The following is a 56,283-nucleotide window of genomic DNA, read 5'->3' on the forward strand; positions in this document are numbered from 1 at the left end:
TCCTTCTTCCTCTTCTTCCCCGACCACGTCCTCGTCCGCCCACGCGGCGCAGGTGCGTGTGTTGACCGAGCTCGACCATGTGCGTCTCGGCAAGTGGCTGCAGGCCCCATCCGCGGCGGCCGACGCCCTGCAGGATGTACTCGACAGCGCCGAGCTGGTGCCCTCTGCGCAGGTGGCGCCGGACGTGGTGACGATGCGCTCACGCCTGCGTGTGGCCGAGTCCGGGGTGAGCGACGCGCGCGAGATCGCGCTGGTCTATCCCGACGAGGCCGATGCGGGCCAGGGCCGCATCTCCGTGCTGTCGCCGGTGGGCACTGCCCTGCTGGGCCTGCGTGCGGGTCAGCAGGCGCGCTGGTGCGCTCCGGACGGCCGTGCCGCCGTGCTGCAGGTGGAGGCCATCACCTTCCAGCCCGAGGCCAGCGGAGAGTTGCTGCGTTGACCCGGCCGGCGCCTGCTTAAGAACCTTCTAAGCGCCCATTCCTAGGATGAACCCATCGCCCCACCACCTCTGCGGTGCGGGGCGATAGGAAGCGGAAGTGGCCGGTCATCGTGGCCGGCCGCGACCCCATGTTCTTGCCTCAGGAGTGTCATCATGAAAGTTCTCGCAGCCCTCTCCGTCCTGACCCTGTCGACCCTGGCCGCGTCGGCCGCGATGGCGCAGACGCCGCCGCCTGCCCCGGCTGCTCCCGCTCCGGTGCAGGCCACGGCCACCGCCAAGCCCATCGTCAAGATGCGCTGCTCCGACTACGTGGCGCTCGACGAGACCGTGAAGCCCAAGTTCATCTACTACGTCGTGGGCCATGGCACGCACGGCAAGAAGGAGGCCGTCTTCGACGAAGTCGCCGTCGAGAGGATCAAGCCCCAACTCGACGAGTACTGCAAGATCAACCTCAGCAAGTCGGCCTACAAGCAGGTGATGGCCAGCAGCATGGCCTCCGACCCCGTGCATGGGGCCGGGATGCACAAGGCCAAGTAGGCCGCCTTACTTCTGCCGCGCCGCGATGGCCTTCTCTGCCTTGTCCACCAGGCCGGCGCCGATGGTGCCCTTCCACTTGGCATAGACCGGACGCGTGGCCTTGACGAAGGCCTCGCGCTCGGCCGGCGTGAGCTGGGTCACCGTCACGCCCATGCCGGCGATCTCCTTGAGCAGCGGCTTGTCGGCCTCGGTCAGGCCCTTGCGGGCCAGGGCGATCTCCTGCTTGCCGGCATCGATGGCGGCCTGGCGCACGATGGCCTGGTCGGCCGGCGTCCAGCTGGCCCAGATCTCCTTGTTGACCACGAAGATCAGCGGATCGGCCACGTAGCCCCAGGTGGTCACGTACTTCTGGCCCACCGTGTGCATCTTCAGCACCGTGAAGAGGAACAGCGGGTTCTCCTGCCCGTCCACCGCGCCGCTCGCCAGCGCCGGTTGCGCATCGGCCCAGCTCATCTGCGTCGGGTTGGCGCCCAGCGCACTGAAGGTGTCGGAATAGATGGGCGAGCCCACCACGCGCAGCTTCATGCCCTTCAAGTCCTCGGGCGTCCTGATCGGGCGCTTGGAGTTGGTCACCTCGCGGAAGCCGTTCTCGCCCCAGGCCAGCGGCACCACGCCGGCCTTGTCCAGGCGGGTGAAGATGTCCTTGCCCACCTCGCCCTGCGTGAGCGCGTCAATGGCGGCGTAGTCGGGCATCAGGAAGGGCATCGAGAAGAGGTTGAGCTCCTTCACCTGCGGCGACCAGTTGATGGTCGAGCCCACGGCCATGTCGATCACGCCCTGGCGCAGCGCGCTGAACTCGCGCGTCTGGTCGCCCTGGATCAGCGACACGCCGGGATAGAGCTTGATGTTGATGCGGCCCTGCGTGCGCTCCTTGACCATGTCGGCCCACAGCTTGCCGGCCATGCCCCAGGGCGTGGGCGGGCCCAGCACCAGCGACATCTTGTATTCGGCCTTGTAGGCCGCCTGCGCGGCGGCGCCGGTCGAGAAGGTGGCCAGGGCCACGGCGGCGGCGGCCAGGCCGATGAGGCTGCGGCGGAAGGTGGATGGGGTCATGCTTCGTCTCCTTGGGTTGTCTTGTCGGGGCGGGGTCTCGGGCGATCAGGCGCTCAGTAGCCCAGGTAGCGGGGCAGCCACAGCGCCAGCTGAGGCCAGATGATCACGGCCACCATCACCAGGAACATGGCGAACAGCATCCAGCCCACCCAGCGCACGGTGGACTCCATGCGCACGCCGGCGATGCGGCAGGACACCATCAGGTTCACGGCCAGCGGCGGCGTGAACTGGCCCAGCGCCACCTTGAGTGTGAGCAGCACGCCGAACCAAACCGGGTCCCAGTTGTAGTGCTGCACGATGGGCCACAAGAGCGGCACGAAGATCAGGAAGATCGACACGCCGTCCAGGAACATGCCCACCGTGATCAGCATCAGGATGACCAGCGACAGCACGCCGTATTCGCCCAGGCCCGAATTGACGATGGCCTTGGCTACCGGGTCGATCACGCCCAGCGTGGAGAGCGAATAGGCAAAGATGCCCGCCAGCGACACCACGATCAGGATCACCGCCGACAGCTCGCCCGATTCGCGCAGGATGGGGAACAGGTCGCGGACCTTGATGGTGCGGTGGATCGCCATGCCCACGAAGAGACCGTAGAACACCGCCACCACCGCCGCCTCGGTGGGCGTGAACCAGCCGGCCCGCATGCCGCCCAGGATGAGCACCGGCGCCGCCAGGCCCCACACCGCCTCGCGCAGGCTCTGCCAGAAGGGCGGACGGGGCAGCGTGGCCTCCAGCGCGCCCATCTTGTGACTGCGGGCCATCCACACGGCGGGGATGATCAGCGCCAGCCCGGCCAGGATGCCCGGCACCATGCCGGCCGCGAACAGCGCCGGCACCGAGGCGCCCGGCACCAGCACCGAATACACGATGAAGGCCACCGAGGGCGGGATCAGGATGTCGGTGGCGGCCGCGGCGCCCACCACGCTGGCCGAGTAGGCCGCCGGGTAGCCGGCGCGCGACATGGCCGCGATCATCACCGCGCCCACGGCCGCGGCATTGGCCGGGCCCGAGCCCGAGATGCCGCCCAGGAACATGGCCACCACGATGGCCACCAGCGGCAGCATGCCAGGCCCGCGGCCCACGATGGCGATGGCGAAGTTCACCAGCCGCAGCGCCACGCCCGAGCGGTCGAAGATGGAGCCCACCAGCACGAACATCGGGATGGCCAGCAGCGGGTACTTGCCCAGGCCCGCATAGAAGTTCTGCGGCACGGCCAGCAGGCCGAACCACTGCGCATCGGCATTGGCCAGCGCGATGCAGGCCGCGCCGGCCAGGCCCAGCGCCGCGCCGATCGGAACGCCGATCAGCATCATGGCCACGAAGCCGACGAAGAGCAGGGTGGCGATCATGCGTCGCTCCCTTCGCCGCCATCGGCGAGGCGCCGGCCGCGGCGGGTGAACAGGCCCACGGCACGCAGGCCGATGCCGGTGCACACGATGGGCAGCCAGATCGAGTACCACCACTGCGGCACGCCGATGCCGGGCGAGGTCTCCTCGAAACGCCAGTCGTCCCACACGATGCGCACCGAAAGTGCCGCGATCAGGAAGAACAGCAGCGCCACCATGGCCGCGCCGAACTGCGCGAGACGTCGGCGGCGATTCATGGAGCCCGCTTCGCTGAAGTACTCGATGCGGATGTGCCGGTCGCGCGCCACGGCGGCGCAGCCGCCCACCATGGCCAGCAGGATCATCAGGAAGACCGAGAACTCCTCCGTCCAGGCGAAGGAGGAATCGGTGAAGTAGCGCACCAGCACATTGGCGAAGGTGATGCAGGCCAGCAGCGCCATGATGATGACGGTGGCCCAGTCCTCGATGGCCAGCGTCACCTTGACGGGCTCGTCGGCGGCGGCGATGTCGGGGGGGAGGGGGCTGGCGGCGTCCAGCTGGGCGCCGGGCTCGGGGGCGGAGGACATGGCAGGCGGGGGCGCTCGGGCCTTGCGCGAGCCGCACCGGGAGAGAGAAAACGAGGTCGGATCGTAGGGGTCGACGCCCCTGGGGCCCATGGGGGCTTTCCATGAAGATCACGGGCGACACGCACATTGGCGACAGTCGGGCCATGCCCCGCATCGCCCTCATCTCGGACACCCACAACCTGCTGCGCCCCGAAGCGCTCGAATGGCTGCATGGCAGCGACGCCATCGTGCATGCCGGCGACATCTGCGGCGCCGACGTGCTGCAGACGCTGGACGCCATCGCACCCACCCTGGCCGTGCGCGGCAACAACGACATCGGCCCCTGGGCCGAGGCCCTGCCCACGCGGCTGGACTGCGAACTGCACGGCATGCGGCTGTGCGTGGTGCACGACATCGCCGACCTGGTGGCCGAGCCGCCGGCCCTCGGTGTGCAGGTGGTGATCACGGGCCATTCGCACAAGCCGCATGTGGAGATGCGTGGCTCCGTGCTCTACGTGAACCCGGGCAGCGCCGGGCCGCGGCGCTTCAAGCTGCCGGTGTCGGCGGCCGAGCTTCAGGTGCGCGAGGGGCGGGTGCAGGCACGCATCAAGATGCTGCTGGAGGTGTGACGCCTTCGATGCCCGCCTGCGCCAGCATGGCATGCAGCAGCACGTCGCAGCCGGCCGCCAGGTGCTCGGGGCGCGCGTCCTCGATCTCGTTGTGGGAGATGCCGTCCTTGCAGGGCACGAAGATCATCGCGGCCGGCGCCACCCGCGCGACGTAGACCGCGTCGTGCCCGGCGCCGCTCACGATGTCCTGGTGCGGCAGGCCGGCGCGCTCGGCGCCCTCGCGCACGGCAGCGACCAGCGTGGGCGTGAACTGCACGGGCGGAAAGTACACCGTCTGCTCCACCGACACGCTCACGCGCCCCTCGGTCTGCAGCGCGGCGCAGGCTGCGCGCAGGCGCGCGTCCATGCGGGCGAGGCCCTCGTCGTCGCCATGGCGCAGGTCCACCGTGAAGGTGACGCGGCCCGGGATGACGTTGCGCGAGTTGGGATGCACCTGCACATAGCCCACGGTGCCGCGGCCGTGCGGCTGCTCGTCCATGGCGATGGCGACCACCGCCTGCATCAGGCCGGTGGCGGCCTGCAGCGCGTCGCGGCGCAGGCGCATGGGCGTGGGACCGGCATGGGCCTCCTGGCCGGTCACGACCACGTCGTACCAGCGCTGGCCGAGCGCGCCGGTGACCACGCCCAGCGGCAGGTCCGCATCTTCGAGCACCGGGCCCTGCTCGATGTGGGCCTCGAAGTAGGCACCGAAGCGCGGCGCGCCGGCACTCACGGCCGCGGGCTCGCTGCCGGCAAAGCCGGTGGCGGCCAGCGCATCGGCCACCGAGATGCCGTCGCGGTCCCGCGCGGCCAGCGCATGGTCCAGCGTGAAGGCATCGGCATACACGCCCGAGCCCATCATCACGGGCACGAAGCGCGAGCCCTCCTCGTTGGTCCACACGCAGACCTCCAGCGGCGCGACGGTGCGGATACCCGCATCCTGGAGCGTGCGCAGCACCTCCAGGCCCGCCAGCACGCCGAAGTTGCCGTCGAACTTGCCGCCGGTGGGCTGGGTGTCGATGTGGCTGCCAGTAGCGACGGCGGGGCGCGTGGGGTCGCTGCCTTCGCGGCGCACGAAGAGGTTGCCGATGGCATCGACGCGCACGCTGCAGCCCAGCTCCTGCGCCCAGCGCAGGAAGAGCTGGCGGCCCTGGCGGTCTAGGTCGGTCAGGGCCAGGCGGCAGACGCCGCCCTTGTCGGTGGCGCCGATGCGCGCCAGCGTCATCAGCGATTGCCAGAGGCGTTCGCCGTCGATGGCGAGCGAGCGGGTGGGGACAGCGGTGGTCATGGTCATGAAGGGTGCAGGTTCAGTGGGCCACCAGCCGTTCGGCCAACGCAATCAGGCTGCGGTCGCTGCCGGCGGGGCCCAACAGCGACAGGCCCAGCGGTGCATCGTCGCGGCGCGCGAACGGCAGCGACAGCTGCGGAAAGCCCGCGAGCCCTGCCAGACACAGCAGGCGGATGGACCGGTTGCGGTAGTCCTCCAGGGCCGAGTCCGGGTCGCTGCGCAGCGGCGCGATGTCGGGCATGGTGGGCATCACCAGCACGCCGTCCTGGCCCAGCAGCGCGGCCAGGTGAGCGCGGAAGCGCGTACGGAAGGCCTGCGCCTCGACCACCTGCGCATCGCTCACGCCGCGCGAGAAGGCGAAGCGCTCCTTCACGCCGGGGCCTAGCGGCGGCGCGAATCGCTCGATCAGCGGCCCGTCGGTCATCCAGGCCTCGCGGCCCTGGATGTGGCGGAAGTGCCAGTACAGCGCGTCGAAGCTCTCCAGCGCCGCTTCGATGGGCATTGCGGTGCCGAAGGCGGCCTCCACCTGCGCCAGCGCGGGCTGCAGGGCGTCGGCGGCGTCGGGCGTGGCGAGCGCCCACAGGTCGGTGGGCCGCAGCAGGCGGGCCGCCGCGGGCAGCGGCGCCGGGTCGGCATCGAGCAGCACGTCGGCCACGCGGGCGAAGGTGCCGATGTCGCGGGCGAACCAGCCGCAGGTGTCCAGGCTCGGGGCGAGGTCCAGCGCGCCTTCCAGGCTCACGCGGCCGTGGGTGGGGCGCAGGCCATACAGCCCGCAGTGGTTGGCCGGCGCGCGCACCGAGCCGCCGGTGTCGGTGCCCAGCGCGAAGTCGCACAGGCGGTTCGACACGGCCGATGCTGAACCGGAGGACGAACCGCCGCTGATGCGTCCCGGCACCGCGCCGTTGACCGGCGCGCCGAAGTGGGCGTTGTCGCCGTTCATCGAGAAGGCGAGTTCGTCGGTCACCGTCTTGCCGGCGAACACGGCGCCGGCGTCGAGCAGTTTCTGCACCGTGGGCGCGGTGCGGGTCTTGATTCCCGACATGGCCAGCACGATGGGGCTGCCGCCGCCGGTGGGATAGCCCGCGACGTCGAACAGGTCCTTCACGCCGAAGGTCAGCCCCGAAAGCGGCCCGGTGGCCGCATGCGCCACCGGCGTGTCGGGATAGGGGACGAAGGCGTGGGCGGGGTCGTGCAGGGGCATGGGTCTTGAGCGTGGTCAGGCGAGGGCGGGCGCCAGGCCGGCCGTCTCGTCGGTGCGGTTGCAACGGGCGCGGTGGCCCGGGTCGAACTGCACGACGCGCGGCTGGCCTTCCAGGCAGGCCTCGGTGGCCAGCGTGCAGCGGGGGGCGAAGGCGCAGCCCGGCGGCAGCGCGGCCAGGTCCGGCGGCGCGCCGGCGATGGTGCCCAGCGGCGTGCCGCGGTCCATGGCGCCATGGGCGCGGCTGCGCAGCAGGGCGATGGTGTAGGGGTGTCGCGGACGGTGGATCAGCTCGCGCGCCGAGCCTTCCTCCACGATGCGGCCGGCATACATGACGGCGATGCGGTCGGCCACCTCCACCGCGGCGCCGATGTCGTGCGTGACGAAGATCGTTGCCAGCCCCAGGTCGCGCTGCAGCTCGCGCAGCAGCAGCAGGATCTGGATCTGCACCGTGGCGTCGAGTGCGGTGGTGGGCTCGTCGGCCAGCAGCAGTTGCGGGTTGCAGGCCAGGGCCAGCGCGATCATGGCGCGCTGGCGCATGCCGCCGGACATCTCGTGCGGATAGGCCGCCAGCCGGCGTTCGGGGCTGGGAATGCGCACGCGCTCAAACAGGGCCAGGGCCCGCGCATGGGCGGCGGCCTTGTCCAGGCCCTCGTGCCGGCGCAGCGACTCGACGATCTGCGCGCCGACGGGGTAGACCGGGTCCAGCGCCAGCAGCGGCTCCTGGAAGATCATCGACGCCACCTTGCCGCGGTAGGCCGACAGCTCCCGGCCGGACATCGCCAGCACGTCGCGGCCCGCCACCTGAACCTGCCCGCCGATGCGGGTGCGCCGCGCGGGATGCAGGCGCAGCAGGGTGCGCAGCGTCACGCTCTTGCCCGAGCCCGATTCGCCGATCAGCGCCACCACCTCGCCGCGGCGCACCTCCAGGCTCACGCCGCTGACGGCCTGCACGGGCTTGCGGCCGCCGGTGAAGGTGACGGTCAGGTCGTGCACGCGCACGAGCGGGTCGTGGGGGGCCTGCATGTCGGTCATCGTGTTCATGGCAGTCGAGGGCGTCATGCAGCCAGGGCCGGCGCCAGGGGATGGCCGCTGCCGGCCTCGTGCACCAGGCAGCGGGCCACGCGAAGCGGTGCGACCGGCAGCAGCACCGGTGCACGCTCGCTGCACACCGGCGCGGCATGGTCGCAGCGCGGATGGAAGCGGCAGCCCGAAGGCGGATCGATGGGATTGGGCGGGTCGCCGGCCAGCGGCGCCTCTTCGGTGCGGCGGTCCGGGTCCATGGAGGGCATGGAGGACAGCAGCGCCTGCGTGTAGGGGTGTGCCGGCTCGTCGTAGAGCGCATCGGCCGGGCCGACCTCCGCCACCTGGCCCAGGTACATCACCATCACGCGGTCGCTCATGTAGCGCACCACATGCAGGTCGTGGCTGATGAAGACGTAGGTCAGGCCGAACTCGGCCTTGAGTTGCTGCAGCAGGTTGATGACCTGCGCCTCCACCGACTTGTCGAGCGCCGAGACGGCCTCGTCCAGGATCACCAGCCGCGGCTGCAACGCCAGCGCGCGGGCGATGTTGACCCGCTGGCGCTGGCCGCCCGACAGCTCGTGCGGCCAGCGCTCTGCAAAGCGCGAGGGCTCCAGCCCCACGCGGGCCAGCAGGTCGCGGGCGCGTTCCACCGCCTCGCGCCGGCGCACGCCGTGCACCTGCGGGCCGAAGGCGATCGAGTCCTCGATGGTCAACCGCGGGTTGAGCGAGGCATAGCTGTCCTGGAACACCATCTGCACCTGGCGCCGGAAGTCATTGAGCGGCAGGTCGCGCGAGCCGACCACGCGGCCGTCGAACACCACCTCGCCGGCTGTCGGCGCGATCAGATGCATCAGCAGCCGGGCCGTGGTGCTCTTGCCGCAGCCGGACTCGCCCACTACGCCCAGCGTCTCGCCCTTGAGGACCTCGAAGTCCACGCCGTCCACCGCGCGCACCACGCCACCGGCGCGGCCCAGCAGGTCCTTCTTGAGCGGGAAGTGCTTCTGCAGCCCGCGGATGGTGAGCAGCGGCTGCGCCGGGCCGCCCACGTCGTCGTCGTGCATCGTCATGCCTTGTTGTCCATGGCGGAGCGCAAGCCGTCCGAGAGCAGGTTGAAGGCGATGGAGGTGATGAAGATCATCACGCCCGGCAAGGCCGCCACCAGCGGCTGCGTATAGATGGCGGTGCGCAGCGTGTTGAGCATCAGGCCCCATTCGGGCTCCGGCGGCTTCACGCCCAGGCCGAGGAAGGAGAGGCCCGAGGCCAGGATCATCGACACCGCCACCAGGCTGGTCGCGTACACGAAGATGGGCCCGAGCACATTGCCCAGCACATGCACCCGCACGATGGTGAAGCCGCTGGCGCCCGAGGCGCGCGCCGCCTCCACGTAGTCGCGCCCGCGCACCTGCGTGGTCACGGCCTCGGCCACGCGCGCGATCTGCGGGATGAACACGATGGTCAGCGAGATCAGCGAATTGGTGATGCCCGCGCCCAGCGTGCCCGACAGCGCGATGGCCAGCAGCACCGAGGGGAAGGCATAGAACACGTCGATGGTGCGCATGATGGCCGTGTTGACCAGCCCACCCGCATAGCCGGCCAGGATGCCGATGCCCGAGCCGACCACGAAGGCGCACAGCACCGGCGCGATGCCCATGAAGAGCGACAGCCGCGCGCCCACGATCAGGCGCGACAGCAGGTCGCGGCCCAGCTCGTCGCTGCCCAGCGGCAGACCGGGCGTGCCTACCGGCTTGAGGCGCTTGAACATGGAGGACTGGTACGGATCGGCCGGTGCGATCCAGGGGCCGAGGATGGCCATCAGCACCAGCAGCAGCACCACGAGGGCGGCGGCCATGGCGACCGGGTCGTGCACGAAGCGCGCACCCACCGAGGCCCAGTAGCCGCGCGTGCGCTGCGCCGGCAGCGGCTGAACATCGGCGGGAGAGGAAAGAACGGCGGACATCGGTTCAGCTCCGGGCGATGCGCGGGTCGAGCAGCGTCTGCAGCACGTCGACCGCCAGGTTGAGCAGCACGAAGAACAGCGCCAGCACCAGGATCGTGCCCTGCAGCAGCGGCAGGTCGCGCTGGAAGATGGCGGTGTTGAGCAGGAAGCCCGTGCCGGGCCAGGAGAACACGGTCTCGATCAGGATCGAGCCGCCCAGCAGGTAGCCCAGTTGCAGGCCCATCACCGCCAGCGCCGTGGGCGCCGCGTTCTTGACCACGTGGCGGAACACGCCGAACTGCGTCAGTCCCTTGGCCTTGAGGCCGACGATGAATTCCTGCGCCAGCAACTCGGCCACCAGCGCCCGCACCGTGCGCGCGATGATGCCCATGGGGATGACCGACATGGTCAGCGCCGGCAGCAGCATGAACTGCACATGGGCCCAGTCCCAGGCCCAGTCGCCGGAGCCGCCGGGCCCGGCGCCGGTGGCGGGCAGCCACATCAGCTGCGACGAGAACACGATCACCATCACCATGCCCAGCCAGTAATGCGGCGTGCTCACGCCCAGCACCGACAGCAGCGAGGCCAGGCGGTCGATGACGGAGTTGCGGGAGTAGCCCGCCACGAAGCCGAACAGCGAACCGAGCAGGAAGCCGATGGCCGTGGCCAGCACTGCCAGCCGCAGCGTGTTGACCACGGCGCGCATCACTTCGCCCGCCACCGGCCGGCTGGTGGCGATGGACAGGCCCAGGTCGCCATGCAGCGCCCGCCAGACCCAGCGCACGAACTGCTCCGGCAGCGGCCGGTCGAAGCCATAGACCGAGCGCAGCTGGGCCTGCAGCTCGGCCGAGGCATCGGCCGGCAGCACCGACACCAGCGGATCGCCCGGCGCGATGTGCACCAGGGCAAAGCACACCAGCGTCACGCCCAGCATGATGGGCACGGTGTAGAGGATGCGTCGGAGCAGGTAGGCGAGCATGGCGGGTCGTTCAGGCCGTCTCGGTGAAGCGGCGGCGGGCCGTCACTGCATCTTCATCGTGGCGATGTCGATGAACCAGCTCTTGGGCTGAATGACGTTCTGCACCTTGGGCGAAATGGCACGCGGGCCCACGTCGTGCGCGACGAAGAGGAAGGGCGCTTCGTCCACCACGCGGGCATGCAGCTCGGCCAGGGCGGCGTCGCGCGACTTGTCGTCGAAGCTGGTGCGGGCCTTCTCGACCAGGGCGTCGGTCTTGGGGTCGCTGTAGTAGCCCCAGTTCTGCGCCACCGGCGGCTGGGCCTTGGTGCTGACGAAGCGCACCATGGCGAAGAAGGGGTCCATGGTGGCTGCGCTCACGTTGGTGGCATGGGCACCGTGCGCGCCCGGGTCCTTGGCGCCCAGGCGCCAGCCGGAGAACAGGGTGTTCCACTCCACCACGTCGAAGTCCACGTCGAACCAGCAGTCCTTCAGGCTCTGCTGGATGAACTCGTTCATGGGCAGCGGCTGCATCTGGCCGGAGCCCGAGGCCGAGGTCTGCACCTTCACCTTGGCCGGCTTGGCGGCCGAGTAGCCGGCCTGCTGCATCAGCTTCTGGCCGGCGGCCACGTCGTACTTGATCTGGAAGGTGGGGTGGCCGCGCCACGGGTCGCCCGGCTCGGCGATGCCGGTGGCCTCGACCATCATGCCGCCCAGCAGCTCCTTGAGGGCCGCGCGGTTGAGGCACAGGTTGGCGGCCTGGCGCACCTTGAGGTCCTTGAAGGGCGAGTCGGGCAGCAACGAGAACTGCCATGGCCACAGGTGCGGCTGCAGGTTGGAATAGACCTTGAAGCCGCGCTGCTTGATGGTGGCCAGCGCATCGGGCGCGGGCGCCTCGATCCAGTCCACCTGGCCCGACAGCAGGGCGGCGGTGCGCGAGTTGGCCTCGGGCAGCGGTAGCAGCACGACGCGGTCGATCTGCGGGCGGCGGGCGGCGTCCCAGTACTCGGGGTTCTTCACCATCTCCAGACGCTCGCGCGGCACGAACTTGGAAGCCTTGAAGGGGCCGGTGCCGGACGGATCGGCAGCGAACGCGGTCCAGGCCTGCTTGGCGCGCTCGGCCTTGTCGGTCACGCTGGCCGGCACGGCGTCGAGCTTCTTCTGCCAGTGGGCCGGCGAGGCCATGAACAGGTTGGTGAGGTTGATCGGCAGGAAGGAATCGGGCTCGCTGGTGGTCAGCTCCACCGTCAGGTCGTCCACCTTGCGGGCGGTGCGCAGCGTGGGCATGCGCGAGGCGGTGACGCCGATCTGGGCGGGGTCGTACTGCGGCGCGGCCTTGTCGAGCACCTTGCCCACGTTCCAGACGACGGCGTCGGCGTTGAAGGGCGTGCCGTCATGGAACTTGACGCCGGGGCGCAACTTGAAGAGCCACTTGGTCTTGTCCTTGGCGTCCACCGCCCACGACACGGCCAGGTCAGGGATCACCACGCTGGGCTTGGTGGCCGAGCTCAGGTCCCACTGCGTGAGGCTGTCGTACATGGGGATGCCGGTGAAGCGGTTGCCCTCGTAGCCCTGGTCGGGCTGGCCCGAGGTGCGCGGGATGTCGGCGGCCGTCATGGCGATGCGCAGCACCTTCTCCTGCGCATGGGCGGCGCCGAGCCCCAGCGCAAGGGCGACGGCCAGCGCGCTGGCGCGCAGGGCGGAGACACGGAAGGACGGACGGGCGGGGCAGGGCATGGAGCGGCCTCGAAGGTTGAGAGATGCCTGTGCATTGCAAAGCGCGTGCCTGCCCGCATGAATCGGTAATAGCTATTTTTGTATCGATAGTCGATATGCATCGTCGTCGCGGTGCATGGCCGCACCGCGGCGGGTGCGTGGTGGGCGGCTGTGGTGCGGCGGGGTCAGTGCGGCAGTGCGCTCGCAATGGCGCGTGCGCACTCGATCACCATCGGCGCCAGCTTCTTCTGCGCCGCCTCCAGCGTCCATCGGCTGGTGGGCGGCGACACGTGCACCGCGCCATGCGGCCGCCCGCGCCGGTCCACGATGGGTGCGGCGATGCCCATGTCGCCGAGAAACAGTTCCTCGTCGTTGGTCGCATAGCCCAGCTTGCGGCAGGCCGCGATGCGCGCCTGGATGGCGGCGATGCCAGTCAGCGTCGCCGGCGTGCGGGCCACGCGCGTGGAGCCCTGCAGCAGCGCGCGCACCTGCTCGTCGGGCAGGCAGCTCATCCAGGCGCGGCCGCTGCTGGTGCAGTACATGGGAATGCGCATGCCCACCGGCGTGAGCACCGGGATGAACTGCGTCGTCATGCGCTGCGCCACGTAGAGCATGTCGAAGTCCAGTGGCTCGGTGAGGCTGGCCGTCTCGCCGCTGGCGCTGGCCAGCTGCGCCAGGTAGGGGTTGGCCGCCTGCACCAGCGGATGGCTGGCGATGTAGTTGAAGCCGATGTCCATGCTGCGCGCCAGCAGGCGGAAGCGCCGCGTCTGGCCGTCCTTGCCCACATAGCCCAGCACCTGCAGCGTGTGCACCGTGCGCTGGGCCGAGGCGCGGGTCATGCCCGTGCGCTCGGCGATCTCGGCCAGCGTCATGGTCCGGTGCGCGGCGTCGAAGCTGCACAGCACCGCCAGGCCCTTCTCCAGCGACTGGTTGTAGAGCGGGTCGGCCGCATCGGCGGCCGGTGCGGCTGCGGCGGTAGCGGTGCGGGGGCGTCGGGCTGGCGGGGCCATCGGGGCGAGGGGAATAGGGACTATCGATTCTGCGCGAGGCAAGGCCCGTGCCGGGGCCGATGGGACAATCCCGCGCCATGACCGACACCCTCACGATCACCCGACCCGATGACTGGCACCTGCACGTGCGCGACGGCGCCGCCCTGCGCGACGTGGTGCCGCACACCGCGCGCCAGATGGGCCGCGCGCTGATCATGCCCAACCTGCGCCCGCCGGTGACCACCGCCGAGCAGGCCGTGGCCTACCGCGACCGCATCCTGGCCGCCGTGCCCGAGGGCGAGCAGTTCGAGCCGGTGATGTCGCTCTACCTCACGGACAAGCTGCCGCCCGACGAGATCGCCCGCGCCGCGGCCGCGGGCGTGCGCGCCCTCAAACTCTATCCAGCCGGCGCCACCACCAACAGCGACGCCGGCGTGACCGACATCCGCAAGACCTACGCCACGCTCGAGGCCATGCAGAAGCACGGCCTGCTGCTGCTGGTGCACGGCGAGGTGACCGACCCGGCCATCGACCTGTTCGACCGCGAGGCCGTCTTCATCGACCGCGTGCTGCGCCCGCTGCGCGCCGACTTCCCCGAGCTGCGCATCGTGTTCGAGCATCTGACCACGCGCGAGGGCGCGCACTATGTGCGCGACGAGGGTGGCGACCACACGGCCGCCACCATCACGGCGCACCACCTGCTCTACAACCGCAACGCCATCTTCACCGGCGGCATCCGGCCGCACTACTACTGCCTGCCGGTCCTCAAGCGCGAGGAGCACCGCCAGGCGCTGGTGCAGGCCGCCACCAGCGGCAGCCCGCGCTTCTTCCTGGGCACCGACAGCGCGCCGCATCCGGCGCATTTGAAGGAACACGCCACCGGCTGCGCCGGCTGCTACACGGCCCTGTCGGCCATCGAGCTCTATGCCGAGGCCTTCGACAACGCCGGCGCGCTGGACAAGCTGGAAGGCTTCGCCAGCTTCCACGGCCCCGACTTCTACGGCATGCCGCGCAACACCGGCACCATCACCCTGCGCCGCGAGGCCTGGACGCTGCCCGAGACGGTGCCCTTCGGCGAGGCCACGCTCAAGCCGCTGCGCGGTGGCGAGACGGTCGGCTGGAGGCTGGCATGAGCACGACGGCGCCGCTGTCCGGCGGCAAGGTGATGCTGCTGGTCGACGCCGACAACGTGTCGGCCGACGTGATGGAACAGGCCGTGCGCCGCGTGCTGGTCGAGCACGGCCACCTGCACGTGCGCCGCGCCTACTGCACGCCCGAGGTCGCATTGCGCCACCAGGGCCTGTTCAAGCGCCTGGGCATGCGGCCGCTGGTCAACCTGGCGGCGGGCAAGAACAGCACCGACATCGCCCTGGCCGTGGATGCGCTGGACCTCGCCATCGCCGAGCGGCCGCAGGTGGTGTACCTGGTGTCCTCCGACTCCGACTTCGCCCCGCTGGTGCTGCGCCTGCGCGAGAAGGGCTGCCGCGTGTGCGGCATCGGCCAGCAGGGCAAGACGGGCGATGAGACGCGGGCGGCCTACGACCATTTCATCGACCTGGTTCACAAGGGTGGTGACGCCCCCCAGGCGCCGGTGGCCGGCCCGTCGGCCGCGCCTGCCCGTTCGCCTGCCGCACGCAAGGTGGCGGCGAAGAAGGCGCCCGCCGCCAGGAAGACGTCGCGCCGCGCCGCTGCCGTCCCCGCGGCCGAGTCGGCGCCCGCACCGGCGCCGGCAATGCAGCCGTTACCGGCACCGGCACTGCCACCCGCGCCAGCGGCGGCGCCCGCCAGGAAGAAGGCGAGTGCGTCCCCTGCCGCCAAGAAGACGCGCAGCGCCGGCACCCGCGGCGAGCGCGTGATCGAACCGGCGCCACCGGCCGAGGTTCAGGCCGTCGCACGCAAGACGGCTTCGGGCCGTCAGGACGCCCTGGTGGATGCCGACGCCATCCTCGGCGCCGTGCCCGCCCTGCGTGGTGGCGCCGAAGTGGCCCTCAACGACGTGGCCCAGGCCCTGCGCGCCGCGCGGGTGCTGGGCAAGAACGCCAGTTCGATCAAGCTCTTCGACAAGCTGCCCGCGGACTTCCAGGTGCTGCACCAGCCCGATCGCATCCGCTGGAAGGGCGCGGCCGGCCGTTGAGCCCGCTGCCGGCCATCGACTGGGCCCACCCTGGGCTGGCCTTCTGGCGCCGTTGGGGCGAGCCGGCGCAGGACGGCGCCATGCGGGCGGTGCACGAGGGGCTGCAGGCGGTGTCGGCCCTGCCGCAGCCCGCCTTCGTGCCGCAGTCGGCGCTGCCGCCGGATGAGCCCTACGAAGCCTTCATCCACCGCACCGGCCGCGTGCCGACGCGCAACAACCTGCACGACTTCTTCAACGGCCTGGTCTGGCTCGGCTTTCCGTCGGCCAAGCGCCAGCTCAACCGCTTGCAGGCGGGCGAGATCGCGGCGCGCGGCATCGGCCCGGTACGCGGCCGCCTGCGCGATGCCATCACGCTGTTCGACGAGCACGGCGCGGTGCTGCAGGCGCCGCCCGTCCTCTGGGCCGCCCTGCAGGCGCGCGACTGGCGCCGGGCCTTCATCGACCTGCGGCCACTGTGGACCGAGGCACGCCTCACGGTCTTCGGCCATGCGCTGATGGAGAAGCTGGTGGCCGGCCAGAAGTCCGCCACGGCGCACCTGCTGCTCGGCCCGGACGCGCACGACCCCTCGCTGCCGGCCGACGACGGGCGCCTGTCCGACGCGCTGGCTGCCGACTGGCTCGCGCGCAAGCCCTTCACCCCGCTGCCCGTGGCCGGCGTCCCCGGCTGGCACCCGGGGAACGCGAACTTTTGCTTTTATGATGACTCGGAGGTCTTCCGACCTCGCCGCGCTGCAGACCCAGAACAACTTACAACAGTGCGGCATGCCGTGATGCTTGAAGCGGGCCGGGGGGCCCCCAACTTCACGGCGTCCCTTCCTCCCACGGAGAAACCGACTTGAAACGCATCTTCCTGTTCGTGCTCACGAACGTCCTGGTGGTCGCCGTCCTCGGCGTCGTCGCCAGCCTGCTGGGCGTCAACCGCTACCTGACGTCCAACGGCCTCAACCTCGGCGCGCTGCTCGGCTTCGCGCTCATCATGGGCTTCGGCGGCGCGATCATCTCGCTGCTGATCTCCAAGCCCATGGCCAAGATGAGCGCCGGCGTGCGCATCATCAACGAGCCGCAGTCGCCCGACGAGGCCTGGATCGTCGCCACCGTCCGCAAGTTCGCCGACCAGGCCGGCATCGGCATGCCCGAGGTCGGCATCTTCGAAGGCGAGCCCAATGCCTTCGCCACCGGGGCCTTCAAGAACTCGTCGCTGGTGGCCGTCTCCACCGGCCTGCTGCAGAACATGACGCGCGACGAGGTCGAGGCCGTCATCGGCCACGAGGTGGCGCACGTGGCCAACGGCGACATGGTGACGATGACGCTGATCCAGGGCGTGATGAACACCTTCGTCGTGTTCCTGTCCCGCGTGATCGGCTATTTCGTCGACAGCTTCCTGCGCCGCGGCGACGACCGCGAGAACAGCGGCCCCGGCATCGGCTACATGGTGACGACCATCGTGCTGGACATCGTGCTGGGCTTCGCCGCCGCCATGGTGGTGGCCTGGTTCTCGCGCCAGCGCGAGTTCCGCGCCGACGCCGGCGCCGCCAAGCTGATGGGCCGCAAGCAGCCCATGATCAACGCCCTGGCCCGCCTGGGCGGCCTGCCCGCCGGCGAACTGCCCAAGGCCGTCGAGGCCATGGGCATCACCGGCGGCATCGGCAAGCTGTTCGCCACGCACCCGCCCATCGAAGAGCGCATCGCGGCGCTGCAGGCTGCGCAGCAGGGTTGATGCAGCGGGGCCGGGGCGCGCGCCTTGGGCCTCCGACCAAAAGAAAGGCGCCTCCGTCGGAGGCGCCTTTTTCATGGGTGGGCGTCGGACGCCTTGCGCATGTCGTGGGTTCTGCGCGCGTTGGCCCGGCGGCGCACTTCTCGGCCCAGGCGCTGCGTGGCGCCCGGCCGTTCGCACCTGATCAGGCCTCGCTGGGCGCTTCGCTTGCCGCGGGAGCAGCAGCGGCCGCGCCCTTGCCGGGCTGCTTGCCCAGCACCCGCCGCGCTTCGCCCAGGTCCATGCCGTACATGGCGGCGAAGGCCTCGACCGTGGGCTGGCCGCTGGCCTCGAAGGCGCGCTGCAGCGCTTCGCGCCGGGCCAGTCGGCGGCCGTGCTCGGTGAAGGCTTCATCGATCAGGGCCAGGGCATCCGGCTGCGCCACGCGCACCTGCTGCACATAGTCCATGCGCTCCAGGCCGCTGGCGCCGATGGCGTCGGCCAGGCGGGCGACCAGTTGCGGTCGAAGGTCTTCCTGCGTGCGGCCCTGCCGGCGCTTGAAGAGTTCGACGATGGCATGGTGCACGTGGTCGGGCGCCAGTTCCTCCACCGGCTGGCCGTCCAGGTCGTGGCGCGGCACGCGGTTGGCGATGGCGTCCAGGTAGCGGGTGGAGCGCGCATGCTGGCCCAGCGCCACCTTCAGCTCGTCGCCCGGCAGCACCTCGGCATGGCGGGCCAGCAGGTCCTCGTAGATGCCGCGCTTGAGCGGCAGGAAGCGCGCGCCGAACAGGTGAGGGTAGAGGCCGGCCAGCGTCTCCAGCAGCGGATGCACCTTGCGCCCCGCATTGCGCTGGGCCGCGTTCTGGCCCTTGCCTTGGTTCTGGCGCTGTCCCTGTGGCTGGCGCTCGGTCTGCGCGCCCTCGGCGGCAGGCGGTCGTCCGGCGCCGCTGCCCTTGCCCCGGCCGCCGCGGCGGCGACGCTGGCTGCGTTCTTCGCTGCGTTCTTCGCTGCGTTCTTCGCTGCGCTCGTCGCTGGGTTGGCTGCGTTCACCGCGCGTGAGACCGGCTTCCGGTGCCGACTCCGCAGCACCTGCGTCGCTTGCGGTCGGCGCAGCGTCGGCGTTCGAAGGCGCGGCAGGCGCGGGCGTGTCGTGAAACGGCGTGTCGTTGTGGTCGCTCATATCGGTCGCAAAGCGCCTGCGCCGGGGCAGGCGTGAACAAGAGGATGGAAAAGACTCAGCAGGAGGCGCGCAGGCCGCCCGCCAGCTGGCGGGCGATCAGCAGCCGGAAGGGCAGCAGCATGCCCACGCCGACGGCCAGCTTGACCGCCAGATCGCCGACGGCCCAGCTGAGCCACGGATCGGACGTGCCCGCGAAGGCCACGCCCCAGAAGATGGCCGTGTCGAGCACGGCGGCCAGCAGCGTGGCGGCCAGCGGCGCGCGCCACCAGCGTCCGCGCCGCAGGCGGTGGAAGACGCCGATGTCCAGCAACTGCGAGGCGATGAAGGCCAGCCCCGAGGCCGCGGCGATGCGCGGCGGCGCGAGCAGTGCCGACATGGCCACCGCCACCGCGAAGCCGACCCAGGCCACGCGCCGGGCCAGGGCCGGCCCGTGCAGCCGGTTGACCACCTCGCTCACCAGGAAGGCGGCCGGGTAGGTGAAGGCGCCCCAGGTGAGCCAGTCGTTGATGGGGAACTGCACCAGCACGTTCGAGGTAAGCACCACGATCGCCATGGCCGCGATGGCCGGCGCGAGCGAGCGCCACATCGGGGTGGTCATGGGCAAGTTCATGCCGGCACCCGCTGCGCTTCGGCCTCGGCCGCGATGGCGCGCGCCACGGCCTCGGCCACCTTGATGCCGTCCACGCCGGCCGACAGGATGCCGCCCGCATAGCCCGCGCCCTCGCCGGCCGGGTACAGGCCGGCCAGGCCGGGGCACTGCAGCGTCTCGCCGTCGCGGGCGATGCGGATGGGCGAGGAGGTGCGCGTCTCCACGCCGGTCAGCACAGCATCGTGCAGGTCGTAGCCGGGCAGCTTGCGCGCGAAGGCCGGGAAGGCCTCGCGCATGGCCTCGATCGCGTAGCCGGGCAGGGCGGCGTGCAGGTCGCCGGGCAGCACGCCCGGCTTGTAGCTGGGCACCACCTCGCCGAGCGCGGTGGAGGGCCGGCCCGCCACGAAGTCGCCCAGCAGCTGGGCCGGCGCGCAGTAGTCGCTGCCGCCGAGCACGAAGGCCTGCGACTCCAGTCGCCGCTGCAGCTCGATGCCGGCCAGCGGATGCGGCTTGCCGCGTGCGGCCTCCTGCAGCTCGGGCGACAGGGGCAGGTGCTGGTAGTCGGTCGGATAGTCGCGTGGCTCGATGCCCACCACGATGCCCGAATTGGCATTGCGTTCGGCACGCGAATACTGGCTCATGCCGTTGGTCACCACGCGGCCGGGCTCGCTGGTCGCGGCCACCACCGTGCCGCCCGGGCACATGCAGAAGCTGTAGACGGCACGGCCGTTGTTGGCGTGGTGCACCAGCCGGTATTCGGCTGCGCCCAGCGCCGGATGGCCCGCATGCCGGCCCCAGCGGGCGCGGTCGATCAGCCCCTGTGGATGCTCGGCGCGAAAGCCGATGGAGAAGGGCTTGGCCTCGATGGGCGCACCGCGGGTGTGCAGCATGCCGAAGGTGTCGCGGGCGCTGTGGCCCAGGGCGATCACCACATGGTCGGCGCGCAGCTCGTGCACCTGGCCGCTGGCCTGGTCGATGGCGGTGACACCGCGCACCCGGCCGCCTTCGACCTGCAGGTCGGTCACGCGGTGCTGGAAGCGGATCTCGCCGCCCAGGGCGATGATCTCGGCGCGCATGGTCTCGACCATCTTCACCAGGCGGAAGGTGCCGATGTGCGGATGCGCCTCCCACAGGATGTCCTCGGGCGCGCCAGCCTTGACGAATTCGTTGAGCACCTTGCGGCCGAGGTGGCGCGGGTCCTTGATCTGGCTGTAGAGCTTGCCGTCGGAGAAGGTGCCGGCGCCGCCCTCGCCGAACTGCACGTTCGACTCCGGATGCAGGTTCTTGCGTCGCCACAGGTCCCAGGTGTCCTGCGTGCGCTCGCGCACGGCCTTGCCGCGCTCCAGCACGATGGGCCGGAAGCCCATCTGCGCCAGCAGCAGCGCCGCGAAGATGCCGCAGGGCCCGAAGCCGACCACCACGGGCCGCAGCCCGCCCTCGGGCGCGCGCACCGGCGCCACGTAGCGCATGTCGGGCGCGCGCTGGATGTGGGGGTTCTTGGCGTGGCGCTCAAGCAGCGCAGCCTCGCCGGCCGGGTCGGCCAGCGCCACGTCCACGATGTAGACGGTGAGCAGCTCGGCCTTGCGCGCATCGAAGCTGCGCTTGTGCACCGTGTGCGTGGCGATGTCGGCAGGCGCGACGCCCAGCGTGGCGGCGATCAGGGCCGGCAGCGCCTCGGGCGCGGGGTCGAGGGGAAGCTTGAGTTCGGAAAGACGGATCATCGGCGCGGGGCCCGTGGTGATCGGGCAGGGCGGAGAGGAAGGTCGCGATTGTCGCCGATGCCGCCCGATGGCCGATCAGGCCGGCAGGAAGCCCTCCACCGACAGGTAGCGCTCGCCGGTGTCGTAGTTGAAGCCCAGCACCACCGCGTCGGCCGGCAGATCGGGCAGCTTCTGGGCGATGGCGGCCAGCGTGGCGCCGGAGGAGATGCCGACCAGCATGCCTTCCTCGCGGGCGCAGCGGCGCGCCATTTCGCGCGCCGGCTCGGCATCGACCTGGATGATGCCGTCGAGCAGGTCGGTCTTCATGATCTGCGGCACGAAGCCGGCGCCGATGCCCTGGATCGGGTGCGGCGCCGGGCTGCCGCCGGACAGCACGGGCGAGGCCACGGGCTCCACGGCGAAGACCTTGAGCTTGGGCCACTTCTTCTTGAGCACCTGCGCACAGCCGGTGATGTGCCCGCCGGTGCCCACGCCGGTGATGATGGCGTCGATGCCGTCGGGGAAGTCGGCCGCGATCTCCTCGGCCGTGGTGCGCACGTGCACGTCGACGTTGGCGGGGTTGTTGAACTGCTGCGGCATCCAGGCGCCGGGCGTGCTGGCCACCAGTTCCTCGGCGCGGGCGATGGCGCCCTTCATGCCCTTTTCCTTGGGCGTCAGGTCGAAGCTGGCGCCGTAGGCCAGCATCAGGCGGCGGCGCTCGATGGACATGCTCTCGGGCATCACCAGCACCAGCTTGTAGCCCTTGACGGCCGCCACCATGGCCAGGCCGACGCCGGTGTTGCCGGAGGTGGGCTCGATGATGGTGGCGCCGGGCTTGAGGGCCCCGGACTTCTCGGCGTCCTCGATCATGGCCAGGGCGATGCGGTCCTTGATGGAGCCGCCCGGATTGCCGCGCTCGGACTTGATCCACACCTGCTGCGTGGCATTGCCGAAGAGCTTGTTGATGCGCACGTGCGGCGTGCGGCCGATGGTGTCGAGGATGCTGCTGGCTTTCATGGCGTCGTCATCTCCTTGGAAGGTGCGGGCGTACAGGATCGAACGGCGCATTGTGGCCAGATTCGGTGATGGCCGATGTCGTCCGGCGGCCGATGTGCGGGCGTCGCGGATAATCGCGCCCGTGAAGCACGCCAGACCGCCGCTGGTGCAATCGCCGAAAGGCGGCACTGGAGGAACGTCCGGACTGCACAGGGCAGCGCAGGAGCTAACGGCTCCCCACCGCGAGGTGAGGATCAGAGCAACAGAGACGAGCCGATTCAGTTCGGGTGAAACGGGCAATCTCTGCGCGCAGCAATACCAAGTAGGTGAACGTCGAGGCGGCCCGCTGAGTTCACGGGTAGGTAGCATCGAGCCGTCCGGGTGACCGGCGGCCCAGACAGATGGCGGTCACGCCGCGGGCAACCGCGGTGCACAGAATCCGGCGTATCGGCGCGCTTCACAACTTACACCCTCACGAAACGCCAGCTTGCTGGCGTTTCTTCTTTGTTGCGGCCGTTGGGCGCGCTAGAAGCGCTCGCTGGCCCGCAGCAGGCGCCACTGTCCCGGCGCCAGCCCTGCCAGCGGCACGCGCCCGATGCGCAGGCGGCGCAGGCCGACCAGCCGAAGGCCGGCCCGGTCGCACAGTTCGGCGATGCGGTGCGCGTCGGCGCCGCCGATCACGAGGCGAAGTCCCGTGGTGCCGCCACCCTGGCGCGCCAGGCTGGCGGCGGCAGGACGCAGCGCCGCCAGCTGCGCCGGCTGCGGCTCGCCCTGCACCTCGGCCAGGAATTCGTGTTCCACCAGCCCCGCCTCGTCCACCAGCCGGCGCCAGACGCCGCGAACCTGCGTGTGGACGACCAGCCCGCTGGCCGCATCGCCCAGCGCAGCGGCGCAGTGCTGCTGCATGAACAGGCCCGGTGCCGTCGGCGCCTGCGGATGGGCATCGACACGCTGGTCGACGGCCCAGTCCTGCGCATCGGCGCGCGCGCCGGCGGGCTTGTGCCACAGCAGCGTGGCCGGTGGCAAGGGACGCGGCTGGGCCTGTTCGTCGACCTCTACCTGCTGGCTTGGTGTGACGCGCTGCTGCGGCGCGACGGCCGGCAGGCCGTCGATGCGCACCGCGCCCTGGGCGATCAGCATTTCGGCATCGCGCCGCGAGCAGCCGCGCAGGGCCGCCACGCGCTTGGCCAGGCGCTCGCCGTCGTCATCCCTCATGGGTGCCGCAGATGCCGCGCCCGGGGGGGACCGCGGGTTCCGGGGCGGCGCGCCGTCAGGCCGGGCGGCGCGCACGCGGGGCGGGCGGTTCGCGTCGCCGCTCATTCGGGGTCGAAGCGCGAAGGCTGCGGCGCGGGCTCGGAGGCGCGCACCAGGATGCGCTCGATGTGCGCCTCCAGCGAGCGCGCGGCCACCGGCCACAGGTGGCGCGGCGTGTCGGCATAGGCGATCTCCAGCCAGTCCTGCGGCGTGCCGCTGGGCTTTTTGCGCATGGCGGCGGCGATCTTCGCCTCGCGCTGCAGCCGGTGCGCCTTGAGCCGGGCGATGGCCGTGCGCGCCGTGCCCAGCACATAGCCGTGCGCGGGCAGGATGTGCTCGACATGGAAGGCGGCGCAGGCCTCGTCCAGCCGGTCCAGCGATTCGAGGTAGTCGCTCATGTTGCCGTCCGGCGGATCGATGACGGTGGTGCTGCCGTTGAGGATGTGGTCGCCGGAGAAGAGCAGGCCGTCCTCCTCCAGCACCAGGCAGAGGTGGTTGGCCGCATGGCCGGGCGTGTGGATGACGCGCAGCGTGTGCACCACGCGCTGGCCGCTGCCATCGTCGGCGGGCGCACCTTCGAGCTTGAGGCTCTCGCCATCCGCCAGCGCGCGGTCGGGCGTGAAGCGCGATGTGGGCCTCGCCGTGGGCGCCGAGGGCAGTCCGAGGATGGGGGGGCGCCGCTCGCACAGCGCCTGCAGCGGCTGCGCGCCGGGCGAGTGATCGGCGTGCGAATGGGTGCAGACGATGGCACGGATGTCGCCGTGCGTGGCGCGCCAGAGCCGGCCGATGTGGTCGAAGTCGTTGGGCCCCGGGTCGACCACGATGTAGCCGCTTTCGCGATCGCCCACGATGTAGGTGTTGGTGCCGGGCCCGGTCATCACGCTGCCGTTGGGCGCGGTGAGGCGCTGCACGTTGCGCAGCAGCGGCACGGGCGCCTCGTGCTGCCAGTCGAGCGGGTGGCCCATCTGGCCGTCGGGGCAGACCAGGGCCAGTTCCCCAAAGGGCGCCTCGTGCTCCATGTAGCGCGCTTCCTCACCCTTGAGCAGACCGGCGCGCGGGCAACTGCTCCACAGCGGACGCTCGCCGGCGCAGGCTTCGAGCACGGCATGCACGCTGGCGTAGGTGGCCAGCCGCTGCAGCGTTCGGATGGTGGGGAAGATGATGTCGAAGCGGCCGGCGGCATGACGTTCCAGCGCATCGGCGGGCCGGACCCAGCAGGGCTCGAACTGTTCGGACTCGTCGGCCAGCGGCGTCTGTCCGGGCGGCATGCGCGCCACCAGGAAGAGCACGTCGAAGCGCTTGGGCAGGTCCCGGTCGGTGATCCAGTGCGCGAAGGCGAACACCCGGTCGGTGGCCAGCCGCAGGCCGCGCTGCGCGCACTGCTGGGCGAAGGGCACGGCGGGCGGGGTGTCGCGGTCCATGGTGGCGACCTCGGCCGCGCTCACGGGCCGGCCGTCGGCATGCTCGGCCAGCAGCACACCCAGTTCCTCGAAGGCCTCGCGCACGGCGGCGATGGCATGGGTCAGCTGCACGCGCGGCTGGGTGCGGCGGCGCAGGGCGATGCGGCGGGCCTCGGTGTCCTCGTCGTCCACGCGGCCGCCTGGGAAGACATAGGCACCCGGGGCGAAGCTGGCGGTGGGCGACCGCCGGGTCATCAGCACCTCGAGTCCCAGCTCGGTATCGCGCAGCAGCAGCACGGTGGCGGCCGCACGCGCGGGGGCCGGTTCGCGCGGGGGATGGAGTTGCTGGGAGAGCCGGGGCATCGGTGCATTATCAGCAGCGCGGTGCAGGCGCGCATGGTCGCGTTCCCGGGCCGGCCGAGGCGATGGCATGATGGGCGCTTTGCCTCGAAGTCGGCCCGTGCCTTGCGGCATGGTCGGCGCTGCCGGCGGGATGCGCCAGGCCCGGGGCACCGAGGAGAGCCGGATGGATCCGATACGCGCCATGGACACCGCCTGGCTGCTGCGCCGCGTGCGGCCGATGGGCGGCGCTGCGGTCGATGTGCTGGTGCAGGAGGGTCGCATCGTCGCCGTCGGCCCCGACCTCGCCCCACCCCCCGGCACGCCTGAGGAAGAGGGCGGCGGCGCGCTGCTGCTGCCTGGCCTGGTGGAGTCGCATACCCACCTCGACAAGACGCTCTGGGGCCTGCCCTGGTACCGCAATGCCGTCGGCAACCGGCTGATCGACCGCATCGACAACGAACGCGAGTTCCGCGCGGCGAGCGGCCACGACGCCGCCGTGCAGTCGATGCGCTTGGCCCGGGCCTTCCTGGCCGCAGGAACCACGCGGCTGCGCAGCCACGTGGACATCGACACCCAGGCCGGCCTGCGTCACCTGGCTGGCGTGCAGCGCACCGCCGAGGCGCTCGCACCCTGGCTGCAGATCCAGACCGTGGCCTTTCCGCAGTCCGGCCTGCTCGGGCGGCCCGGCACGGCCGACCTGCTGGATGCGGCGATGGTCGAGGGGGCCGATGTGCTGGGCGGGCTGGATCCCTGCGCCATCGATGGCGACCCGGTGCGCTCGCTCGATGTGCTCTTTGGCCTGGCCGAGCGCCATGGCAAGCCGCTCGACATCCACCTGCATGAGCCCGGTGCCATGGGCGCCTTCTCGCTGGGCCTGATCCTGGAGCGCACCGCCGCCCTTGGCATGCAAGGCCGCGTGGCGGTCAGCCATGCCTTCTGCCTGGGCGATCTGCCCGCGACCGAGGTTCAGGCCCTGCTGGCGCGCCTGGCCGCGCTGGACGTGGCCCTCATCACCAGCGCGCCGCCGTCGCGGTCCGTGCCGCCGCTGCTGGCCGCCCGCGCCGCCGGCGTGACGGTGGCGGGCGGCAACGACGGCATCCGCGACACCTGGACGCCCTACGGCCGCCCCGACATGCTGGCGCGCGCCATGCAGATCGGCCTTCGCTACAACCTGCGCCGCGATGACGAGATCGATGAGGCGCTGGACTGCATCACTGCGGACGGCGCCCGGGCCTGTGGTTTCGACGGGTACGGCCTTTCACCCGGCTGCCGGGCCGACCTGGTGCTGGTCGAGTCCGAGACCGTGGCCGAAGCGGTCGTGGCCCAACCGCCGCGCCGGCTGGTGGTGGCAGGCGGACGGATCGTTGCCCGCGACGACCGGCTGCTGCCCGGTCTGCCCGGCGAAGAGGCTCGGCCGGCCGAGCCCATGCCGCTCTTGTGACGGCAGGCCGCCGCCGATAATCCGCCGATGCGAATCCGCTTCACCAAGATGCAGGGCGCGGGCAACGACTTCGTCGTGCTCGACGAGACCGCCGGCCACCTCGGCCTGACGCCCGGCCAGTACCGATTCCTGGCCGACCGCCACTTCGGCGTGGGTGCCGACCAGATCCTCAGCGTACGGCCCTCGCCCGCTGCGGGCGTGGACTTCCAGTACGTCATCCACAACGCCGATGGCGGCGAGGTCGAACAGTGCGGCAACGGCGCCCGCTGCTTCATGCGCTTCGTGCGCGAGCGCGGCCTGACCGACAAGGACGTGGTGCGGGTGCAGACGTTGTCGGGCGTGATCGCCCCGCGCATGACGGCCGACGGCCGCGTCACCGTCGACATGGGCCCGCCGGTCTTCGAGCCGGCCCGAGTGCCCTTCGACACCGCGGGCCTCGATCCGCAAACCGACGGCGGCTGGCACACCTGGCATCTGGCGCTCTCCACCGAGGCCGATGGCCCCATCGTGCCGGTGGCCGTGCTCTCCATGGGCAACCCGCATGCCGTGCAGCTGGTGGACGACGTCGAGACCGCACCGGTGGCCGAGCAGGGCCCGCGCATCGAGCACCATCCGCGCTTTCCTCAGCGGGTCAACGCCGGCTTCCTGCAGGTGGTGGACCGCACCCATGTGCGCCTTCGCGTGTTCGAGCGCGGCGCGGGCGAGACGCTGGCCTGCGGGACCGGTGCCTGCGCGGCGGTGGTGGCCGGCATCCGCCTGGGCCGTCTCGACCGACGCGTCGACGTCGAGACCCGCGGCGGCATCCTCACCATCGAATGGGCCGGCGGCGAGGCCGACCCGGTGCTGATGACCGGTCCCGCCGTCACCGTCTTCGCGGGCGAGATCGACGTGCCCGACGAACTCTGAACCTTTTCCTTTCTCTCCGGTGCGGCGCCGAACGCCCCGCACCCACCGACCGCCCGCCGCTGCCATGAACCCCATCACCGAAGACGACATCGCCAACTACCTGGCCAACACGCCCGACTTCTTCGAGCGCCACGCCCAATTGCTGGCCGAAGTGCAGCTGACCAGCCCGCACGGCCAGCGTGCCGTGAGCCTGCAGGAGCGCCAGGCCGAGATGCTGCGCGAGAAGATCAAGGCGCTGGAACACCGCATCATGGACATGGTGCGCCACGGCACCGAGAACGTGGTCACGGCCGACCGGCTGCAGCGCTGGACGCTGTCGCTGCTCACCTGGCGCGACCTGCGCGGCCTGCCCTGGGAGATCATCAAGGGCCTGCACCAGCAGTTCATGGTGCCGCAGACGGCCATCAAGCTCTGGGACCTGGACCCGGCCTATGCCGGCGAGGGCTACACCCAGGGCGTGAGCGAGGACGTGAAGGCGCTGGCCACCTCGCTGACCACGCCCTACATCGGACTCAACGCCGGCTTCGAGGCCACGGCCTGGCTCAACGAGCCACAGCAGGCCCAGTCGCTGGCGCTGATCCCGCTGCGCACCGCCGCCGACGCGCCCGCCTTCGGCCTGCTGGTGCTCGCTTCGCCCGATCCGCAACGCTACAACGCCGAGATGGGCACCGACTTCCTGGAGCGCATCGCCCAGCTGGCCTCGGCCGCGCTGTCGCGCCTGCGCGCTTGAGGCATCCGGCGCGCGGCGGAGGCTGGCGTCGGGTGGGGCTCGTCCTTGCCGTCCTGGGCCTGGTGGCGGGCGGGGCGATCCACATCATGGTGAAGCGCCATGGCGCGCACGTGCTGGCGAGCCCGCCCGCGCAGGACGCCGATGCCGCGCTGGTGCTGGGCAACCGGGCCTTCGTCGACGGCGCGCCCAATCCCTGCCTGGCCTCGCGCGTCGATGCGGCCGTGGCGCTGGCCCGGGCGGGCCGCGTCAAGCTGCTGGTCATGACCGGCGGCGTGGACCATGAAGACGGCCGCATCGAGGCCGAGGCCATGGAGGGCCTGGCCCGCGCGGCGGGCTACACCGGCCCGGTGCTGCGCGAATCCGCCTCGCAGTCGACGCGCGAGAACCTGCGGCTCTCGCGCCCGCTGCTCGAAGCCGCCAGCGTGCGGCGCGTGATCGTCGTCACCGAGCCCTCGCACCTCTGGCGCACCCGCCAATTGGCCCGTGGCAGCGGCTTCGAGGCCGCCTTCGACGTGCAGTACGCCGCCGCCCCCGCGCCCTGCCGGCGCTGGGACCGCGCCGCGCGTGCGTCGCTGCGCGAGGTGGCGGCTGTCGTCAACAATGCCCTCCGTGGTGACTACTGATCCTTCGTCCGCCGCGGACGCCGACCGCGCCCTGGTCGACCGCTACCTCGCCCACGTGCGGGTGGAGCGCCGGCTCGCCGAGCGCACGGTCGAGCTGTATGCGCTGCACCTGGCCGAGTTGCTGAAGCGCGCGGCCGATGCCGGCCTGCCGCTGCAGCGCGTGGCCACCGCCCACATCCGGCGCTGGATGGCCCAGTTGCACGGCGCCGGCCGGGCGCCATGCGGCATCGCGCTGGTGCTCTCGTGCTGGCGCAGCTTCTACCGCTGGCTGGGCCGCGAGGGCCTGGTGCCGGGCAACCCGGTACAGGACGTGCATGCGCCCAAGGCGCCGCGGCCGCTGCCGAAGGCGCTGGGCGTGGACGATGCCGTGCGCCTGGCCGAGCACCAGCGGCCCGAGGCCGATGCCTGGACCGAGGCGCGCGACCGCGGCATCGTCGAGCTGCTCTACGGCTGCGGCCTGCGCGTGAGCGAACTCACCGGCCTGGACCGTGACCCTTCCGCCGAAGCGCGCGGCTGGCTCGACCTGCCGTCGGCCGAGGTGCATGTGCTTGGCAAGGGTGGCAAGCGGCGCAGTGTGCCGATGGGCGGCCCGGCCGTGCAGGCCGTGGGCGCCTGGCTGGAACAGCGCGCGCTGCGCCCAGTCGATTCGCCCGCGCTCTTCGTCGGCCTGCGCGGCGGCCGCTTCGGCCCGCAGGCCGTCTGGCAGATGCTGCGCGCCCGCGGCATCCAGGCCGGCGTGGCCGCGCCGGTGCATCCGCACATGCTGCGCCACTCCTTCGCCAGCCACCTCCTGCAATCCAGCGGCGACCTGCGCGCCGTGCAGGAACTGCTGGGCCACGCGAGCATCTCCACCACCCAGATCTACACGCGGCTGGATTTCCAGCACCTGGCCAAAATCTATGATGCGGCCCATCCCCGCGCGCATGCGCGGGGCGACAGCGAGGACTGAGTTCGAAGAGTCGTGCCTGGGAGGGCCTCGATATGAAGATGACGCCGGTGATTGCCGTGCATCTCGCCTGCGCGGTGGGTGCGCTCTTTTTGGGCCCGGTTGCCATACGGGCCCGATGGAGGCGACGGCCACAGCCGCGCATGCATCGCGCCTTTGGCTACGCATGGATCACGCTGATGCTCATGACGGGGCTCTCGGCCCTCTTCATCCGCGACTATGCATTGCCCAATGTCGCCGGCTACACGTTGATTCACTTGCTGGTGCCCGTCAGCTGGATCGCCATGTTTCTGGCTTTTCGCTTCCTGCTGCGGGGGCAAATCGCGGCACACCGCGGCACGATGATCGGCACCTATGTTGGCGCTTGCTTGGTGACCGGTGCCTTCACACTGTTGCCGGGCCGCTATCTCGGCGACCTGATCTGGACGCACTGACGACATTGCCTCGGCCGGCGCGGGGGCGCCCCGACAATAGGCGGTCCATGAAAACACTCCGCCTCAAGCCCGGCAAGGAGCGCTCGCTCCAGCGCCGCCATCCCTGGATCTTCGACGCCGCCATCGCCAAGGGCGGCGGCGATGCGGGTGAGACGGTGCGCATCGAATCGCACGACGGCCGCTTCCTGGCCTGGGCGGCCTGCAGCCCGGCGTCCAAGATCCGCGCCCGCGCCTGGAGCTTCGACGAGGGCCAGCGCATCGACGCCGCCTTCTTCGCCGCCCGCTGCCGGGCCGCCGTGCAGGCGCGCGGGCTGTTCGACATCGCCAGCGACGGCCAGCGCCTGGTGCACGGCGAGGCCGACGGCCTGCCCGGGCTGATCGTGGACCGCTATGGCGACACGCTGGTGGCGCAGTTCTTGTCGGCCGGCGTCGAGCGCTGGAAGGCCGTGCTGGCCGATGCGCTGCTGGCCGCCACTGGCCTGACGAAGCTCTACGAGCGCTCGGACGCCAGCGGCCGCGAGCGCGAAGGTCTGCCGCCGGTCACCGGCTGGTTGCACGGCGAGGGGCCGACCGAGATCACCATCCAGGAGCACGACTGGCGCCTGAGCCTGGACGTGGCCACCGGCCACAAGACCGGCTTCTACCTCGACCAGCGCGACAGCCGCCGGCGTTTTTCGGAGCTGGCGCGGCACCGGCGCTTCGCCCGCGTGCTGAACTGCTATTGCTACACCGGCGGGTTCACCGTCGCCGCGGCGCAGGGGCTGGCGGCGGCGGGTGCGCTGGAAGGCGCGGAACTGGTTTCCGTCGATTCGTCACAGCCGGCGCTGGACCGGGCGCGGGCGCACCTCGCGCTGAACGGCTTCGAGTCGGCCAATGCCCAGTTCCTGGATGCCGACGTCAACCAGACGCTGCGCCGCTTCATCGAGGAAGGACGGCAGTTCGACGCCATCGTGCTCGACCCACCCAAGTTCGCGCCCACCGTGGCGCATGCGGACCGCGCCGCCCGCGCCTACAAGGACATCAACCGGCTGGCCTTCAAGCTGCTGCCGCCGGGCGGCGTGCTGCTGACCTTCTCATGCTCGGGCGGTATCGGCGCCGACCTGTTCCACAAGATCGTGGCCTCCGCCGGCATCGACGCCGGCGTGGACGGCTACATCGCCGAACGCCTGGGCGCGGCGCCCGACCATCCCATGACCATCGAATTCCCCGAGGGCGAGTACCTCAAGGGCCTGGTGGTGGTGCGCAAGTAGCCGCACCCGCAAAGAGCGCCAGCCGGCCGAGTTTTTGCGGCCGGCCTAAACTTTCGCCCCTTTCCCGTTTCCACCGTCGTCCCGACATTCCCGGAGCGTTTCCATGGCCCTCATTCCCGCCACCATCCTCACCGGCTTCCTCGGCTCCGGCAAGACCACCCTGCTCAAGCGCGTGCTGACCGAGTCGCACGGCCACAAGATCGCCGTCATCGAGAACGAGTTCGGCGAGGAGAACATCGACTCCGACATTCTGGTCACCGAGTCGAAGGAGCAGATCGTGCAGATGAGCAACGGCTGCGTCTGCTGCACCATCCGCGAGGACCTGCGCGAGGCGCTGCAACTGCTGGCCGCCAAGCGCCGCAAGGGCCTGCTGGACTTCGACCGCGTGATCATCGAGACCACCGGTCTGGCCGACCCCGGCCCCGTGGCCCAGACCTTCTTCATGGACGACGAGATCGCCGAGAGCTACCTGCTCGACTCCATCGTCACGCTGGTCGATGCCAAGCATGCCGCGCAGCAGCTCAACGACCGCCAGGAGGCGCGCCGCCAGGTGGGTTTCGCCGACCAGATCTTCCTGTCCAAGACCGACCTGGTGAGCGCCGAGGACACCGACGCGCTGATCCACCGCCTCAAGCACATGAACCCGCGCGCGCCCATCGAGAAGGCGCACTTCGGCGAGGTGGCCATCGCCAAGGTGCTGGACCTGCGTGGTTTCAACCTCAACGCCAAGCTCGACATCGACCCCGACTTCCTGAAGGCGGACGACCACGCGCACGACCATCACGACCATGACCACGAACATGGCGAGCACTGCGACCATCCCTCGCACCAGCACGACCATGGGCACGGCCACCACCATCACGTGGACGACGACGTCAAGAGCTTCGTCTATCGCGCCAGCCGGCCCTTCGATCCGGCGCGGCTGGAAGACTTCCTGGGTGCCATCGTCAACATCTACGGCCCGCGCATGCTGCGCTACAAGGGCGTGCTCGACATGAACGGCACCCAGCGCAAGGTGATCTTCCAGGGTGTGCACCAGCTCATGGGCAGCGACCTCGGCCCCGAGTGGGGCGAGGGCGAGGCGCGCGAGAGCCGCATGGTGTTCATCGGCATCGATCTGCCCCGTGACATCCTGGAGCAGGGCCTCGATCAATGCCTGGTGTAGGACGTTCGCGCTAGCCCGATCGCCGTCACCTTTTTGCAAGGTGCTTTCTCTATACAATCGCGCGCCTGTTCCGGACGCCACCCTCGGCGATGCCGGGTAGGCAGGGAAGACCGCAGCCAGTGAAGGAGCCCGCCACGTGAAGAAAACCGCCCCGGCCAGCGCCGGCCTCGATGCCAAGACGCCGGTCGCCGTCGATGCAGTGCCGTCCCCCGATGCATTGCCTCCGCGGGCGCGTCCTTCGGCCCGGCTGTCGCAATTGACCGTTCCGTCCATGCCTCAGGCGGTGGCCTCCACCGCGCCCAAGGCCAGTTTCTCAACGACCATGTCCACGGCCCTCGTTCCCCCGCCCCTCCTGTCCGTCAAGAAGGACCCCAAGCTCGCGAACAACTGGAAGACCAAGCCGGTCGAGGAGTTGACCGATGCCGAAGTCATCGCGATGCCCGACAGCGAGTACATGAACGACACGCAGCTGGCCTACTTCAAGCGCAAGCTGCAGGAGCTCAAGCAGGGCATCCTCGACAACGCCGGCGAGACCACCGAGCACCTGCGCGAGGACACCGTGGTCGTGCCCGACCCGGCCGACCGCGCCACCATCGAGGAAGAGCACGCCCTGGAGCTGCGCACCCGCGACCGCGAGCGCAAGCTGCTCAAGAAGATCGAGCAGTCCATCGCCCGCATCGATGCCGGCGACTACGGCTACTGCGATGAGACCGGCGAGCCCATCGGCGTGGGCCGCCTGCTGGCCCGTCCGACGGCCACGCTGTCGCTCGAAGCGCAGCAGCGCCGCGAGCTCAAGCAGAAGATGTTCGGCGACTGAGTCCGCGCGCTCTTCCCTTCACCTTCTCTCGCACGACGGGGCATGTCCAAGGACGAGACCGGAGGCCTGTTCTCCAAGGTCGCCAAGTTCGTGCGCAACCCGCTCAAGGACTGGTCCGAGCTCGAGGATGCGCCGGGCGGTTCGATCGAACCCGGCTACAGCCGCGAGGCGCTCAAGGAGCTCATGGAGCGCCGCCAGCGCAACGACTTCGTGCGTCGGCGCGAGTTCGACATGCTGCGCAAGCTGCGTCAACGTGGCGGCGCCGAAGATCCCGGCAACATCTCCTCGTCGCTGCCTTCCAGCGACCGTCCCACCGACCGGCGGGCGCTGACGCTGCGCAAGATCGACGAGATCGAGGCGCAGATGTCGCAGCAGTGGTGGACCTCCGAGTCCTCGGCCACGGGCCCTGGGGGCGTGGGCGAGACATCCCCGGGAGGTACGCAAGCGCCGGATGCCTCGCTGGCCGAACACCATGCGCGGGCCTATGCCGACACGGCGCCGGTCGTGCCGACCGACCTGCAACCGCCGCGCGAAGCCGCCCCACCCGTGCCGCATGCGATGGCACCGCTGGCCTCGGCCGACCCGCCGCCGGTGCCTGGCGAAACACCGCGGCTGGCGTTCGACACGCCGCTCGAGGAGGCAGCCGTCCGCTTTGCCCAAGGCGATGACGCAGGCGCCGAAAGCGCGCTGCGCCAGGCCCTGGTGCCGGGCAGTGCCTTCGCCGACCAGTTGCAGACGTGGCGGGCACTGCTCGATTTCTACCGCGCAACGGGCGATGCGGAACGTTTTGCCGAGGCGGCAGTGCCCTACGCCGAGCGCTTCGGTCTGCCGATGCCCGTCTGGGTGTCCCTGCATGCGCTCGCACGGGAGGCGAGGACCGGCGAGGTCGCCCAGCGTCTCGACGCGCGGGCAGCCGCCGATTGGGAGGCGCCGGCCCGGCTCGATCGCCCGGCGCTTCTGGCGCTGACCCAGGCGCTGTCGCGCGCCAAGGGCAACGTGTGGCGCCTGGATTGGCGGGGGCTTCGCCAGATCGAGGCCGACGCGGTGCAGCCGCTCACGACGCTGGTCACCCACTGGGCCCTGTCGCCGGTGCAGATGGGCTTCATGGGCACCGAGCGCCTGCTGGACGTCCTGACCGCGGCCACGCCACTGGGCGAGCGGGGGGTGGACGCCGGCTGGTGGAGCCTGCACCTGGCCGTGCTGCGCCTCTTGAACCGGCTCGACGAATTCGAGCTGGTGGCGCTCAACTACTGCATCACCTACGAGATCACGCCCCCGTCCTGGCAGGCGCCGCGCGGCACGGTGGCCGAGATGGGGGACGCGATCGTCCCCAGCGCCCGCGGCGCCCTGGAGCCTGTGGCGACACGCGGTGCCGTGCTTGCGGGCGAATTGGCCGGTGCGGACAGCCTGCCCTGGCTGCGGATCGAGGAGGCGCTCGACCGGCCCGGCGCTGCGCCCGAGATCGACTGCACGGCGCTCGTGCGCATGGACCTCGCGGCGGCCGAGGCGCTGCGGGCGCGCCTGGGCGCACGGCCCGGCCTGCGGCTGTTGGAGGTGCAGGGCGTCCTGGCTGAATTCCTGCGTCTGACGGGCGTCGACCGCTGCGCCGTGGTCACACCGCGCGCGGGCTGACGCGCGCGGTCGGCTCAGGCCGCCAGCGCCACACGCTGCCGAAAAAAACGCGCCGGCGCCCTTGCGCCGCCCAGGAACGTCCCCACGTGCCTGCGATGGAACAATTTCATGGAACCACCATCATCAGCGTGCGCCGCAGCACGCCGCAGGGCGAGCAGGTCGCCATCGGCGGCGACGGGCAGGTGACGCTGGGCAACATCGTGTTCAAGGGGTCGGCGCGCAAGGTGCGCCGTCTGTACCAGGGCAAGGTGCTTGCCGGGTTCGCGGGGGCGACGGCCGATGCCTTCACCCTCTTCGAGCGGTTCGAGGCCAAGCTGGAGAAGCACCAGGGCCATCTCACCCGGGCGGCCATCGAACTCACCAAGGACTGGCGCACCGACCGCGTGCTGCGTCGTCTGGAGGCGATGCTGGCCGTGGCCGACCACACCACCTCGCTCATCATCACCGGCAATGGCGATGTGCTGGAGCCCGAGCAGGGCATCGTGGCCATCGGCTCCGGCGGCGCCTATGCCCATTCGGCCGCCAAGGCGCTGGTCGAGAACACCGAGCTGTCGGCCGAGGACGTGGTGCGCAAGTCGCTGGAGATCGCCGGGCAGCTGTGCATCTACACCAACATGCACCACACGATAGAAAAACTTTGACCACCCCCAGGCTGCGCGCTTTGCGCTCCGCCAACCCCCTGCGAGGGGGCGCCGCCCGCGGCCTGGCGAAGCCAGTTCCGCGGCGGCTGCTGGCGTGGCCTGCTCCGCGGCCGTCTGACTGCGCCAAGGCGCATCTTCTTCCGTGCCGTGTGCGGCGCGTGCTTCATTGAATGGATAGGAACCCGATGTCCGCCATGACCCCCCAGGAAATCGTGTCCGAACTGGACAACCACATCGTCGGCCAGAAGGAAGCCAAGCGGGCCGTGGCCATCGCGCTGCGCAACCGCTGGCGTCGGCAGCAGGTCGACGAGAAGCTGCGGCCCGAGATCACGCCCAAGAACATCCTCATGATCGGCCCGACCGGCGTGGGCAAGACCGAGATCGCCCGCCGGCTGGCGCGGCTGGCGGACGCGCCCTTCATCAAGGTCGAGGCCACCAAGTTCACCGAGGTGGGCTATGTGGGCAAGGACGTGGATTCGATCATCCGCGACCTGGCCGAGGTCTCGGTCAAGCGCACCCGAGAGGCCGCGGTGGCCAAGGTGCGGGTACGCGCCGAGGACGCGGCCGAGGAGCGCATCCTCGACGCGCTGCTGCCCGCCGCCCGCGATGCAGAAGGCCGCGCCGTGGCCAGTGACAGCGCAAACGCCACCCGCCAGGCCTTCCGCAAGAAGCTGCGCGAGAAGGAGCTGGACGACAAGGAGATCGAGATCGAGGTGGCCGAGGCCCGGCCCACGATGGAGATCATGGGCCCCGCGGGCATGGAGGAGATGGCCGAGCAACTGCGCGGCATGTTCAGCCAGATGGGCCAGGGCCGGCGCAAGACGCGCAAGCTCAAGATCGCCGAGGCGCTGCGCCTGCTCACCGAGGAAGAGGCCGGCAAGCTGCTGAACGAGGAGGAGATCCGTGCCCAGGCACTGGTCAATGCCGAGCAGAACGGCATCGTCTTCATCGACGAGATCGACAAGGTGGCGACCCGCAGCGAGGCGCAGGGCGCCGACGTGTCGCGCCAGGGCGTGCAGCGCGACCTGCTGCCGCTGGTGGAGGGCACGGCCGTCACCACCAAGTACGGCGTGGTGCGCACGGACCATATCCTGTTCATCGCCAGCGGCGCCTTTCATCTGGCCAAGCCCAGCGATCTGATCCCGGAGCTGCAGGGCCGCCTGCCGATCCGGGTGGAGCTGCAGTCGCTGTCGGTTGCTGATTTCGAGAGCATCCTCACCCAGACCCGCGCCTCGCTGGTCAAGCAGTATGAGGCGCTGCTCGCCACCGAGGGGGTGACGCTGGCGTTCACGCCCGACGGGATCACGCGCTTGGCGACCATCGCCTTCGAGGTCAACGAGCGCACCGAGAACATCGGCGCGCGCCGCCTGTCGACCGTGATGGAGCGGCTGTTGGACGAGGTGAGCTTCGACGCCGCCAAGCTGTCCGGCCAGACCGTCAGCATCGATGCCGCCTATGTCGATGCACGCCTGGACATGCTGAGCAAGGACGAGGATTTGTCGCGTTTCATCTTGTGAGCTGAAACGTAAAGCTTCCTGACATTACCGAGGCCCGGGGTGGCAACGCTCCGGGCTTTTGTCATTGATGAGGGCGCAGACCTACGCCAGCTCACGCGGAACTTCCACAGTGATGGCTAAGTGCTTATTTAGCAACGAGAAAAAGAGCCGGATGTAGCGGGAAAGTTGTGCTCTAAGTCCTTGATTCCATTACAAAAAATACCGCGTAACAGCGGCAGGAAGCCGGTTGTTTCCTGCTACAGTGCAAAAAAGTGCAGGAAAGTGGGAAAACGTGGGTTAGGCCCCGTCCTACTCGGCAGTTCGCCGGCCGCTTTTTTGGGAGTCAAGGGCTCGTGTTTCAGGGCACGTCATCGCTGAATCTGGATGCCAAGGGGCGGCTGTCGATGCCTGCCCGGTATCTGGACGCCCTGCGCACGGAAGCCGGTGGCCAGATCACCGTGACCCGCAATCCCGACGGCGGCCTGAACCTGTATCCGCGCCCGGTGTGGGAGGAAGCGCGGGCCAGCCTGGCGGCCCTGCCGTCCTCCGAGCAATGGCTCAAGCGCTTCTACCTGGGCAGCGCCTCCGATGTGGAGCTCGACGGCACGGGCCGTGTGCTCATCTCCCCCGAGCTGCGCGAGCTGGCGGGCATCACCCGCGACGTGCTGCTGCTCGGTGTGGGCCATCGCTTCGAGCTGTGGGACAAGGCGGCCTACCAGGCCAAGGAAGCGGCGGAGATGATGGAGAACATCCGCAACTCCGAAGCGGCCCGGATGCTCAAGCTGTGACCGACATGGCTGCATCCTTCCTCCACACCACGGTCCTGCTCGAAGAGGGCGTGGCAGCCGTGCTCGGCCATGCGCCAGCGGCCGACGGCACCTTCGTGGACGCGACCTTCGGCCGAGGCGGCCATTCCCGCCGGCTGCTTCAAAGGATGGCACCCGGGGCCCGGCTCATCGCCTTCGACAAGGACCCGGAGGCGGTGGCCCAGGCCGGGGAGATCGCGGATCCGCGCTTTTCCATCCGGCACCAGGGCTTCGCCCACCTGGGGGAACTGCCACCCGGCAGTGTGGCCGGGGTCTTGATGGACCTCGGCGTCAGCTCTCCCCAGATCGACAACCCCGCCCGGGGTTTTTCTTTTCGTTTGGACGGCCCGCTCGACATGCGCATGGATCCCACGCGCGGCCAGAGCGTGGCCGACTGGCTGGCCACAGCCGAACCACAGCAGATTGCAGAGGTGATCCGTGACTATGGCGAAGAACGGTTTGCTGTTCAGATTGCAAAGGCGATTGCTGCTCGCCGACAAGAACGGGGCGCAATTTCAACCACCGCCGAGCTGGCCGAGCTCGTGGCTGGCGCGGTCAAAACCCGCGAGCCGGGCCAGAACCCTGCAACGCGCACATTTCAGGCTCTTCGGATTTTCATCAACGCCGAGCTTGAAGAGCTGCAACAGGCGCTGAGCGCCAGCCTGTCGGTGCTGGCGCCGGGCGGCCGGCTGGCGGTGATCAGCTTCCATTCGCTGGAAGACCGCATCGTCAAGCAGTTCATCGCCGAGCATTCGAAGGAGGTCTACGACCGCCGTGCCCCCTTCGCCGCGCCCAAGCCCATGAAGCTGCGTGCGCTGGAGCGCATCAAGCCTTCGGTCGAGGAGGTGGCAGCCAATCCGCGCGCGCGCAGCGCAATCCTGCGTGTGGCCGAGCGCACGGACGTGCCCCACGAGATGCAGGGCCACGCCGACGACGCGCGCCGGTCCGGGAGGTCGCGTTCGTGATCACCCGCCTGAACCTGTTGCTCATGCTGGCCGTGATCGGCACCGCCTTGCTGCTGGTGCACACCCAGTACCAGTCGCGCCAGCTCTACGGCCAGTACTACCGCGCCCAGGCCGAGGCCCGCACGCTGGAGACCGAATACGAGCGCCTGCAGGTCGATCGCCGTGCACAGGCCACGCCGCTGCGCATCGAGACGCTGGTCAAGGACAAGCTCAAGATGCGCACCACCACGCCCGCCATCACGCTGTACGTGCGGGCGGATGGCACGGTGATTCCCGCCGTGCCGCCGGCACCGCCCGTCGTGCCCGCCGGCGCGCCCGCTGCTGCAGCCAGGAGCACCCGATGAGCCGCGGCCCTTCCGTCCGCTACACCACGAGCCCGCTGCTGGCGAGCAAGACGCCTGTGTGGCGCAGCAAGTTCATCGTGGCCGCCATCGCGCTCGGCTTCGTGGTGCTGGCCGGTCGCGCGGCCTATGTGCAGGTGATCGGCCAGGATTTCTTCCAGCGCCAGGGCGAGGTGCGTTTCACCCGCACCATCGAACTGGCCGCCAGCCGCGGCCGCATCCTGGACCGCAACGGGCTGATCCTCGCCTCCAGCGTGATCGCGCCCAGTGTGTGGGCCATTCCGGAAGACATCGACCGCAACGACCCCGAGACCCGCACCAAGCTGCGCCGGGTGGCCCAGTTGCTGGGCATGAAGCAGCAGGACCTGGACAAGAAGCTGGCCGACGAGGACAAGAGCTTCGTCTGGATCCAGCGCCAGGTCGACGAGCCCATCGCCAAGGAGATCGCCGCCCTGGGCGTCAAGGGCCTCTATCAGACCCGCGAATACAAGCGCCAGTACCCCGAGGGCGAATCGGCCGCGCACGTGGTGGGCTTCACCAACGTCGAGGACCATGGCCAGGAAGGGATCGAGCTGGCCTTCGACAAGGACCTCGGCGGCAAGCCCGGCTCGCAGCGCGTGATCAAGGACCGCCTGGGGCGCGTGGTCGAGGGCGTGGGCGAGCGCCTGCCGCCGCTGGATGGCAAGGACATCCAGCTGTCCATCGATTCCAAGGTGCAGTTCTTCGCCTACCAGAAGCTGCGCGATGCCGTGACCAAGCACCGCGCCAAGGCCGGCAGCGTGGTGGTGCTCGACGCGGTGACCGGCGAGGTGCTGGCGCTTGCCAACTATCCGAGCTACGTGCCCGACAAGCGCCGCAACCTCACCGGCGAGCAGTTGCGCAACCGCGCCATCACCGACACCTTCGAGCCCGGCTCGACCATGAAGCCGATCACCGTGGCCATGGCGCTGGAGGCCGGCCGCGTCAAGCCCAGCACCATCATCGACACCACGCCCGGCCGCTACCAGATCGGCGGCTTCACCATCAGCGACACCCACAACTACGGCGTGCTGACGGTGGAGGGCGTGATCCAGAAGTCCAGCAACGTCGGCGCCCTCAAGATCGCGCAGAAGATGAGCCCGAGCGAGATGTGGGAGACCTACACCGCGCTGGGCTACGGCCAGAAGCCGCAGATCACCTTCCCCGGCGCGGCGCCCGGCCGCCTGCGTCCCTGGAAGACCTGGAAGCCCGTCGAGCAGGCCACCATGGCCTACGGCTACGGCCTGTCGGCCTCGCTGCTGCAGATGTGCCACTCGTACACCGCCTTCTCGCACGACGGGAAGGTGCTGCCGCTGACCATGCTCAAGAGCAGCGACGCGCCTCCCGGCGTGCGCGTGTTCTCGCCATCCACGGCCGCGGCGGTGCGCAAGATGCTGCAGATGGCCGCCGGCCCCGGCGGCACGGGCCAGCTGGCACAGACGGTGGGCTACTCGGTGGGCGGCAAGTCGGGTACCGCGCGCAAGCAGGTGGGCAAGGGCTATGCCGCGGGCAAGTACCGTGGCTGGTTCACGGGCATGGCGCCCATCGACAAGCCGCGCATCATCGTGGGCGTCATGATCGACGAGCCGAGCGACGGCAACTTCTACGGCGGCACGGTGGCCGGCCCGGTGTTCAGCGAAGTGGTGCAGCAGACGCTGCGCATGATGAACGTCGCGCCCGACCTGGCCGTCAAGCCGCTGGTGCTGACACAGGGTGTGGACGAGAGCTTCTGATGACGCTGCACCGTCTCCACTCCCCCGACGAGGCCGCCGCCTGGCTGTCCGCGCGCGTGCGCGGGCAACTGCAGGTGGACAGCCGCGCCGTGGGCGAGGGCGACGGCTTCATCGCCTGGCCGGGCGCGGCCACCGACGGCCGGCGCTTCGTGCGTGCGGCGCTGGCGCAGGGCGCGGCTGCCTGCCTGGTCGAGGCCGAAGGCAGCGAGACCTACGATTTCGCGGATGAGCCGGCCGTGGCCGCCTACGACGGCTTGAAGGCCGCGACGGGCCCCATCGCCGCCGCGTGGTGCGGCCGGCCGGCCGACGCCATGACGCTGCTGGCCGTCACGGGCACCAACGGCAAGACCTCCACCGCCTGGTGGCTGGCCCAGGCGCTCGAAGGCAGCGCCTTCGGCCCCTGTGCCGTTGCCGGCACGCTGGGCATCGGCGTGCCGCCGGCCGTCGACTACAACGGCCTGACCACGCCCGACCCGGTGACGCTGCACCGCGCGCTGCGCGACCTGGGCGCCAAGGGCGTCAAGGCGTGCGCCATGGAGGCCTCGTCCATCGGCATCGCCGAACGGCGCCTGGATGGCCTGCATTTCGAAGTGGCGGTCTTCACCAACTTCACCCAGGACCATCTGGACTATCACGGCGACATGGCGAGCTACTGGGCTGCCAAGGCCGAGCTGTTCCGCTGGCCGGGCCTGCGGGCGGCGGTGATCAACATCGATGACCCGCAGGGCGCACGTTTGGCGGGCGAGTTGCTGGACACCGGCCTGACCGGGCTGTGGACCTGTTCCGCCGCCGGTGCGCCCGCGCGCCTGTCGGCCCGCGATGCAGGGCATGGGCCGCAGGGCCTGCGCTTCCAGGTGGTGGAGCAAGGCGGTGCCGAAGCCATGGTCGCGACCACGCTGGTGGGTGACTACAACGTGGCCAACCTGTTGGGCGTGATCGGCACGCTGCGCGCGCTTGGCATGCCGCTGGGCGACGCGGCCGCGGCCTGCGCCCGCCTGAGCAGCGTGCCCGGCCGCATGGATGTCGTCGCGGCCGAGGCCGGCCTGCCGCTGGTGGTGGTCGACTATGCGCACACGCCCGACGCACTGCAGAAGGCCTTGGCCGCGCTGCGTCCCTTCGCCTTGGCGCGCGGCGGCCGGCTGTGGTGCCTGTTCGGCTGCGGCGGCGACCGCGATGCCGGCAAGCGCCCGCTGATGGGCGCCGTGGCCGAGCGGGGCGCCGACCGCGTCGTCGTCACCAGCGACAACCCGCGCAGCGAATCGCCGCAGGTCATCGTCGACCAGATCGTGGCGGGGCTGTCCGCACCGCAGGCCGCGCACGTCGTGGTCGACCGTGCCGCCGCCATCGCCGAGGCCCTGGCCGAGGCCGCCGCGCAGGACGTGGTGCTGCTGGCCGGCAAGGGCCATGAGGACTACCAGGAAGTCGCCGGACGGCGCCTTCCCTTTTCCGATCGCGCCCAGGCGCAGGCGGCGCTTGCTGCCAGGAGCCGGTCGGCATGAACGCATCGATGGAATCTCTTTTCACGCTGTCCGAAGCCGCCGGCTGGGTGCCGGGTGCGCGCGTGGTCGGTGAGGGCAGCCGCGCCGTGGCGCGGGTGCACACCGACTCGCGCACGCTGGCCGCGGGCGACCTTTTCGTCGCGCTGCGCGGCGAGCGTTTCGACGCGCACGACTTCCTGCCGCAGGTGCAGGCCCAGGGTGGCATCGCCGCCGTGGCCGAGCCCGGGCGTCTGGCGCCACTGGGCCTCGCCGGCCTGGAAGTGCCCGACACCCTGGCCGCGCTGGGCGCCATTGCGGCCGGCTGGCGCGCCCGCTTCACGCTGCCACTGGTGGCCGTGACGGGCAGCAACGGCAAGACCACGGTCACGCAGATGGTCGCGTCCATCCTGCGCGCCGCCGCGCCGCAGGCCAGCCTGGCCACGCAGGGCAACTTCAACAACGAGATCGGCCTGCCGCTGACGCTGATGCGCCTGCGCACGGAGCATCGCCTGGCCGTGGTCGAGCTGGGCATGAACCATCCGGGCGAGATCGCGCGGCTGGCCGCCATCGCCCGTCCGACGGTGGCGCTGGTCAACAACGCGCAGCGCGAGCATCAGGAATTCATGGCCACGGTCGAGGCGGTGGCGCGTGAGAACGGCTGCGTGCTGCAGGCCCTCGCGGCGGGCGGCACGGCCGTCTTTCCGCATGGCGACGACTACACGGCGCTGTGGCGCGGTCTGGTGCCCGCTGGTGCCACCTGCCTGCTGTTCGGCGAATCGCCCGAGGCCGATGTCTCGCTGGCCGAGGCCGAATGGGACGGCGAGGCCTGGCGCTTCGCGGCCCACACACCCGCCGGCGACGTGCAGGCGCGCCTGGCCATCCCCGGCCGGCACAACCTGCGCAATGCGCTCGCGGCCACTGCCTGCGCTCTCGCGGCCGGCGTGCCGGTCGACACGATCGGCGCCGGTCTGTCGGCCTTCGAGCCCGTCGGCGGCCGCTCGCGGGCCCAGCTCCTGCGGCGCGCCGACGGCAGCCGCCTCACGCTGGTGGACGACAGCTACAACGCCAATCCCGATTCCGTGCGTGCCGCCATCGATGTGCTGGCCGAACTGCCCGGCCCGCGCCTGCTGGTGCTGGGCGACATGGGCGAGGTGGGCGACCAGGGCCCGCGCTTCCACGCCGAGGTGGGCGACTGGGCGCGCCAGCGCGGCATCGACGCGCTGTTCGCGCTGGGCGAGGCCAGCCGCCACGCGGTGGAGGCCTTCGGCCCGGCCGGCCGTCATTTCGAGGCCGTCGAGACCCTCAACGCCGCGGCGCTGGCCCAGGCCGGCGCTGCATCGAGCGTGCTCGTCAAGGGTTCGCGGTTCATGAAGATGGAGCGCGTGGTGCAGGCCCTGGTGGCTGGCGTCGCCGGTTCGCACAACAACAAGGAGGCCGGTCATGCTGCGTGACACGGACGCCCGCCCATGCTGATGAGCCTGGCCCAATGGCTGCAGACGCTGTCGCCCGAACTCGGCTTCCTGCGCGTGTTCCAGTACCTGACCTTCCGCGCGCTGATGGCCGCGCTCACTGCGCTGGTGGTGGGCCTGGCCGCCGGCCCGGCGGTCATCCGCCGGCTGCGCGCGCTCAAGATCGGCCAGCCAGTGCGCGGCTACGCCATGGAGACGCACCTGGCCAAGAGCGGCACGCCCACCATGGGCGGTGTGCTGGTGCTGTTCGCCATCGCCATCGCCACGCTGCTGTGGTTCGACCTGTCCAACCGCTTCGTCTGGATCGTGCTGTGGGTGACGCTGGGCTTTGGCGCCATTGGCTGGGTGGACGACTGGCGCAAGGTGGTCAACAAGGACCCCGAGGGCATGCGCTCGCGCGAGAAGTACATGTGGCAGTCCATCATCGGGCTGGTGGCCGCGGTGTACCTGCTGTTCTCCATCTCGGAGAGCTCCAACTGGCGCGTGCTGGAGCTGTTCGTCAACTGGACACGCTCGGGCTTCGCGCTCGACTTCCCGCCCAAGACCAACCTGATCGTGCCCTTCTTCAAGGAGATCAGCTATCCGTTGGGCGGCATCGGCTTCGTCATCCTCACCTACCTGGTGATCGTGGGCGCGAGCAATGCAGTCAACCTCACCGACGGCCTGGACGGCCTGGCCATCATGCCGGTGGTGATGGTGGGCTCGGCGCTGGGCGTGTTCGCCTACATCACGGGCAACGCGATGTACTCGCGCTATCTGCTGTTCCCATCCATTCCGGGCGCGGGCGAGCTGCTGGTGTTCTGCTCGGCCATGGCGGGCGCGGGGCTGGCCTTCCTGTGGTTCAACACCCATCCGGCGCAGGTCTTCATGGGCGACGTGGGCGCGCTGGCGCTGGGCGGCGCGCTGGGCACGGTGGCCGTGATCGTGCGCCAGGAGATCGTGTTCTTCATCATGGGCGGCATCTTCGTGGTCGAGGCCATCTCGGTCATGGCGCAGGTGGGCTGGTTCAAGTACACCAAGCGCAAGTACGGCGAAGGCCGGCGCGTCCTCAAGATGGCGCCGCTGCACCATCACTTCGAGAAGTCCGGCTGGCGCGAGACGCAGGTCGTGGTTCGTTTCTGGATCATCACCATGCTGCTGTGCCTGGTGGGCCTGTCCACCCTCAAGCTGCGTTGAGCACCGGCAGACCATGAAGCATCTCGCCGACCTGCATGTGCTGATCCTGGGCCTGGGCGCCTCGGGCCTGGCCATGGCGCGTTGGTGCGCCCGCCACGGTGCGCATGTCACGGTGGCCGACACGCGCGAGGCGCCGCCGCAGCTGGCCACGCTGGCCGCCGAGCTGCCGCAGGTGCGCTTCATCGGCGGGCCGCTCACGGCCGCGCTGGTCGAGGGGCAGCCGGTGCGCGCGGTCTACCGTTCGCCGGGCCTGGCGCCTGCCACCATCGCCCCGGTGGTCGATGCGGCGCGGGCCATCGGCCTGCCGGTGGGTGGCGAGCTGGACCTGTTCGCGCAGGCGTTGGCGGACCTGCGGGTGCCGCCTGAGGCGGTGCCGGGTGAAGAGGCCGCGGCCGACGGAGCTGCGGCCGATGGCGCGCGCGAGGCGCAGGTGGATGCCGAAGCCGAAGCGTCCGCCGCCGTGCCCGCGCAGTCCACCGACGCGGCAGCGGCCGACGCCGACATCGCCGCCGAGCCGGCCCGCGACGGCGATGTCGCTGCGGACGAGGAAGTCGCCGACGAAGCGCCCGCGCCCCTGCCCATCGCCCCGCCCCCCGCGCCCGAGCCCGGCTACCGCCCCGCCGTGCTGGCCATCACCGGCACCAACGGCAAGACCACGGTGACCGCGCTCACCGGCCAGCTGGTCGAGCGCGCCGGCAAGACCGTCGCGGTGGCCGGCAACATCGGCCCCTCCCTGCTGGACACGCTGTCCGAATGCATGGACGCCGACGCGCTGCCGCAGGTATGGGTGCTCGAACTCTCCAGCTTCCAGCTCGATGGCGTGCAGGGCTTCGAGCCCACCGCCGCCACGGTGCTCAACGTCACGCAGGACCACCTCGACTGGCATGGCGGCATGGAGGCCTATGCCGCGGCCAAGGCCCGCATCTTCGGTCAGGCCGGCCTCATGGTGCTCAACCGGGACGATGTCCGCGTGATGGGCATGCTGCCCGCGCCGGTCAAGGTGCGGCTGCAGCGCCCGCAACTGCGCGCCCATGTGACCTTCGGGGCCGACCTGCCGCAGCGTCCTGGCGATTTCGGCATCGAGCGCGTCAACGGCCTGGCCTGGCTGGTGCGCGCCCACGAGGCCGACGAGACCCTCAAGCGGCGCCGCGGCGCCGCGGTGCAGGAGGAGATCCATCTTCAGCGCCTGATGCCCGCCGATGCGCTGCGCATCCGGGGCCAGCACAACGCGCTGAATGCCCTGGCCGCCCTGGCGCTGGCCAGCGCCGCCGGCTGTGCGCTGGCGCCCATGCTCTACGGCCTGCGCGAGTACCGTGGCGAGCCGCACCGCGTGGAGCCAATCGCCATCGTCGACGAGGTCGAGTACTTCGACGACAGCAAGGGCACCAATGTCGGCGCGACGGCGGCGGCACTGCAGGGTCTGGGCCTGGAGCGCAAGCTGGTCGTCATCCTGGGTGGCGACGGCAAGGGCCAGGACTTCACGCCGCTGGCGCCGCTGGTGCGCCAGTACGTGCGTGCCGCGGTGCTGATCGGCCGCGACGGTCCGGCCATCGGCGAGGCCCTGGCAGAAACCGGCGTGCCCCTGCTCACCGCCGCCACGTTGCCCGAGGCCGTCGGCCTGTGCGCCGACCAGGCCCAGCCCGGCGACGCCGTGCTGCTGTCGCCCGCCTGCGCCAGCCTGGACATGTTCCGCGACTACGCGCACCGGGCGGACGTCTTCCGCGAGGCGGTCGAGGCGCTGGCCGACGAGGAGGCCTACGAATGAGCGCCGCCCGGCCATTCCGCAGGCGCTCGCATCCGCAGTGCGCAGCACGGAGGATTTCAGAATGAGCGCCCGCATGCCCGCCGCCGCCACCCCCAACGAAGGGGGCAGCCGCTTCTTCGGCTGGTTCCGCCGTGCGGCCAAGAGCAGCATGGACGCGCTGCCCATGCACCTGCCCGTGCGGCTGGGGGGCGCCGACATCGCCCAGACCCGCGCCGCGCCGGTGCGCGTCGCGGGCTTCGACCAGCCGCTGGTGTGGGTCACCCTCGCGCTCCTGATGTGGGGTCTGGTGATGGTGTTCTCGGCCTCCATCGCCATGGGCGACAACCCGCGCTTCAACCGCGTCGGCGGCTACAGCGAGTCCTACCACCTGATCCGCCATGCCATCTCGCTGGTGTTTGCCTTCGTGGCGGGCCTGATCGCTTTCCAGGTACCCATGCGGACCTGGGAGCGCACGGCCCCGTGGCTGTTCGTGGTGGCGCTGCTGCTGCTGGTGGTCGTGCTGATTCCCCACGTGGGCATCAACGTGAATGGCGCGCGCCGCTGGCTGCCGCTGGGCTTCATGCGCTTCCAGCCCTCGGAGCTGGCCAAGCTGGCCATGGTCTTCTATGCCGCCAGCTACATGGTGCGCAAGATGGAGATCAAGGAGCGCTTCTTCCGCGCCGTGCTGCCCATGGGCGTGGCCGTCGTGGTGGTGGGCATGCTGCTGCTGGCCGAGCCCGACATGGGCGCCTTCATGGTGATCGCCATCATCGCCATGGGCATCCTGTTCCTGGGCGGCGTGAATGCGCGCATGTTCTTCCTGATCGCCATGCTGGTGGTCGTCGCCTTTGCCACCATGGTGGCGGCCAGTCCGTGGCGGCGCGAGCGCATCTTTGCCTACCTCGATCCGTTCAGCGAGGAGCATGCGCTGGGCAAGGGCTACCAGCTCTCCCATTCGCTGATCGCCATCGGCCGCGGCGAGATCTTCGGCGTGGGCCTGGGCGGCAGCGTCGAGAAGCTGCACTGGCTGCCCGAGGCCCACACCGACTTCCTGCTGGCCGTCATCGGCGAGGAGCTGGGTCTGGTCGGCGTGCTGATCGCCATCGCGCTCTTCCTGTGGCTCACCCGCCGCATCATGCACATCGGCCGCCAAGCCATCGCGCTGGACCGCGTGTTCGCCGGACTGGCCGCGCAGGGCGTGGGCGTGTGGATGGGATTCCAGACCTTCATCAACATGGGCGTGAACCTGGGCGCGCTGCCCACCAAGGGCCTGACCCTGCCACTGATGAGCTTCGGCGGCTCGGCCATCCTGATGAACGTGGTGGCGCTGGCGGTGGTGCTGCGCGTGGATTATGAGAACCGAGTCCTGATGCGAGGGGGGCGCGTATGACCGGTGCCCGCACCGCGCTCGTGATGGCCGGCGGCACCGGCGGCCACATCTTCCCGGGCCTGGCCGTGGCGGAAGAGCTGCGCGCGCGCGGCTGGCGTGTGCACTGGTTGGGCGCGCCCGGCAGCATGGAAGAGCGCCTGGTGCCGCCGCGCGGCTTCGCCTTCGAGCCGATCCAGTTCGGCGGCGTGCGCGGCAAGGGTCCGCTCACGCTGGCGCTGCTGCCGCTGCGCCTCTTGCGCGCCTTCTGGCAGAGCTTCCAGGCCGTGGGCCGCGTCCAGCCCGACGTGGTGGTCGGCCTGGGCGGCTACATCAGCTTTCCGGGCGGGATGATGGGCGTGCTGCGCGGCCGCCCGCTGGTGCTGCACGAGCAGAACTCCGTGGCCGGTCTGGTCAATCGCGTGCTGGCGCGCATCGCCGACCGCTGCTTCAGCGCCTTTCCCGACGTGCTGCCGAATGCCGACTGGGTGGGCAATCCGCTGCGCGAGCCCTTCCTGTCGCAGGCCGCGCCGGCCGCGCGTTTCGAAGCCCGCAGCGGACGGCTGCGGATGCTGGTGGTGGGTGGCAGCCTGGGCGCCAAGGCGCTCAATACCGTGGTGCCGCAGGCCCTGGCCCGTATCGCACCGGCCGAGCGGCCCGTGGTGCTGCACCAGAGCGGCGAAAAGCAGATCGACGAACTGCGCGCCAACTACGCCGCCGCCGGCGTCGAGGCCGAGCTGGTGCCCTTCATCGACAACACGGCCGAGGCCTTCGCCGCGGCCGACCTCATCGTGGCGCGCGCCGGCGCCAGCACCGTGACCGAGATCGCCGCGGTCGGTGCCGCCGCGCTCTTCGTCCCCTTTCCCTTCGCGGTCGACGACCACCAGACCACCAATGCCCGCTTCCTGGCGGACGCCGGCGGCGCCTGGCTGGTGCAGCAGACCGATCTCACGCCTGAACTCTTGTCCGACCTGATCCAGAAGACGACGCGCGCCGAGCTGCTCGAGCGCGCGCAACGCGCCCATGCGATGCGCAAGACCGATGCCGTGGCCCAGGTGGCCCTGGCCTGCGAGGAGCTGGTCAAGCCATGAAGCACGCGATCCGCCACATCCATTTCGTCGGCCTGGGTGGCTCGGGCATGAGCGGCATCGCCGAGGTGCTGTTCAACCTGGGCTACGGCGTGTCGGGCTCGGACCTGGCCGACAGCGCCACGCTGCGCCGCCTGGGCGGCCTGGGCATCCGCACCTTCGTGGGCCATGACGCCGCCAACATCGCCGGTGCCGATGCGGTCGTGACCTCCACCGCCGTGCAGGCCGACAACCCCGAGGTGATCGCCGCCCGCGCGAAGAAGATCCCGGTGGTGCCGCGCGCCCTCATGCTGGCCGAGCTGATGCGGCTGCGCAGCGGCATCGCCATCGCCGGCACCCACGGCAAGACCACCACCACCAGCCTGGCCGCCAGCGTGCTGGCCACGGCAGGACTCGACCCGACCTTCGTGATCGGCGGGCGCCTGAACAGCGCCGGCGCCAATGCGCGGCTGGGCCAGGGCGAGTACATCGTGGTCGAGGCCGACGAGTCCGACGCCTCCTTCCTCAACCTGCTGCCCGTGATGGCGGTCGTCACCAACATCGACGCCGACCACATGGACACCTACGGCCACGACTTCGGCCGGCTGCAGAAGGCCTTCGTCGACTTCCTGCACCGCATGCCCTTCTACGGCACGGCCATCCTGTGCGTGGACGATCCGGCCGTGCGCCAGATCCTGCCGCAGGTGACCTGCCCGGTGACCAGCTACGGCTTCAGCGAGGACGCGCAGGTGCGCGCCGTCGACGTGCGGGCCGTGGGCGCCCAGATGCATTTCACCGCCCAGCGCCGCAACGGCGTGGTGCTGCCCGACCTGCCGGTGGTGCTCAACCTGCCCGGCGAGCACAACGTGCGCAACGCGCTGTCGGTGATCGCCATCGCGGTCGAGCTGGGCCTGCCTGACGAGGCGGTACAGCGCGGCCTGGCCGAATTCAAGGGCGTGGGCCGGCGCTTCCAGCGCTATGGCGAGGTGGCTGCCGCCAGCGGTGGGCGCTTCACGCTGATCGACGACTACGGCCACCATCCGGTGGAGATGGCCGCCACCATCGCGGCCGCCCGCGGCGCCTTCCCGGGCCGGCGGCTGGTGCTGGCCTTCCAGCCGCACCGCTTCACCCGCACGCGCGACTGCTTCGAGGACTTCGTCAAGGTGCTCGGCGGCGCCGACGCGGTGCTGCTGACCGAGGTGTATGCCGCCGGCGAGGCGCCCATCGTGGCCGCCGACGGCCGCAGCCTGGCGCGCGCCCTGCGCGTGGCGGGCAAGGTCGAGCCCGTGTTCGTCGACGACGTGCGGGTGCTCCCGCAGGCGGTGCTGGACAACGCCCGCGACGGCGACGTGGTGCTGTGCATGGGCGCCGGCTCCATCGGCGCGGTGGCCGGCCAGGTGGTGGAGCGCTCTGCACAACAAGGACAGTCGCAAGGACCGCGCGCATGAACCCGCAGTTCGTCTTTCCCCCGTTGCCCGAGGCAGCCGACATGGGGCGCGTGGCTGTGCTCTTCGGCGGCCGCTCGGCCGAGCGCGAGGTGTCGCTGATGTCCGGCACCGGCGTGCTGCAGGCACTGCGCTCGCTGGGTGTGGACGCGCATGCCTTCGACCCCGCCGAGCGCGAACTGGCCGAGCTGCGCCACGAAGGCTTCGACCGCTGCTTCATCGCGCTGCACGGCCGCCATGGCGAGGACGGCACGGTGCAGGGCGCGCTCGAGCTGCTGGGCATTCCCTACACCGGCTCGGGCGTGATGGCCTCCAGCGTGGCCATGGACAAGACCATGACCAAGCGCGTGTGGCTGGCCGAGGGCCTGCCGACGCCGCGCCACGTGCTGCTGCAGGCCGATGGCCAGTCGCGCGAGCGGGTGCGCGAGGTGCCCGACACCCTGGGCCTGCCGCTGATCGTCAAGCCGCCGCACGAGGGCTCGTCCATCGGCGTCACCAAGGTGCAGGGCTATTCGCAGATGCAGGAGGCCGTGCAACTGGCCGCGCGCTACGACCCCGAGGTGCTGTGCGAGGAGTTCATCGACGGCGACGAGCTGACCTGCGCCGTGCTCGGCACGGGGGCTGGGGCCGTCGCGCTGCCCGTGATCCGCATCGCCGCGCCCGAGGGCGCCTACGACTACCAGAACAAGTACTTCACCGACGACGTGAAGTACCACTGTCCCGCCGGCCTGCCCGACGCGCTGGAGGCGCAGGTGCGCCAGCTGGCCATCGCGGCCTACCGCAGCCTGGGCTGCCGCGGCTGGGGCCGGGCCGACTTCATGGTGCGTGCGCGCGACCACCAGCCCTTCCTGCTGGAGATGAACACCTCCCCCGGCATGACCGGGCATTCGCTGGTGCCGATGGCCGCGCGCGCGGCCGGTCTGAGCTACGAGCAGTTGTGCCTGCGCATCCTGGCCCAGGCCGCGCTGGACACCCGGCCCGTGCCGAAGGAAGGGGCCTGACCCATGGCCGATGGCATCGCGGTCCCGCTGGACGTGCGCCTCATGAACCTCACGGCGACCGTCCTGTACGCGCTGTGCGGGCTGATGCTGCTCGCCGCCGGCGGCTGGTGGGTGCTGCGCCAGCCTTTCCTGCCGCTGGGCGTGATCCGCGTCGACGGCGACGTGTCGCACAACAACCCGATCACCCTGCGGGCCAACGTCGCGCCCCGGCTGGCCGGCAATTTCTTCACGGTCGACCTGCAGCGCGCCCGTGTGGCCTTCGAGTCGGTGCCGTGGGTGCGCAAGGCCGTGGTGCGGCGCGAGTTTCCGAACGCGCTGCGCGCCACGCTCACCGAGCATGTGCCGGCCGCGCTGTGGGGCGCCGAGGACGAGTCCCGCATGATCAACACCTACGGTGAGGTCTTCGAGGCCAACACCGATGAGGCCGGCGACGGACTGCCGCGCCTGCAGGGCCCCGACGACCAGGCCAGCCAGGTGCTGGGCATGTACCGCGAGCTCGCGCCGGTGTTCGACGGCAGCGGACTGAAGTTGAGCGAGCTCACGCTGTCCACCCGTGGCGGCTGGCATGCCGAACTCGATTCCGGTGCCACGGTGGAGATCGGCCGCGGCACGCCCGAGGAAGTGCTGGCGCGCGTGCGGCGCTTCCTGCTCAGCGCCCGCCACGTGGCCGCCCAGTACGGCCGCAGCATCGAATCCATCGAAAGCGCCGACCTGCGCCATGCCGACGCCTATGCGGTGCGCATCCGCGGCGTCACCACCGTCTCGGCCGATGCGCCTGCCGCCCCCGCGGCGCGGCGGCGCTAGGCCGGACGAACCGACAGACAGACAGACAGAACGAACGAGAGCCCCGAGGGAACACTCACACATCATGGCCAAAGACTACAAGGACCTGGTCGTCGGACTCGACATCGGCACCGCCAAGGTGATGGCGGTGGTGGCCGAGGTGCTGCCGGGCGGCGAGCTCAAGCTCGCCGGCCTGGGCGTGGCACCGTCCAACGGCCTCAAGCGCGGCGTGGTGGTCAACATCGACGCCACCGTGCAGAGCATCCAGCAGGCGCTCAAGGAAGCGGAGCTGATGGCCGACTGCAAGATCGGCCGCGTCTACACCGGCATCACCGGCAGCCACATCCGCGGCATCAACTCCAGCGGCATGGTGGCGGTGAAGGACCGCGAGGTGAGCACCACCGACGTGGCCCGCGTGGTGGAGACGGCGCGCGCCATCAACATCTCCAGCGACCAGCGCCTCCTGCTGGTGGAGCCGCAGGAGTTCGTGATCGACGGCCAGGACGTGAAGGAGCCGATCGGCATGAGCGGCATGCGCCTGGAGGCCAAGGTGCACATCGTGACCGGCGCCCAGAGCGCGGCCGAGAACATCATCAAGTGCGTGCGCCGCTGCGGCCTGGAGGTGGACCAGCTGATGCTGAACCCGCTGGCCTCCAGCCTGGCGGTGCTGACCGAGGACGAGCGCGAACTGGGCGTGTGCCTGGTGGACATCGGCGCCGGCACCACCGACGTGGCCATCTTCACCAACGGCGCCATCCGCCACACGGCCGTGATCCCGATCGCGGGCGACCTGATCACCAGCGACATCGCCATGGCGCTGCGCACGCCGACGAAGGATGCCGAGGACATCAAGGTCGAGAACGGCTTCGCCAAGCAGCTGCTGGCCGACCCCGAGACGCAGGTCGAGGTGCCGGGCCTGGGCGACCGCGGCCCGCGCATGCTGAGCAAGCAGGCGCTGGCGGGCGTGATCGAGCCGCGCGTGGAAGAGATCTTCCAGCTGGTGCAGCAGGTGGTGCGCGAGTCGGGCTACGAGGAAGTGCTCTCGTCCGGCGTGGTGCTCACCGGCGGCAGCGCCGTCATGCCGGGCATGGTCGAGCTGGGCGAGGACATCTTCCTGAAGCCGGTGCGCCGCGGCATTCCCAAGTACGCCAGCGCTTTGTCGGACATGGTGGCCCAGCCGCGCGCCGCCACGGTCATGGGCCTGCTCGAAGAGGCCCGGCATGCCCGAATGCGCGGCTACAAGGTCGCGCAAAAAAATGGTTCAGTGAAGACGGCTTTCGGCCGATTCAAGGATTTCATCGTGGGGAATTTCTGATGCGCCGCGCAGAACCTCGGCTCCACCTCATCCATTTCAACGAGCGATGGCGACGTACGGGGCCGCCGCCACCGCAGGAAGTTCTTCCTTCCACCACCACCACTCAGCCCCCGACAACAACAGCAACGTCAGTCAAGCAGCAATTGCAAGGATCCAGGAGTTCATGATGCCCATCGAAATGATCGAAGTCGAAGAGTTCAACCAAGGCACGCAGATCAAGGTGATCGGTGTCGGTGGCGGCGGCGGCAACGCCGTCACCCACATGATGGAGCGTGGTGTGCAGGGGGTGCAGTTCGTCTGCGCCAACACCGACGCCCAGGCCCTCAACCGCTGCGGCGCGCCCAAGCTCATCCAGCTGGGCGGCAACGGCCTCGGCGCCGGCGGCAAGCCGGACAAGGGCCGCGAGGCGGCCGAGGCGGCCGTGGACGAGATCCGCACCGCCATCGACGGCGCCCACATGCTGTTCATCACCGCCGGCATGGGCGGCGGCACCGGCACCGGTGCAGCGCCCGTGATCGCCCGCGTGGCCAAGGAGATGGGCATCCTGACCGTCGGCGTGGTCACCAAGCCCTTCGACTGGGAAGGCGGCAAGCGCATGAACAACGCCGAGTCGGGCCTGTCCGAACTCGAAGCGAATGTCGACTCGCTGATCGTCATCCTGAACGAGAAGCTGCTCGAGGTGCTGGGCGACGAGGTGACGCAGGCCGAGGCCTTCGCCCACGCCAACGACGTGCTGAAGAACGCCGTCGGCGGTATTTCGGAAATCATCAACGAGTACGGCGGCGTGAACGTCGACTTCGAAGACGTGCGCACCGTGATGGGTGAGCCCGGCAAGGCCATGATGGGCACCGCCTCGGCCAACGGCCCGGACCGCGCCCGCATCGCTGCCGAGCAGGCCGTGGCCTGCCCGCTGCTGGAAGGCATCGACCTGTCCGGCGCCAAGGGCGTGCTGGTGCTGGTGACGGCCTCGAAGGGCTCGCTGAAGCTGTCGGAATCGAAGCTGGCGATGAACACCATCCGCGCCTACGCCTCGCCCGAAGCCAACGTCATCTACGGCGCCGCCTACGACGACAGCCTGGGCGACGACATGCGCGTGACCGTGGTGGCCACCGGCCTGTCGCGTCCGGCCGCCGGCCGTGGCCAGCCCGAACTGCAGGTCATCCGCACCGGCACCGACAACGTGGCCTTCCAGGTCCCCACCCTGGGCGGCGCGCTGGCCAGCGGCGTGGCCTCCGGCACCGCCGGCCAGGCCAAGTACGACGGCATGGCCGTGCCCAGCGTGTGGCGTACCAACCGGACGATGGCCGCCGCCAAGGTGGATGCGCTGTCGTCGGGCGGGATGGACGATTTCGAGATCCCCGCGTTCCTCCGCCGCCAAGCTGACTGACGGCGCATCGGGCTACTGCGCGGCCCGATCTCGCATCTGTGCTTCTCGCCGTACCCGAGTACGGCTGCGATGCTCGATGCGACCTCGGACCGCTCGCTACGCCCGCTGCACCATCAGTCGTCCTGCGCTCGAATGAAGAGGGCACCGGCAGCCTGCGGCTGCGGTGCGAACCCGGTTGCCATGCGGCGAACGACGCATGGCAATTTGTTGCGTCGGGACCCGCGACCATGGGCTTACGCCTCCTTACGGCTATCACGGTCATAGGCGCTTCGGAGGATTCCGCGAGGGATGCCGAAATCTAGAATGCCCGCCGTGCTGCAACAACGAACCCTCAAGTCCATCACCCGCGCCGTGGGCGTCGGCCTGCACAGTGGCCAGCGCGTGGAGCTGACGCTGCGGCCTGCGCCGGCGGACACGGGCATCGTGTTCCGGCGTGTCGATCTGCCCGAGCCGGTGGACATCCCCATGCGGGCCGAGTCGGTGACCGATACCCGCCTGGCGTCCACGGTCTCCACCGGGGGCGCCAAGGTGCAGACGGTGGAGCACATCATGTCGGCCTGCGCCGGCCTGGGGCTGGACAACCTCTACATCGACATCACGGCCGACGAGGTGCCGATCCTCGACGGCTCGGCATCGTCCTTCGTCTTCCTGCTGCAGAGCGCGGGCATCGAACTGCAGAAGGCGCCGCGCCGCTTCATCCGCGTACTGCGGCCCGTGGAGGTGCGAGAAGGCGAGGGTGACCACCTCAAGTGGGCCCGGCTGGAGCCCTATCACGGCTTCAAGCTGAGCTTCGAGATCGACTTCGATCACCGCGTGGTCAACGCGACCGGGCAGCGCTACGAGTTCGACCTGAGCGTGGGCCAGTACGCCCGCGACATCGCCCGCGCGCGCACATTCGGCTTCACCAAGGAGGTCGAGTACATGCGAAGCAGGGGCCTGGCCCTGGGCGGCGGGCTGGACAACGCCATCGTCATGGACGACCACAAGGTGCTCAATGCCGGCGGTCTTCGCTACGACGACGAATTCGTCAAGCACAAGATCCTGGACGCCATGGGCGACCTCTACATCGTCGGCAAGCCGCTGCTGGCCGCCTACAGCGCCTTCCGCTCGGGCCATGCGCTCAACAACAAGTTGCTGCGCGAACTGCTGGCGCAGTCCGATGCCTACGAGATCGTGACCTT

At 70.3% G+C, this 56,283-nt stretch carries 52 protein-coding genes and 1 other RNA gene (2 of these 53 only partly in view); 36 read left to right on the top strand and 17 right to left on the bottom strand.

From position 1 onward, the window contains the following. Both rnk and BXA03_RS19320 read left to right on the top strand, forming a co-directional pair. Nucleotides 1-439, top strand: the 3' portion of a protein-coding gene (gene rnk, locus BXA03_RS19315; protein WP_076510834.1) for a nucleoside diphosphate kinase regulator. It extends 8 nt beyond the left edge of the window; 439 of the gene's 447 nt are visible here — the last part of the coding sequence; its start codon lies off the left edge, out of view; its stop codon occupies nucleotides 437-439. A gap of 153 nt (nucleotides 440-592) precedes the next feature. Further along, on the top strand, nucleotides 593-976 hold the full coding sequence (locus tag BXA03_RS19320) for an HdeA/HdeB family chaperone (protein WP_076510835.1): 384 nt from the start codon (nucleotides 593-595) through the stop codon (nucleotides 974-976). A gap of 6 nt (nucleotides 977-982) precedes the next feature. Here BXA03_RS19320 and BXA03_RS19325 read toward each other — a convergent pair whose 3' ends face one another. The 3 genes from BXA03_RS19325 to BXA03_RS19335 are packed head-to-tail and all read right to left on the bottom strand — an operon-like array spanning nucleotide 983 to nucleotide 3,944. Next, nucleotides 983-2,029, bottom strand: coding sequence for a DctP family TRAP transporter solute-binding subunit (locus BXA03_RS19325; RefSeq protein WP_076510836.1), 1,047 nt, complete (start codon nucleotides 2,027-2,029; stop codon nucleotides 983-985). Between the two features lie 53 nt (nucleotides 2,030-2,082). Continuing rightward, a complete protein-coding gene (locus tag BXA03_RS19330) occupies nucleotides 2,083-3,381 on the bottom strand; it encodes a TRAP transporter large permease (RefSeq protein ID WP_076510837.1) in 1,299 nt (432 codons plus the stop codon). Continuing rightward, a complete protein-coding gene (locus BXA03_RS19335) occupies nucleotides 3,378-3,944 on the bottom strand; it encodes a TRAP transporter small permease (protein ID WP_076510838.1) in 567 nt (188 codons plus the stop codon). The genes BXA03_RS19330 and BXA03_RS19335 overlap by 4 nt, the downstream gene beginning before the upstream one ends. Before the next feature lie 101 nt (nucleotides 3,945-4,045). Here BXA03_RS19335 and BXA03_RS19340 point away from each other — a divergent pair, with 101 nt between their 5' ends. Further along, a complete protein-coding gene (locus tag BXA03_RS19340; RefSeq protein WP_234983752.1) occupies nucleotides 4,046-4,552 on the top strand; it encodes a metallophosphoesterase family protein in 507 nt (168 codons plus the stop codon). Here BXA03_RS19340 and BXA03_RS19345 read toward each other — a convergent pair. The 8 genes from BXA03_RS19345 to BXA03_RS19380 all read right to left on the bottom strand — a co-directional run bounded on the left by BXA03_RS19345 (nucleotide 4,530) and on the right by BXA03_RS19380 (nucleotide 13,660). Continuing rightward, on the bottom strand, nucleotides 4,530-5,825 hold the full coding sequence (locus tag BXA03_RS19345) for a Zn-dependent hydrolase (protein WP_076510839.1): 1,296 nt from the start codon (nucleotides 5,823-5,825) through the stop codon (nucleotides 4,530-4,532). The two genes, BXA03_RS19340 and BXA03_RS19345, sit on opposite strands and share 23 nt — an antisense overlap. A 13-nt stretch (nucleotides 5,826-5,838) precedes the next feature. Then, nucleotides 5,839-7,020, bottom strand: coding sequence for an amidase (locus tag BXA03_RS19350; RefSeq protein WP_076510840.1), 1,182 nt, complete (start codon nucleotides 7,018-7,020; stop codon nucleotides 5,839-5,841). 15 nt (nucleotides 7,021-7,035) lie between these two features. Beyond that, nucleotides 7,036-8,061 carry an ABC transporter ATP-binding protein gene (locus tag BXA03_RS19355; protein ID WP_234983754.1) on the bottom strand — a complete coding sequence of 342 codons (1,026 nt, stop codon included), beginning with the start codon at nucleotides 8,059-8,061 and terminating at the stop codon, nucleotides 7,036-7,038. A gap of 14 nt (nucleotides 8,062-8,075) precedes the next feature. Beyond that, a complete protein-coding gene (locus tag BXA03_RS19360; RefSeq protein WP_200803405.1) occupies nucleotides 8,076-9,110 on the bottom strand; it encodes an ABC transporter ATP-binding protein in 1,035 nt (344 codons plus the stop codon). Continuing rightward, complete coding sequence (locus tag BXA03_RS19365; protein WP_076510842.1) at nucleotides 9,107-10,000, bottom strand: ABC transporter permease; 894 nt, start codon at nucleotides 9,998-10,000, stop codon at nucleotides 9,107-9,109. Before BXA03_RS19365 ends, BXA03_RS19360 begins: the two co-directional genes overlap by 4 nt. A 4-nt stretch (nucleotides 10,001-10,004) precedes the next feature. Beyond that, the gene (locus BXA03_RS19370) at nucleotides 10,005-10,958 is read right to left on the bottom strand and encodes an ABC transporter permease (protein ID WP_076510843.1); all 954 of its coding nucleotides are present in this window, start codon (nucleotides 10,956-10,958) and stop codon (nucleotides 10,005-10,007) included. A 42-nt stretch (nucleotides 10,959-11,000) separates the two neighbouring features. Next, entirely contained in the window at nucleotides 11,001-12,671 is a 1,671-nt protein-coding gene (locus tag BXA03_RS19375) for an ABC transporter substrate-binding protein (RefSeq protein WP_076510844.1), read from the bottom strand. Nucleotides 12,672-12,835: 164 nt separating this feature from the next. Further along, the gene (locus BXA03_RS19380; RefSeq protein WP_083716187.1) at nucleotides 12,836-13,660 is read right to left on the bottom strand and encodes an IclR family transcriptional regulator; all 825 of its coding nucleotides are present in this window, start codon (nucleotides 13,658-13,660) and stop codon (nucleotides 12,836-12,838) included. Nucleotides 13,661-13,737: 77 nt separating this feature from the next. On the opposite strand from BXA03_RS19380, the gene pyrC reads away from it, so the two are divergent. From pyrC to htpX, 4 genes are read left to right on the top strand one after another with little or no spacing between them, the layout of a single operon-like run. Beyond that, nucleotides 13,738-14,772: a dihydroorotase gene (gene pyrC / locus BXA03_RS19385; protein ID WP_076510845.1), complete on the top strand. Its 1,035-nt coding sequence runs from the start codon at nucleotides 13,738-13,740 to the stop codon at nucleotides 14,770-14,772. Next, the gene (locus BXA03_RS19390; protein WP_076510846.1) at nucleotides 14,769-15,773 is read left to right on the top strand and encodes an NYN domain-containing protein; all 1,005 of its coding nucleotides are present in this window, start codon (nucleotides 14,769-14,771) and stop codon (nucleotides 15,771-15,773) included. The genes pyrC and BXA03_RS19390 overlap by 4 nt, the downstream gene beginning before the upstream one ends. Further along, nucleotides 15,770-16,612, top strand: coding sequence for a DUF3025 domain-containing protein (locus BXA03_RS19395; RefSeq protein ID WP_076510847.1), 843 nt, complete (start codon nucleotides 15,770-15,772; stop codon nucleotides 16,610-16,612). Before BXA03_RS19390 ends, BXA03_RS19395 begins: the two co-directional genes overlap by 4 nt. Continuing rightward, nucleotides 16,609-17,490 (top strand): protease HtpX, encoded by an 882-nt coding sequence (gene htpX, locus BXA03_RS19400; RefSeq protein WP_076510848.1) that lies wholly within the window; start codon nucleotides 16,609-16,611, stop codon nucleotides 17,488-17,490. The genes BXA03_RS19395 and htpX overlap by 4 nt, the downstream gene beginning before the upstream one ends. Nucleotides 17,491-17,671: 181 nt before the next feature. Here htpX and BXA03_RS19405 read toward each other — a convergent pair whose 3' ends face one another. From BXA03_RS19405 to cysK, 4 genes are all read right to left on the bottom strand, one after another. Beyond that, nucleotides 17,672-18,646, bottom strand: a complete 975-nt coding sequence (locus BXA03_RS19405) for a ProQ/FINO family protein (protein WP_083716188.1) — start codon at nucleotides 18,644-18,646, stop codon at nucleotides 17,672-17,674. 55 nt (nucleotides 18,647-18,701) lie between these two features. Continuing rightward, the gene (locus tag BXA03_RS19410) at nucleotides 18,702-19,244 is read right to left on the bottom strand and encodes a VUT family protein (RefSeq protein ID WP_234983755.1); all 543 of its coding nucleotides are present in this window, start codon (nucleotides 19,242-19,244) and stop codon (nucleotides 18,702-18,704) included. 8 nt (nucleotides 19,245-19,252) lie between these two features. Then, entirely contained in the window at nucleotides 19,253-20,956 is a 1,704-nt protein-coding gene (locus BXA03_RS19415; protein ID WP_076510849.1) for an NAD(P)/FAD-dependent oxidoreductase, read from the bottom strand. Nucleotides 20,957-21,031: 75 nt separating this feature from the next. Further along, entirely contained in the window at nucleotides 21,032-21,952 is a 921-nt protein-coding gene (cysK, locus tag BXA03_RS19420; protein WP_076510955.1) for a cysteine synthase A, read from the bottom strand. 123 nt (nucleotides 21,953-22,075) lie between these two features. Between cysK and rnpB the strand changes: the two genes are divergently transcribed. Next, an RNA gene (gene rnpB / locus BXA03_RS19425) (RNase P RNA component class A) lies at nucleotides 22,076-22,394 on the top strand. A gap of 62 nt (nucleotides 22,395-22,456) precedes the next feature. On the opposite strand, the gene BXA03_RS19430 is transcribed toward rnpB, so the two are convergent. Continuing rightward, the gene (locus BXA03_RS19430; protein WP_076510850.1) at nucleotides 22,457-23,146 is read right to left on the bottom strand and encodes a S4 domain-containing protein; all 690 of its coding nucleotides are present in this window, start codon (nucleotides 23,144-23,146) and stop codon (nucleotides 22,457-22,459) included. A gap of 101 nt (nucleotides 23,147-23,247) precedes the next feature. Next, nucleotides 23,248-24,948, bottom strand: coding sequence for an MBL fold metallo-hydrolase (locus BXA03_RS19435; RefSeq protein WP_076510851.1), 1,701 nt, complete (start codon nucleotides 24,946-24,948; stop codon nucleotides 23,248-23,250). A 163-nt stretch (nucleotides 24,949-25,111) separates the two neighbouring features. Here BXA03_RS19435 and BXA03_RS19440 point away from each other — a divergent pair, with 163 nt between their 5' ends. The 28 genes from BXA03_RS19440 to lpxC form a co-directional block, all read left to right on the top strand. Beyond that, complete coding sequence (locus BXA03_RS19440; protein ID WP_234983756.1) at nucleotides 25,112-26,368, top strand: amidohydrolase family protein; 1,257 nt, start codon at nucleotides 25,112-25,114, stop codon at nucleotides 26,366-26,368. Nucleotides 26,369-26,395: 27 nt separating this feature from the next. Further along, nucleotides 26,396-27,274, top strand: coding sequence for a diaminopimelate epimerase (gene dapF, locus BXA03_RS19445; protein WP_076510852.1), 879 nt, complete (start codon nucleotides 26,396-26,398; stop codon nucleotides 27,272-27,274). Between the two features lie 64 nt (nucleotides 27,275-27,338). Further along, a complete protein-coding gene (locus tag BXA03_RS19450) occupies nucleotides 27,339-28,004 on the top strand; it encodes a DUF484 family protein (RefSeq protein WP_076510853.1) in 666 nt (221 codons plus the stop codon). Between the two features lie 32 nt (nucleotides 28,005-28,036). Next, nucleotides 28,037-28,627 carry a YdcF family protein gene (locus BXA03_RS19455; RefSeq protein ID WP_076510854.1) on the top strand — a complete coding sequence of 197 codons (591 nt, stop codon included), beginning with the start codon at nucleotides 28,037-28,039 and terminating at the stop codon, nucleotides 28,625-28,627. Then, a complete protein-coding gene (locus tag BXA03_RS19460) occupies nucleotides 28,605-29,576 on the top strand; it encodes a tyrosine recombinase XerC (RefSeq protein WP_076510855.1) in 972 nt (323 codons plus the stop codon). Before BXA03_RS19455 ends, BXA03_RS19460 begins: the two co-directional genes overlap by 23 nt. A 32-nt stretch (nucleotides 29,577-29,608) precedes the next feature. After that, nucleotides 29,609-30,007, top strand: a complete 399-nt coding sequence (locus BXA03_RS19465) for a DUF2306 domain-containing protein (protein ID WP_076510856.1) — start codon at nucleotides 29,609-29,611, stop codon at nucleotides 30,005-30,007. Nucleotides 30,008-30,054: 47 nt separating this feature from the next. Further along, nucleotides 30,055-31,257: a class I SAM-dependent rRNA methyltransferase gene (locus tag BXA03_RS19470; protein WP_076510857.1), complete on the top strand. Its 1,203-nt coding sequence runs from the start codon at nucleotides 30,055-30,057 to the stop codon at nucleotides 31,255-31,257. Between the two features lie 103 nt (nucleotides 31,258-31,360). Next, the gene (locus BXA03_RS19475) at nucleotides 31,361-32,422 is read left to right on the top strand and encodes a CobW family GTP-binding protein (protein WP_076510858.1); all 1,062 of its coding nucleotides are present in this window, start codon (nucleotides 31,361-31,363) and stop codon (nucleotides 32,420-32,422) included. Between the two features lie 199 nt (nucleotides 32,423-32,621). Continuing rightward, nucleotides 32,622-33,239, top strand: a complete 618-nt coding sequence (dksA, locus tag BXA03_RS19480) for an RNA polymerase-binding protein DksA (protein ID WP_076510957.1) — start codon at nucleotides 32,622-32,624, stop codon at nucleotides 33,237-33,239. Nucleotides 33,240-33,281: 42 nt separating this feature from the next. Further along, nucleotides 33,282-34,871, top strand: a complete 1,590-nt coding sequence (locus tag BXA03_RS19485; protein ID WP_076510859.1) for a hypothetical protein — start codon at nucleotides 33,282-33,284, stop codon at nucleotides 34,869-34,871. 95 nt (nucleotides 34,872-34,966) lie between these two features. Beyond that, complete coding sequence (gene hslV, locus BXA03_RS19490; RefSeq protein WP_076510860.1) at nucleotides 34,967-35,512, top strand: ATP-dependent protease subunit HslV; 546 nt, start codon at nucleotides 34,967-34,969, stop codon at nucleotides 35,510-35,512. Between the two features lie 185 nt (nucleotides 35,513-35,697). Then, nucleotides 35,698-37,029, top strand: a complete 1,332-nt coding sequence (gene hslU / locus BXA03_RS19495) for an ATP-dependent protease ATPase subunit HslU (protein ID WP_076510861.1) — start codon at nucleotides 35,698-35,700, stop codon at nucleotides 37,027-37,029. 332 nt (nucleotides 37,030-37,361) lie between these two features. Next, nucleotides 37,362-37,796: a division/cell wall cluster transcriptional repressor MraZ gene (gene mraZ, locus BXA03_RS19500; protein WP_076510862.1), complete on the top strand. Its 435-nt coding sequence runs from the start codon at nucleotides 37,362-37,364 to the stop codon at nucleotides 37,794-37,796. 5 nt (nucleotides 37,797-37,801) lie between these two features. Further along, complete coding sequence (gene rsmH, locus BXA03_RS19505) at nucleotides 37,802-38,779, top strand: 16S rRNA (cytosine(1402)-N(4))-methyltransferase RsmH (protein WP_076510958.1); 978 nt, start codon at nucleotides 37,802-37,804, stop codon at nucleotides 38,777-38,779. Continuing rightward, nucleotides 38,779-39,123, top strand: a complete 345-nt coding sequence (gene ftsL, locus BXA03_RS19510; protein ID WP_076510959.1) for a cell division protein FtsL — start codon at nucleotides 38,779-38,781, stop codon at nucleotides 39,121-39,123. The genes rsmH and ftsL overlap by 1 nt, the downstream gene beginning before the upstream one ends. Beyond that, complete coding sequence (locus tag BXA03_RS19515; protein WP_076510863.1) at nucleotides 39,120-40,871, top strand: peptidoglycan D,D-transpeptidase FtsI family protein; 1,752 nt, start codon at nucleotides 39,120-39,122, stop codon at nucleotides 40,869-40,871. Before ftsL ends, BXA03_RS19515 begins: the two co-directional genes overlap by 4 nt. After that, complete coding sequence (locus BXA03_RS19520) at nucleotides 40,871-42,370, top strand: UDP-N-acetylmuramoyl-L-alanyl-D-glutamate--2,6-diaminopimelate ligase (RefSeq protein ID WP_076510864.1); 1,500 nt, start codon at nucleotides 40,871-40,873, stop codon at nucleotides 42,368-42,370. Before BXA03_RS19515 ends, BXA03_RS19520 begins: the two co-directional genes overlap by 1 nt. Continuing rightward, nucleotides 42,367-43,800: a UDP-N-acetylmuramoyl-tripeptide--D-alanyl-D-alanine ligase gene (murF, locus tag BXA03_RS19525; RefSeq protein WP_234983757.1), complete on the top strand. Its 1,434-nt coding sequence runs from the start codon at nucleotides 42,367-42,369 to the stop codon at nucleotides 43,798-43,800. The genes BXA03_RS19520 and murF overlap by 4 nt, the downstream gene beginning before the upstream one ends. 15 nt (nucleotides 43,801-43,815) lie before the next feature. Continuing rightward, complete coding sequence (mraY, locus tag BXA03_RS19530; protein WP_076510865.1) at nucleotides 43,816-44,994, top strand: phospho-N-acetylmuramoyl-pentapeptide-transferase; 1,179 nt, start codon at nucleotides 43,816-43,818, stop codon at nucleotides 44,992-44,994. Between the two features lie 13 nt (nucleotides 44,995-45,007). Then, nucleotides 45,008-46,759 carry a UDP-N-acetylmuramoyl-L-alanine--D-glutamate ligase gene (murD, locus tag BXA03_RS19535; RefSeq protein WP_076510866.1) on the top strand — a complete coding sequence of 584 codons (1,752 nt, stop codon included), beginning with the start codon at nucleotides 45,008-45,010 and terminating at the stop codon, nucleotides 46,757-46,759. Between the two features lie 61 nt (nucleotides 46,760-46,820). After that, nucleotides 46,821-48,128 (top strand): putative lipid II flippase FtsW, encoded by a 1,308-nt coding sequence (gene ftsW / locus BXA03_RS19540; RefSeq protein WP_200803406.1) that lies wholly within the window; start codon nucleotides 46,821-46,823, stop codon nucleotides 48,126-48,128. Next, on the top strand, nucleotides 48,125-49,195 hold the full coding sequence (gene murG / locus BXA03_RS19545) for an undecaprenyldiphospho-muramoylpentapeptide beta-N-acetylglucosaminyltransferase (protein WP_076510868.1): 1,071 nt from the start codon (nucleotides 48,125-48,127) through the stop codon (nucleotides 49,193-49,195). The genes ftsW and murG overlap by 4 nt, the downstream gene beginning before the upstream one ends. Next, nucleotides 49,192-50,619: a UDP-N-acetylmuramate--L-alanine ligase gene (murC, locus tag BXA03_RS19550; RefSeq protein ID WP_076510869.1), complete on the top strand. Its 1,428-nt coding sequence runs from the start codon at nucleotides 49,192-49,194 to the stop codon at nucleotides 50,617-50,619. Before murG ends, murC begins: the two co-directional genes overlap by 4 nt. Beyond that, nucleotides 50,616-51,617 (top strand): D-alanine--D-alanine ligase, encoded by a 1,002-nt coding sequence (locus BXA03_RS19555; RefSeq protein WP_234983758.1) that lies wholly within the window; start codon nucleotides 50,616-50,618, stop codon nucleotides 51,615-51,617. Before murC ends, BXA03_RS19555 begins: the two co-directional genes overlap by 4 nt. Before the next feature lie 3 nt (nucleotides 51,618-51,620). After that, entirely contained in the window at nucleotides 51,621-52,421 is an 801-nt protein-coding gene (locus BXA03_RS19560) for a cell division protein FtsQ/DivIB (RefSeq protein ID WP_076510870.1), read from the top strand. 64 nt (nucleotides 52,422-52,485) lie between these two features. Further along, nucleotides 52,486-53,715: a cell division protein FtsA gene (ftsA, locus tag BXA03_RS19565; protein WP_017759904.1), complete on the top strand. Its 1,230-nt coding sequence runs from the start codon at nucleotides 52,486-52,488 to the stop codon at nucleotides 53,713-53,715. Nucleotides 53,716-53,881: 166 nt separating this feature from the next. Next, complete coding sequence (gene ftsZ / locus BXA03_RS19570; protein ID WP_076510962.1) at nucleotides 53,882-55,102, top strand: cell division protein FtsZ; 1,221 nt, start codon at nucleotides 53,882-53,884, stop codon at nucleotides 55,100-55,102. A 312-nt stretch (nucleotides 55,103-55,414) separates the two neighbouring features. After that, on the top strand, nucleotides 55,415-56,283 hold the 5' portion of the coding sequence (gene lpxC, locus BXA03_RS19575) for a UDP-3-O-acyl-N-acetylglucosamine deacetylase (RefSeq protein WP_076510963.1). 55 nt of this gene lie beyond the right edge of the window; 869 of the gene's 924 nt are visible here — the first part of the coding sequence; the start codon lies at nucleotides 55,415-55,417; the stop codon falls past the right edge of the window.

It is taken from the genome of Pseudacidovorax sp. RU35E (assembly GCF_900156165.1).
Taxonomy (GTDB): Bacteria; Pseudomonadota; Gammaproteobacteria; order Burkholderiales; family Burkholderiaceae_C; genus Xenophilus.

Bases quoted from the DNA above. Each gene is read 5' to 3' on its own strand.
- BXA03_RS19560 (WP_076510870.1), top strand. From the start codon at position 51,621: ATGGCCGATGGCATCGCGGTCCCGCTGGACGTGCGCCTCATGAACCTC.
- BXA03_RS19555 (WP_234983758.1), top strand. From the start codon at position 50,616: ATGAACCCGCAGTTCGTCTTTCCCCCGTTGCCCGAGGCAGCCGACATG.
- mraY (WP_076510865.1), top strand. From the start codon at position 43,816: ATGCTGATGAGCCTGGCCCAATGGCTGCAGACGCTGTCGCCCGAACTC.
- BXA03_RS19345 (WP_076510839.1), bottom strand. From the start codon at position 5,825: ATGACCATGACCACCGCTGTCCCCACCCGCTCGCTCGCCATCGACGGC.
- BXA03_RS19355 (WP_234983754.1), bottom strand. From the start codon at position 8,061: ATGAACACGATGACCGACATGCAGGCCCCCCACGACCCGCTCGTGCGC.
- ftsZ (WP_076510962.1), top strand. From the start codon at position 53,882: ATGCCCATCGAAATGATCGAAGTCGAAGAGTTCAACCAAGGCACGCAG.
- BXA03_RS19435 (WP_076510851.1), bottom strand. From the start codon at position 24,948: ATGCCCCGGCTCTCCCAGCAACTCCATCCCCCGCGCGAACCGGCCCCC.
- BXA03_RS19430 (WP_076510850.1), bottom strand. From the start codon at position 23,146: ATGAGGGATGACGACGGCGAGCGCCTGGCCAAGCGCGTGGCGGCCCTG.
- BXA03_RS19415 (WP_076510849.1), bottom strand. From the start codon at position 20,956: ATGATCCGTCTTTCCGAACTCAAGCTTCCCCTCGACCCCGCGCCCGAG.
- BXA03_RS19380 (WP_083716187.1), bottom strand. From the start codon at position 13,660: ATGGCCCCGCCAGCCCGACGCCCCCGCACCGCTACCGCCGCAGCCGCA.
- pyrC (WP_076510845.1), top strand. From the start codon at position 13,738: ATGACCGACACCCTCACGATCACCCGACCCGATGACTGGCACCTGCAC.
- BXA03_RS19460 (WP_076510855.1), top strand. From the start codon at position 28,605: ATGCCCTCCGTGGTGACTACTGATCCTTCGTCCGCCGCGGACGCCGAC.
- murD (WP_076510866.1), top strand. From the start codon at position 45,008: ATGAAGCATCTCGCCGACCTGCATGTGCTGATCCTGGGCCTGGGCGCC.
- murG (WP_076510868.1), top strand. From the start codon at position 48,125: ATGACCGGTGCCCGCACCGCGCTCGTGATGGCCGGCGGCACCGGCGGC.
- hslU (WP_076510861.1), top strand. From the start codon at position 35,698: ATGTCCGCCATGACCCCCCAGGAAATCGTGTCCGAACTGGACAACCAC.
- dapF (WP_076510852.1), top strand. From the start codon at position 26,396: ATGCGAATCCGCTTCACCAAGATGCAGGGCGCGGGCAACGACTTCGTC.
- BXA03_RS19465 (WP_076510856.1), top strand. From the start codon at position 29,609: ATGAAGATGACGCCGGTGATTGCCGTGCATCTCGCCTGCGCGGTGGGT.
- BXA03_RS19340 (WP_234983752.1), top strand. From the start codon at position 4,046: ATGAAGATCACGGGCGACACGCACATTGGCGACAGTCGGGCCATGCCC.
- BXA03_RS19515 (WP_076510863.1), top strand. From the start codon at position 39,120: ATGAGCCGCGGCCCTTCCGTCCGCTACACCACGAGCCCGCTGCTGGCG.
- hslV (WP_076510860.1), top strand. From the start codon at position 34,967: ATGGAACAATTTCATGGAACCACCATCATCAGCGTGCGCCGCAGCACG.
- ftsA (WP_017759904.1), top strand. From the start codon at position 52,486: ATGGCCAAAGACTACAAGGACCTGGTCGTCGGACTCGACATCGGCACC.
- murC (WP_076510869.1), top strand. From the start codon at position 49,192: ATGAAGCACGCGATCCGCCACATCCATTTCGTCGGCCTGGGTGGCTCG.
- BXA03_RS19365 (WP_076510842.1), bottom strand. From the start codon at position 10,000: ATGTCCGCCGTTCTTTCCTCTCCCGCCGATGTTCAGCCGCTGCCGGCG.
- BXA03_RS19370 (WP_076510843.1), bottom strand. From the start codon at position 10,958: ATGCTCGCCTACCTGCTCCGACGCATCCTCTACACCGTGCCCATCATG.
- murF (WP_234983757.1), top strand. From the start codon at position 42,367: ATGAACGCATCGATGGAATCTCTTTTCACGCTGTCCGAAGCCGCCGGC.
- BXA03_RS19475 (WP_076510858.1), top strand. From the start codon at position 31,361: ATGGCCCTCATTCCCGCCACCATCCTCACCGGCTTCCTCGGCTCCGGC.
- BXA03_RS19325 (WP_076510836.1), bottom strand. From the start codon at position 2,029: ATGACCCCATCCACCTTCCGCCGCAGCCTCATCGGCCTGGCCGCCGCC.
- BXA03_RS19335 (WP_076510838.1), bottom strand. From the start codon at position 3,944: ATGTCCTCCGCCCCCGAGCCCGGCGCCCAGCTGGACGCCGCCAGCCCC.
- rsmH (WP_076510958.1), top strand. From the start codon at position 37,802: ATGGCTGCATCCTTCCTCCACACCACGGTCCTGCTCGAAGAGGGCGTG.
- BXA03_RS19360 (WP_200803405.1), bottom strand. From the start codon at position 9,110: ATGACGATGCACGACGACGACGTGGGCGGCCCGGCGCAGCCGCTGCTC.
- BXA03_RS19320 (WP_076510835.1), top strand. From the start codon at position 593: ATGAAAGTTCTCGCAGCCCTCTCCGTCCTGACCCTGTCGACCCTGGCC.
- BXA03_RS19375 (WP_076510844.1), bottom strand. From the start codon at position 12,671: ATGCCCTGCCCCGCCCGTCCGTCCTTCCGTGTCTCCGCCCTGCGCGCC.
- BXA03_RS19330 (WP_076510837.1), bottom strand. From the start codon at position 3,381: ATGATCGCCACCCTGCTCTTCGTCGGCTTCGTGGCCATGATGCTGATC.
- BXA03_RS19390 (WP_076510846.1), top strand. From the start codon at position 14,769: ATGAGCACGACGGCGCCGCTGTCCGGCGGCAAGGTGATGCTGCTGGTC.
- BXA03_RS19410 (WP_234983755.1), bottom strand. From the start codon at position 19,244: ATGACCACCCCGATGTGGCGCTCGCTCGCGCCGGCCATCGCGGCCATG.
- cysK (WP_076510955.1), bottom strand. From the start codon at position 21,952: ATGAAAGCCAGCAGCATCCTCGACACCATCGGCCGCACGCCGCACGTG.
- BXA03_RS19450 (WP_076510853.1), top strand. From the start codon at position 27,339: ATGAACCCCATCACCGAAGACGACATCGCCAACTACCTGGCCAACACG.
- BXA03_RS19470 (WP_076510857.1), top strand. From the start codon at position 30,055: ATGAAAACACTCCGCCTCAAGCCCGGCAAGGAGCGCTCGCTCCAGCGC.
- BXA03_RS19405 (WP_083716188.1), bottom strand. From the start codon at position 18,646: ATGAGCGACCACAACGACACGCCGTTTCACGACACGCCCGCGCCTGCC.
- BXA03_RS19440 (WP_234983756.1), top strand. From the start codon at position 25,112: ATGGATCCGATACGCGCCATGGACACCGCCTGGCTGCTGCGCCGCGTG.
- BXA03_RS19520 (WP_076510864.1), top strand. From the start codon at position 40,871: ATGACGCTGCACCGTCTCCACTCCCCCGACGAGGCCGCCGCCTGGCTG.
- BXA03_RS19485 (WP_076510859.1), top strand. From the start codon at position 33,282: ATGTCCAAGGACGAGACCGGAGGCCTGTTCTCCAAGGTCGCCAAGTTC.
- BXA03_RS19350 (WP_076510840.1), bottom strand. From the start codon at position 7,020: ATGCCCCTGCACGACCCCGCCCACGCCTTCGTCCCCTATCCCGACACG.
- ftsW (WP_200803406.1), top strand. From the start codon at position 46,821: ATGAGCGCCCGCATGCCCGCCGCCGCCACCCCCAACGAAGGGGGCAGC.